This window comes from Paracoccus sp. PARArs4 (assembly GCF_947311865.1).
Classification (GTDB): Bacteria; Pseudomonadota; Alphaproteobacteria; order Rhodobacterales; family Rhodobacteraceae; genus Paracoccus; species Paracoccus zeaxanthinifaciens.
In genome coordinates, this window is record NZ_CAMZMW010000011.1 from 1 (window position 1) to 55,920 (window position 55,920).

50 protein-coding genes, 2 tRNA genes and 2 pseudogenes (1 of these 54 only partly in view) are annotated in these 55,920 nt (G+C 66.3%); 29 read left to right on the plus strand and 25 right to left on the minus strand.

Going from position 1 to position 55,920, the window contains the following annotated elements; genetic code table 11:
* Positions 1-146: 146 nt before the first annotated feature.
* A pseudogene (locus QMZ16_RS10425) lies at positions 147-906 on the minus strand (IS5 family transposase); the annotation flags it as partial.
* 160 nt (positions 907-1,066) lie between these two features.
* Between QMZ16_RS10425 and QMZ16_RS10430 the strand changes: the two are divergent.
* The 4 genes from QMZ16_RS10430 (at position 1,067) to QMZ16_RS10445 (ending at position 6,151) form a co-directional block, all read left to right on the plus strand.
* Complete coding sequence (locus QMZ16_RS10430; protein ID WP_282603204.1) at positions 1,067-1,648, plus strand: histidine phosphatase family protein; 582 nt, start codon at positions 1,067-1,069, stop codon at positions 1,646-1,648.
* A gap of 49 nt (positions 1,649-1,697) precedes the next feature.
* A tRNA-Val gene (locus tag QMZ16_RS10435) sits at positions 1,698-1,772 on the plus strand.
* Between the two features lie 113 nt (positions 1,773-1,885).
* A complete protein-coding gene (locus QMZ16_RS10440; protein ID WP_282603205.1) occupies positions 1,886-3,025 on the plus strand; it encodes an efflux RND transporter periplasmic adaptor subunit in 1,140 nt (379 codons plus the stop codon).
* Positions 3,026-3,028: 3 nt separating this feature from the next.
* Complete coding sequence (locus QMZ16_RS10445) at positions 3,029-6,151, plus strand: efflux RND transporter permease subunit (protein WP_282603206.1); 3,123 nt, start codon at positions 3,029-3,031, stop codon at positions 6,149-6,151.
* Between the two features lie 3 nt (positions 6,152-6,154).
* Here QMZ16_RS10445 and QMZ16_RS10450 read toward each other — a convergent pair whose 3' ends face one another.
* The 6 genes from QMZ16_RS10450 to QMZ16_RS10475 all read right to left on the minus strand — a co-directional run bounded on the left by QMZ16_RS10450 (position 6,155) and on the right by QMZ16_RS10475 (position 12,446).
* Complete coding sequence (locus QMZ16_RS10450; protein WP_282603280.1) at positions 6,155-7,138, minus strand: ABC transporter substrate-binding protein; 984 nt, start codon at positions 7,136-7,138, stop codon at positions 6,155-6,157.
* Positions 7,139-7,166: 28 nt separating this feature from the next.
* Positions 7,167-8,009, minus strand: coding sequence for an ABC transporter permease (locus QMZ16_RS10455; RefSeq protein ID WP_282603207.1), 843 nt, complete (start codon positions 8,007-8,009; stop codon positions 7,167-7,169).
* Entirely contained in the window at positions 8,006-8,869 is an 864-nt protein-coding gene (locus tag QMZ16_RS10460; RefSeq protein WP_282603281.1) for an ABC transporter permease, read from the minus strand. Before QMZ16_RS10460 ends, QMZ16_RS10455 begins: the two co-directional genes overlap by 4 nt.
* A gap of 43 nt (positions 8,870-8,912) precedes the next feature.
* On the minus strand, positions 8,913-9,686 hold the full coding sequence (locus QMZ16_RS10465; RefSeq protein WP_348984663.1) for an ABC transporter ATP-binding protein: 774 nt from the start codon (positions 9,684-9,686) through the stop codon (positions 8,913-8,915).
* Positions 9,687-9,779: 93 nt separating this feature from the next.
* Positions 9,780-11,024 (minus strand): Zn-dependent hydrolase, encoded by a 1,245-nt coding sequence (locus QMZ16_RS10470; RefSeq protein WP_282603282.1) that lies wholly within the window; start codon positions 11,022-11,024, stop codon positions 9,780-9,782.
* Positions 11,025-11,126: 102 nt separating this feature from the next.
* Positions 11,127-12,446 (minus strand): aspartate aminotransferase family protein, encoded by a 1,320-nt coding sequence (locus QMZ16_RS10475; RefSeq protein WP_282603209.1) that lies wholly within the window; start codon positions 12,444-12,446, stop codon positions 11,127-11,129.
* 165 nt (positions 12,447-12,611) lie between these two features.
* Here QMZ16_RS10475 and QMZ16_RS10480 point away from each other — a divergent pair, with 165 nt between their 5' ends.
* Positions 12,612-13,205, plus strand: coding sequence for a TetR family transcriptional regulator C-terminal domain-containing protein (locus QMZ16_RS10480; protein WP_022707664.1), 594 nt, complete (start codon positions 12,612-12,614; stop codon positions 13,203-13,205).
* Here the strand turns inward: QMZ16_RS10480 and QMZ16_RS10485 are convergent.
* Positions 13,202-13,795 (minus strand): helix-turn-helix domain-containing protein, encoded by a 594-nt coding sequence (locus tag QMZ16_RS10485; protein ID WP_282603210.1) that lies wholly within the window; start codon positions 13,793-13,795, stop codon positions 13,202-13,204. The genes QMZ16_RS10480 and QMZ16_RS10485 overlap by 4 nt on opposite strands.
* Positions 13,796-13,942: 147 nt before the next feature.
* Positions 13,943-14,503: a DUF882 domain-containing protein gene (locus QMZ16_RS10490; RefSeq protein WP_028725853.1), complete on the minus strand. Its 561-nt coding sequence runs from the start codon at positions 14,501-14,503 to the stop codon at positions 13,943-13,945.
* 362 nt (positions 14,504-14,865) lie between these two features.
* Here QMZ16_RS10490 and QMZ16_RS10495 point away from each other — a divergent pair, with 362 nt between their 5' ends.
* The 4 genes from QMZ16_RS10495 to QMZ16_RS10510 all read left to right on the plus strand — a co-directional run bounded on the left by QMZ16_RS10495 (position 14,866) and on the right by QMZ16_RS10510 (position 19,193).
* Complete coding sequence (locus tag QMZ16_RS10495; RefSeq protein ID WP_282603211.1) at positions 14,866-16,419, plus strand: L,D-transpeptidase family protein; 1,554 nt, start codon at positions 14,866-14,868, stop codon at positions 16,417-16,419.
* Positions 16,420-16,495: 76 nt separating this feature from the next.
* Positions 16,496-17,596, plus strand: a complete 1,101-nt coding sequence (gene lpxD / locus QMZ16_RS10500) for a UDP-3-O-(3-hydroxymyristoyl)glucosamine N-acyltransferase (protein WP_282603212.1) — start codon at positions 16,496-16,498, stop codon at positions 17,594-17,596.
* Between the two features lie 11 nt (positions 17,597-17,607).
* On the plus strand, positions 17,608-17,874 hold the full coding sequence (locus tag QMZ16_RS10505; RefSeq protein ID WP_022707659.1) for an acyl carrier protein: 267 nt from the start codon (positions 17,608-17,610) through the stop codon (positions 17,872-17,874).
* Between the two features lie 110 nt (positions 17,875-17,984).
* Complete coding sequence (locus QMZ16_RS10510; protein ID WP_282603283.1) at positions 17,985-19,193, plus strand: beta-ketoacyl-[acyl-carrier-protein] synthase family protein; 1,209 nt, start codon at positions 17,985-17,987, stop codon at positions 19,191-19,193.
* A 67-nt stretch (positions 19,194-19,260) separates the two neighbouring features.
* On the opposite strand, the gene QMZ16_RS10515 is transcribed toward QMZ16_RS10510, so the two are convergent.
* A complete protein-coding gene (locus tag QMZ16_RS10515; RefSeq protein ID WP_282603213.1) occupies positions 19,261-20,028 on the minus strand; it encodes an invasion associated locus B family protein in 768 nt (255 codons plus the stop codon).
* 413 nt (positions 20,029-20,441) lie between these two features.
* Between QMZ16_RS10515 and QMZ16_RS10520 the strand changes: the two genes are divergently transcribed.
* The 7 genes and pseudogenes from QMZ16_RS10520 (at position 20,442) to QMZ16_RS10550 (ending at position 26,428) form a co-directional block, all read left to right on the plus strand.
* Complete coding sequence (locus QMZ16_RS10520; RefSeq protein ID WP_282603214.1) at positions 20,442-22,010, plus strand: helicase HerA-like domain-containing protein; 1,569 nt, start codon at positions 20,442-20,444, stop codon at positions 22,008-22,010.
* Positions 22,011-22,554: 544 nt separating this feature from the next.
* Positions 22,555-23,100, plus strand: a pseudogene (locus QMZ16_RS10525) (DUF6456 domain-containing protein); the annotation flags it as partial.
* A gap of 117 nt (positions 23,101-23,217) precedes the next feature.
* The gene (locus QMZ16_RS10530) at positions 23,218-24,120 is read left to right on the plus strand and encodes a LysR substrate-binding domain-containing protein (protein WP_282603215.1); all 903 of its coding nucleotides are present in this window, start codon (positions 23,218-23,220) and stop codon (positions 24,118-24,120) included.
* Positions 24,121-24,189: 69 nt separating this feature from the next.
* A complete protein-coding gene (gene lipA, locus QMZ16_RS10535) occupies positions 24,190-25,140 on the plus strand; it encodes a lipoyl synthase (RefSeq protein WP_022707653.1) in 951 nt (316 codons plus the stop codon).
* 87 nt (positions 25,141-25,227) lie between these two features.
* Positions 25,228-25,311: transfer RNA gene (locus QMZ16_RS10540), tRNA-Leu, on the plus strand.
* A 114-nt stretch (positions 25,312-25,425) separates the two neighbouring features.
* Positions 25,426-25,857 (plus strand): DUF883 domain-containing protein, encoded by a 432-nt coding sequence (locus QMZ16_RS10545; protein ID WP_282603216.1) that lies wholly within the window; start codon positions 25,426-25,428, stop codon positions 25,855-25,857.
* A 7-nt stretch (positions 25,858-25,864) separates the two neighbouring features.
* A complete protein-coding gene (locus QMZ16_RS10550) occupies positions 25,865-26,428 on the plus strand; it encodes a phage holin family protein (protein ID WP_282603217.1) in 564 nt (187 codons plus the stop codon).
* Positions 26,429-26,461: 33 nt separating this feature from the next.
* Here QMZ16_RS10550 and grxD read toward each other — a convergent pair whose 3' ends face one another.
* The 3 genes from grxD to QMZ16_RS10565 all read right to left on the minus strand — a co-directional run bounded on the left by grxD (position 26,462) and on the right by QMZ16_RS10565 (position 27,407).
* Complete coding sequence (grxD, locus tag QMZ16_RS10555) at positions 26,462-26,824, minus strand: Grx4 family monothiol glutaredoxin (RefSeq protein ID WP_022707650.1); 363 nt, start codon at positions 26,822-26,824, stop codon at positions 26,462-26,464.
* 70 nt (positions 26,825-26,894) lie between these two features.
* The gene (locus tag QMZ16_RS10560; RefSeq protein ID WP_022707649.1) at positions 26,895-27,137 is read right to left on the minus strand and encodes a BolA family transcriptional regulator; all 243 of its coding nucleotides are present in this window, start codon (positions 27,135-27,137) and stop codon (positions 26,895-26,897) included.
* Positions 27,138-27,236: 99 nt separating this feature from the next.
* Complete coding sequence (locus QMZ16_RS10565) at positions 27,237-27,407, minus strand: hypothetical protein (protein WP_169447690.1); 171 nt, start codon at positions 27,405-27,407, stop codon at positions 27,237-27,239.
* A gap of 215 nt (positions 27,408-27,622) precedes the next feature.
* On the opposite strand from QMZ16_RS10565, the gene gph reads away from it, so the two are divergent.
* The gene (gph, locus tag QMZ16_RS10570) at positions 27,623-28,279 is read left to right on the plus strand and encodes a phosphoglycolate phosphatase (RefSeq protein WP_282603218.1); all 657 of its coding nucleotides are present in this window, start codon (positions 27,623-27,625) and stop codon (positions 28,277-28,279) included.
* 73 nt (positions 28,280-28,352) lie between these two features.
* Positions 28,353-28,781 carry a TIGR01244 family sulfur transferase gene (locus QMZ16_RS10575; RefSeq protein WP_282603219.1) on the plus strand — a complete coding sequence of 143 codons (429 nt, stop codon included), beginning with the start codon at positions 28,353-28,355 and terminating at the stop codon, positions 28,779-28,781.
* 41 nt (positions 28,782-28,822) lie between these two features.
* On the opposite strand, the gene QMZ16_RS10580 is transcribed toward QMZ16_RS10575, so the two are convergent.
* The 4 genes from QMZ16_RS10580 to QMZ16_RS10595 all read right to left on the minus strand — a co-directional run bounded on the left by QMZ16_RS10580 (position 28,823) and on the right by QMZ16_RS10595 (position 33,360).
* Positions 28,823-29,149: a glutaredoxin domain-containing protein gene (locus QMZ16_RS10580; RefSeq protein WP_282603220.1), complete on the minus strand. Its 327-nt coding sequence runs from the start codon at positions 29,147-29,149 to the stop codon at positions 28,823-28,825.
* A gap of 216 nt (positions 29,150-29,365) precedes the next feature.
* Positions 29,366-30,808, minus strand: coding sequence for an NAD(P)(+) transhydrogenase (Re/Si-specific) subunit beta (locus tag QMZ16_RS10585; protein WP_282603221.1), 1,443 nt, complete (start codon positions 30,806-30,808; stop codon positions 29,366-29,368).
* Positions 30,809-30,818: 10 nt separating this feature from the next.
* Positions 30,819-32,393, minus strand: coding sequence for a Re/Si-specific NAD(P)(+) transhydrogenase subunit alpha (locus QMZ16_RS10590; protein WP_282603222.1), 1,575 nt, complete (start codon positions 32,391-32,393; stop codon positions 30,819-30,821).
* A 190-nt stretch (positions 32,394-32,583) separates the two neighbouring features.
* Positions 32,584-33,360, minus strand: coding sequence for a hypothetical protein (locus tag QMZ16_RS10595; RefSeq protein ID WP_282603223.1), 777 nt, complete (start codon positions 33,358-33,360; stop codon positions 32,584-32,586).
* Between the two features lie 182 nt (positions 33,361-33,542).
* Between QMZ16_RS10595 and pepN the strand changes: the two genes are divergently transcribed.
* Positions 33,543-36,116, plus strand: a complete 2,574-nt coding sequence (pepN, locus tag QMZ16_RS10600; protein ID WP_282603224.1) for an aminopeptidase N — start codon at positions 33,543-33,545, stop codon at positions 36,114-36,116.
* A 25-nt stretch (positions 36,117-36,141) separates the two neighbouring features.
* A complete protein-coding gene (locus QMZ16_RS10605) occupies positions 36,142-37,071 on the plus strand; it encodes a lysophospholipid acyltransferase family protein (protein WP_282603225.1) in 930 nt (309 codons plus the stop codon).
* A 45-nt stretch (positions 37,072-37,116) separates the two neighbouring features.
* Here QMZ16_RS10605 and proB read toward each other — a convergent pair whose 3' ends face one another.
* On the minus strand, positions 37,117-38,229 hold the full coding sequence (gene proB, locus QMZ16_RS10610) for a glutamate 5-kinase (RefSeq protein WP_282603226.1): 1,113 nt from the start codon (positions 38,227-38,229) through the stop codon (positions 37,117-37,119).
* Positions 38,217-39,254: a GTPase ObgE gene (gene obgE / locus QMZ16_RS10615; RefSeq protein WP_022707639.1), complete on the minus strand. Its 1,038-nt coding sequence runs from the start codon at positions 39,252-39,254 to the stop codon at positions 38,217-38,219. Before obgE ends, proB begins: the two co-directional genes overlap by 13 nt.
* 109 nt (positions 39,255-39,363) lie before the next feature.
* Here obgE and QMZ16_RS10620 point away from each other — a divergent pair, with 109 nt between their 5' ends.
* The 3 genes from QMZ16_RS10620 (at position 39,364) to eno (ending at position 42,865) form a co-directional block, all read left to right on the plus strand.
* The gene (locus QMZ16_RS10620) at positions 39,364-40,764 is read left to right on the plus strand and encodes a protein adenylyltransferase SelO (protein WP_348984665.1); all 1,401 of its coding nucleotides are present in this window, start codon (positions 39,364-39,366) and stop codon (positions 40,762-40,764) included.
* Positions 40,765-40,841: 77 nt separating this feature from the next.
* The gene (locus QMZ16_RS10625; RefSeq protein WP_282603228.1) at positions 40,842-41,522 is read left to right on the plus strand and encodes an endonuclease/exonuclease/phosphatase family protein; all 681 of its coding nucleotides are present in this window, start codon (positions 40,842-40,844) and stop codon (positions 41,520-41,522) included.
* Positions 41,523-41,590: 68 nt separating this feature from the next.
* On the plus strand, positions 41,591-42,865 hold the full coding sequence (gene eno / locus QMZ16_RS10630) for a phosphopyruvate hydratase (RefSeq protein WP_282603229.1): 1,275 nt from the start codon (positions 41,591-41,593) through the stop codon (positions 42,863-42,865).
* Between the two features lie 30 nt (positions 42,866-42,895).
* Here the strand turns inward: eno and QMZ16_RS10635 are convergent, their stop codons facing one another.
* On the minus strand, positions 42,896-44,311 hold the full coding sequence (locus QMZ16_RS10635) for a PLP-dependent aminotransferase family protein (RefSeq protein WP_282603230.1): 1,416 nt from the start codon (positions 44,309-44,311) through the stop codon (positions 42,896-42,898).
* 245 nt (positions 44,312-44,556) lie between these two features.
* Here QMZ16_RS10635 and QMZ16_RS10640 point away from each other — a divergent pair, with 245 nt between their 5' ends.
* Complete coding sequence (locus QMZ16_RS10640) at positions 44,557-45,675, plus strand: TRAP transporter substrate-binding protein (protein WP_282603284.1); 1,119 nt, start codon at positions 44,557-44,559, stop codon at positions 45,673-45,675.
* A 60-nt stretch (positions 45,676-45,735) separates the two neighbouring features.
* Here the strand turns inward: QMZ16_RS10640 and QMZ16_RS10645 are convergent, their stop codons facing one another.
* The 5 genes from QMZ16_RS10645 to cobU form a co-directional block, all read right to left on the minus strand.
* The gene (locus QMZ16_RS10645; RefSeq protein WP_282603231.1) at positions 45,736-47,544 is read right to left on the minus strand and encodes a TRAP transporter large permease subunit; all 1,809 of its coding nucleotides are present in this window, start codon (positions 47,542-47,544) and stop codon (positions 45,736-45,738) included.
* On the minus strand, positions 47,541-48,143 hold the full coding sequence (locus tag QMZ16_RS10650; RefSeq protein WP_282603232.1) for a TRAP transporter small permease subunit: 603 nt from the start codon (positions 48,141-48,143) through the stop codon (positions 47,541-47,543). Before QMZ16_RS10650 ends, QMZ16_RS10645 begins: the two co-directional genes overlap by 4 nt.
* 117 nt (positions 48,144-48,260) lie before the next feature.
* On the minus strand, positions 48,261-48,977 hold the full coding sequence (cobS, locus tag QMZ16_RS10655) for an adenosylcobinamide-GDP ribazoletransferase (RefSeq protein ID WP_282603233.1): 717 nt from the start codon (positions 48,975-48,977) through the stop codon (positions 48,261-48,263).
* A complete protein-coding gene (cobT, locus tag QMZ16_RS10660; RefSeq protein ID WP_282603234.1) occupies positions 48,970-49,923 on the minus strand; it encodes a nicotinate-nucleotide--dimethylbenzimidazole phosphoribosyltransferase in 954 nt (317 codons plus the stop codon). The genes cobS and cobT overlap by 8 nt, the downstream gene beginning before the upstream one ends.
* Positions 49,910-50,440, minus strand: a complete 531-nt coding sequence (gene cobU, locus QMZ16_RS10665; RefSeq protein ID WP_282603235.1) for a bifunctional adenosylcobinamide kinase/adenosylcobinamide-phosphate guanylyltransferase — start codon at positions 50,438-50,440, stop codon at positions 49,910-49,912. Before cobU ends, cobT begins: the two co-directional genes overlap by 14 nt.
* Before the next feature lie 128 nt (positions 50,441-50,568).
* Here cobU and QMZ16_RS10670 point away from each other — a divergent pair, with 128 nt between their 5' ends.
* From QMZ16_RS10670 to QMZ16_RS10690, 5 genes are all read left to right on the plus strand, one after another.
* Positions 50,569-52,170 carry a peptide ABC transporter substrate-binding protein gene (locus tag QMZ16_RS10670; protein ID WP_282603236.1) on the plus strand — a complete coding sequence of 534 codons (1,602 nt, stop codon included), beginning with the start codon at positions 50,569-50,571 and terminating at the stop codon, positions 52,168-52,170.
* Positions 52,171-52,260: 90 nt separating this feature from the next.
* Positions 52,261-53,184, plus strand: a complete 924-nt coding sequence (oppB, locus tag QMZ16_RS10675) for an oligopeptide ABC transporter permease OppB (protein WP_022707627.1) — start codon at positions 52,261-52,263, stop codon at positions 53,182-53,184.
* Positions 53,185-53,209: 25 nt separating this feature from the next.
* The gene (locus QMZ16_RS10680) at positions 53,210-54,115 is read left to right on the plus strand and encodes an ABC transporter permease subunit (protein WP_282603285.1); all 906 of its coding nucleotides are present in this window, start codon (positions 53,210-53,212) and stop codon (positions 54,113-54,115) included.
* Position 54,116: 1 nt separating this feature from the next.
* Complete coding sequence (locus QMZ16_RS10685; protein ID WP_022707625.1) at positions 54,117-55,127, plus strand: oligopeptide/dipeptide ABC transporter ATP-binding protein; 1,011 nt, start codon at positions 54,117-54,119, stop codon at positions 55,125-55,127.
* Positions 55,124-55,920: the 5' portion of an oligopeptide/dipeptide ABC transporter ATP-binding protein gene (locus QMZ16_RS10690; RefSeq protein ID WP_282603237.1), read on the plus strand. It continues 223 nt past the right edge of the window; the window shows 797 of its 1,020 coding nt (coding positions 1-797); it begins with the start codon at positions 55,124-55,126; its stop codon lies beyond the right edge, outside the window. The genes QMZ16_RS10685 and QMZ16_RS10690 overlap by 4 nt, the downstream gene beginning before the upstream one ends.

The window sequence follows — 55,920 nt, forward strand, 5'->3', positions numbered from 1 at the left end:
GCTTTTCCGCATCTTCTGTCTCCTCGTTTCGAGAACAGGCTAACCTCAAACCGCGGACGTTTCAGGGGAGCAGGTCAGCTATGATCGCTGTCCGCAAACCTTCTTCTCAGCAATAGCACTCGCTGCGACCGTAATCTTCTGGCTTTGAGAGAGAACAACACTGTTGCGGCCAAAGCGATTGCGGAGAGGTAAGTCTCCGGGCACCTGTCGTAGCGTGTGGCAACACGTCTCCAGTCCTTCAGGCGACCGAACATGATCTCGATGCGATTGCGTCTTTTGTAGCGGTGCTTGTCTTAATTCACGGTCTTCTGGCGCGACTTCCGATCTAGGATGCAGGCTTTTATCCCTCTGTCCTGCAACGCTTTTCGCAGCCAGTCAGCATCATAACCCCGGTCCGCCAGGAACCAGTCAGCCTGCGGTAGGGTGTCCAGAAGCGCCGCCGCGCCGGTGTAATCGCTTACCTGGCCTGCTGACAGGAGAAGGCGGATAGGCCTGCCTTTTGCGTCAGTGACGGCGTGCAGCTTCGTGTTCATGCCGCCTTTTGTTCGACCGATTTGGCGAGCGCGCCCCCCCCCCCTTTTTCGCCCGTAAGCTGCAAGCCGTGCCATGCGCCTTCAGATAAGTGGCATCGATCATGATCGTCTTCGGATCGGTGCTTTCGGCGGCCAGACCGACCATGATCCGGGCGAAGACACCATTGCCACTCCAGCGCCTCCAGCGATTGTAGAGCGTCTTTGCTGGTCCGTGTTCATTTGGTGCATCGCACCATCGCAAGCCATTGCGATTGATGAAGATAATGCCGCTTAGCACCCGCAGGTCATCAACTGGCGGACGGCCATGGCTCTTGGGAAAGTAGGGGCGAAGGCGCGACATCTGCGCTTCCGTCGGCCAGAACAGGTTGCTCATTGATCAGGACTCCTTGCGGCAGCCAGAATCACGCAAAGGGCATAAAATCAATGGGTCTGGAGCCTATAGAACCGTGGGACACTTTGCCTGTAACCTCTTGAATCTAGAAAAGGCAACAAATTGGCCGCGTGGGACGCACTGGGACTGAAAACATCGCAAAATGCCTGATCTAAGCATCCCTTCACCCGCTCCAATCCTTCCCGACATCTATCTGATGCGCCACGGCGAAACCGCGTGGAACGTTCAGGGCCGCCTGCAGGGCGTCCTGGATTCGCCGCTGACGGATCGCGGCATCGAACAGGCCCGCCGCTTGGCCGAACTGTCAAACGGGATCGCGGGGCGTCGGATCAGCAGTCCGCAGGGCAGGGCAGTCGCCACCGCGCGCATCGCCTTCGGCCAAGACTTCGCCACAGACCCGCGCCTGTCCGAGATCGATGTCGGCCGGTTCACGGCGCAGCTTCTGTCGGACCTCCAGCCATCACACCCGGCGATCTTCACCGACGATTTCGGCTGGTACGACCGCTGCCCGGGCGGCGAGGGGTTCGCCCGGCTGGCCACCCGCTGCCGCAGCTTGCTGAACGATCTGGACGGGCCCGCGCTGATCGTCACGCACGGGGTCACGCTGCGGATGCTGCGGTGTCTGATCCTGGGGCTGCCGATCGACCGGATCGGGCAGGGCGAGGCACGACAGGGCGCGATCCATGCCTTCCGCCAGGGACGCGAAAGCCTGATCGCGGATTAGCCCTTGCAACGCGCCGCGATTTGCTTTTCACATGCGCCACGCTACGGATGGCCCGTTAGCTCAGTGGTAGAGCGTCCCGTTTACACCGGGCCGGTCGGGAGTTCGAATCTCTCACGGGCCACCATGCCGCAGGCAAATTCATTGACCTGACACCGACCTTTCGCCATCTGTTGTCTCGACCCGAAGGCGCGTGCCGCAGGATGCCGGCTGCCGACATTTCTTGACGACAGGACGATCATGCGGCGCTTCTTGAACAGCTCGACCCTTGTTTTCCTTGGCATCCTGGGGTTCCTGGTCTTCTGGATCGGCGGCGGCATGGCCACGCGCCAGGCCCCCGAACAGCGGCAAGAGGCCGAGATCCCCCCGCCCGAGGTCGCAGCCAGCACCAGCCGCGCGGAACGCATCCGACCCGAAAGCGTGCTTTTCGGCGACGTGGTTCCGAACCAGCGATCGGTCCTGCGCCCCCGCACCGGCGGCATCGTCGAAGAGATCGCGACCGAGGGAACCCGCGTCGCCAAGGGCGATCCGGTCGGGCGCATCTCGGCCGACGACCGCGAGGCCGCCTTGGCGCGCGCCCGGGCGGAACTGGCCGCGGCCGAGCGCGACTATGACGCGGCCGAGCGGCTGCGCGATCGCGGCGTCACCTCGGATGCCGAGGCCCGCAACCGCTTTGCCGCGCTGGAAAGCGCCCGCGCCGATCTTCGCGCCGCCGAGATCGAGCTGGAGAACACCAACCTGACCGCGCCCATCGCCGGCGTCGTCAGCGACGTTCCCGTCGAGATCGGCAGCTTCGTGCAGCCCGGCGGAGAGATCCTCGAGATCGTGAACAACGACCCCCTCAAGGTACGGATCCAGGTCCGCCAGTCCGAGATCACCTCGGTCAGCCTTGGCCAGACCGCCGAGGTCGAGTTCCAGGGCGACCGCATGGCCGAGGGTCGGGTGACCTTCATCTCGCCCGTGGCCGACAGCGAGACGCGGACCTTCAGGGTCGAGCTGGAGGTCCCGAACCCTGACAGCCGCACGCCGGCGGGGCTCGCGGCCAAGGTCCGCCTGCCGCTGCAGGAACGGGTGGCGCACCGCATCTCGCCCGCGCTGATCCGGCTGGACGATGCGGGGCGCATCGGCGTCTTCGCGGTGGCCGATGATGACGAGCATCTGCGCTTCCTGCCCGTCGACGTGGTTCAGGCACAGGCCGAGGCGATCTGGGTCACGGGCCTTCCCGAAACCGCGCGGATCGTGACGATTTCGCAGGGCGCACTGAGCGACGGGCAGCGCGCGCGCATCCGCGAGACGCCCGAGGAATATCGCGACGTCATCGGCGGAGATCAGGACGCGGGCGAGGCGGCCCGGCTGATCGGCGACGTGGCGGGGGACTGACCGATGCAGGGGATCATCGCCGCCGCCTTCACCCGCGTCAGGACCGTGATCCTGCTGATGATCGCGCTGCTGCTTTCGGGCTTCATGGCCTATCGCACGATCCCCAAGGAATCGATGCCCGAGGTCGACATCCCGATCTTCATCGTCAACGTCACCTATAGCGGCGTCAGCGCCGAGGATGCCGCGACCCTTCTGGCCGAACCGCTGGAACGCCAGATGAAGTCGCTGGACGGCCTGCGAGAGATGAAGGCCGTGGCCGCCGAGGGCTTTGCCTCGGTCACGCTGGAATTCGCGCCCGGCTTCGACCAGGCCGAGGCCGAGAAATCGGTAAAGGATGCCGCCGACGATGCGGAACCCGACATCCCGCCCGCCGCCGACGGTCCCTTCGTGCGAGAAATCGACCTGTCGATCTTTCCCATCTTGACCGTCGCGCTGTCGGGGCAGGTTCCCGAACGCGACCTGATCCGGCTGGGCCGCGACCTGTCCGACCGCATAGAAACCGTGTCGGGCGTCCTTCAGGCCGATCTGACCGGCGACCGAGAGGACCAGCTGGAGGTGCTGATCGACCCGATCGCGCTGGAGACCTATGGCATCGCGCCGGGGCAGCTGGCGCAGGCGGTGCAGGCCAACAACCAGCTGATCGCGGCGGGGTCCTTCGACAACGGCGCGGGGCGACTTGCAGTGTCGATCCCCGGCACGGTCGTGCAGCTGGACGAGATCATGTCCATCCCGGTGCTGGTCGACGGCAACACCGTGCTGCGCGTGCAGGACGTGGCCGAGGTCCGCCAGACCTTCAAGGACGCGACCAGCTTCGCGCGGATCGACGGCCAGCCCGCGCTGGCCATCGACGTGCGGAAATCGGCGGGCGCCAACATCATCGACACCGTGGCCGAGGTCCGCCAGGCGGTCGAGGAGATGTCCGCCGACTGGCCCCCGCAGGTGCAGGTGACCTTCCTGAACGACCAGTCGCAGGAAATGGTCGATCTGCTGTCCGACTTGCAGAACAACGTGATCGCGGCGGTCGTGCTGGTGATGCTGGTGACGGTGCTGTTCCTGGGCGTCCGCGCCTCGATGCTGGTCGCGGTGGCCATTCCGGGCGCGTTCCTGTCGGGCATCCTGATCATCTGGGCCCTGGGCTTCACGCTGAACGTCATCGTGCTATTCTCGTTGATCCTGGTCGTGGGGATGCTGGTCGACGGCGCCATCGTCGTGGTCGAACTGGGCGAACGCCTGATCGCGCAGGGCCACCGCAAGCGCGACGCCTTCCGCATGGCGGCGCAGCGCATGGCCTGGCCGATCATCGCCTCGACCGCGACGACGCTGGCGGTGTTCTTCCCGCTGCTGTTCTGGCCGGGGCTGGCGGGGCAGTTCATGTTCTACCTGCCCGCCACGATGATCGCGACGCTGATCATGTCGCTGATCATGGCGCTGGTCTTCGTGCCCGTGACCGGCACCGTGCTGGGCAAGGCGCAGGACCGCCTTCCCGAGGACGCACCCGACGAGATCCCGTCCGCGATCAACAGCCTGTCGCGCTGGACCATCGCGCGGCCCGGCCTGACGCTGGCGCTGTCGGCAGCGCTGATGGTCGCGGTCATCTTCGCCTATGCCCAGCTTGGCCGCGGGGTCGAGTTCTTTCCCGAAACCGATGCGGAACGCGCGCAGGTCCAGATCACGGCCTCGGGCAACCTGTCGGTGCGCGAATCCGATCAGCTGGTCCGGCTGGTCGAGGATCGCGTCAGCCGCATCGACGGGGTGGATCGCGTCTATGCCCGCACCATCGGCAGCGTCGAGGAACGCGTCCGCTCCAGCCTGCCAAGCGACGTGATCGGCCAGATCCAAGTCGAGTTCACGGACTGGCAGACCCGCGAACCCTCGGGGCAGGTGATCGAGGCGATGCGGCAGGCGGCCTCGGACGTGCCGGGCCTCGGCATCCAGGTCGAGGCCGCGGCATCTGGTCCCGCCGAGGCGCGTCCCGTCCAGGTCGAGGTTTCCGCCGACAGCCGCGAGGTCCTGCAGCTTGCCGCCGCCGAGATCGAGCGCCTGATGAAGGCGCAGGGCAGCTTCGTCGACATCCAGAACGACACGCCGCGCCCCAACCCCGAGATCCGCCTGTCCGTGGACCGCGAGGAATCGGCCCGCTATGGCGTGGACATGGACAGCATCGGCACCTCGGTCCAGCTGCTGACGACGGGGGTCAGCCTTGGCACCTATCTGCCCGATTTCGCCGACGAAGAGGTGGATATCGTCCTGCGATACCCGCCCGAGCAGCGCGATTTCGAGAACCTCGAAAGTTTGCGCGTCCGCGTCCAGTCCGGCGCGCAGGTGCCCATCAGCAACGTGACCGACATTCTGCCCGCGCCTGCGCCGACCGCGATCACCCGCATCGGTGCGAAGGAAACCCAGACCATCAGCGCCGATCTTGCGCCCGGCGCGACCTTGACCGCCGAACTGGCGCGCATCGACCAGACCGTCGGCGGGATGGAGCTGCCCCCCGGCGTCGATATCCGCTTCGGCGGCGAGGTCGAGGACCAGCAGGAGGCGATGACCTTCCTGTCGGGTGCCTTCGTCGCGGCGATCTTCCTGATGTTCCTGATCCTGCTGATCCAGATGAACAGCTTCTATCAGGCGGGGCTGGTCCTCTCGGCGATCATCTTCTCGATCGCGGGGGTCTTCCTCGGACTGATCGTCCGGCAAGAGGCGTTTTCCATCGTCATGAGCGGGATCGGCATCATGGCGCTGGCGGGTGTCGTGGTGAACAACAACATCATCCTGATCGACGCCTATAACGAGCATCGCGCCGCAGGGATCGACCCTGACCGCGCCGCGCGGCGGGCGGCGGCGGAACGCTTCCGCCCCGTGCTGCTGACGGCCACGACCACGGTGATCGGCCTCTTGCCGATGGTGATGGGGATGACGATCGATTTCGTCGGGCGCGATCTCTATTTCGGGGCGCCGTCGGGGCAGTTCTGGATCCAGCTGTCCACGGGCATCGCAGGCGGGCTGGTGGTGGCGACGGCGGTCACGCTGTTCCTGACGCCGACGCTTCTGGCATGGGACGGGCGTCGTCGCGTCGCCCGCGAGGGCCGGAGGGCGGCGCGTCGCAGCGCCGCCGCCCCGGCGGAATAGGCGTTACTGCAGCGCCTTGTCGGTGACGACCGTGGTAAATGCGCCCTCGGGCGCGGCCTCGATCACGGGGTCCGAACCGCCCGCCATCAGGATATCGACGGTGCGCTGGTAATCGGCCTGGTCCAGTGCGCCGTCCGAACCTTCGGTCAGCTTCGCGATCTCGGTCATCATGCGGGTCTGATGCTCCAGCGTCTGCGCGCCGGTCATGTCGTTGTCCAGCACGATCCCGGCAGCCTCTTCAGGGTTCGCGGCGGCGTATTCCCAGCCCTTCATGCTGGCGCGCACGAATTTCGCAAGCGCCTCGACCTTTTCCTCGTCCTGCAGCGTGGTTTCCAGTGCATAGAGGCCGTCCTCCAGCGTGGCGACGCCCTGGTCCTCGTACTTGAAGGTGATCAGGTCGTCGGGGGTCAGGCCCGCGTCGATCACCTGCCAGTATTCGTTATAGGTCATGGTGCTGATACAGGCCGCCTGCTTCTGCAGCAGCGGATCGACGTTGAAGCCCTGCTTGAGCACCGTCACGCCATCCTCGCCGCCCTCGGTCGACAGGCCGAGCGTGCTCATCCAGCTGAGGAACGGGTATTCGTTCCCCGAGAACCAGACGCCCAGGGTCTTGCCCGCGAAATCGGTCTCGGGGGTCTCGATGCCGGATTCCTTGAGACAGGTCAGCATCATGCCCGACGCCTTGAAGGGCTGGGCGATATTGACCAGCGGCAGGCCCTTTTCGCGGGCTGCCAGCGCGGCGGGCATCCATTCGACGATGACATCGGCCCCGCCGCCTGCCAGCACCTGCGTCGGCGCGATGTCCGGCCCGCCCGCAAGGATCGTCAGGTCAAGCCCTTCCTCGTCGTAGAAGCCCTTGGCCTCGGCGACGTAATACCCGGCGAACTGCGCCTGCGTGACCCATTTCAGCTGCAGCGTCAGCTCTTCCGCGGCGGCGGCGCTGCCCATGATCGCACATGCGACGCTGCCCAGCATGATCCGTTTCATCATCCGTCTCTCCTGTCCGAGTGGGGTCTCAGCCCCGGTTGTTGCGTTGCGAGGGGTGCCAGAAGGTCGCGCGACGCTCGATCAACGCGACGATGGCGTAGAAGCACGTGCCGGCAAGCGCCGCCACCACGATCTCGGCCCAGACAAGCGGCAGGTCCAGCCGTCCGACCGCGGTCGAGATGCGGAACCCCATGCCCTTGGTCGGGCTGCCGAAGAACTCGGCCACGATGGCGCCGATCAGGGCCAGCGTCGTGGTGATCTTCAGGCCGTTGAACAGGAAGGGCAGCGCGGCAGGCAGGCGCATCAGGATCAGCGACGCCCCATAGGGTGCGGCCCAGCTGGCCATCAGGTCGCGCTGCAGCGCATCGGTCGCCCGCAGCCCCGCGACCATGTTCACGAGGATGGGGAAAAAGACCATGACGACGACGACCGCTGCCTTGGAATGCCAGTCGAAGCCGAACCACATCACCAGGATGGGCGCGATGCCGACGATCGGCAGGGCTGCGACGAAATTGCCGATGGGCAACAGGCCCTTCTGCAGGAAGGGGCTGCGGTCGATGGCGATGGCCGCAAGGATCGCGGCTGCCGCGCCGATCACCCAGCCGGTCAGCGCCCCGCGCAGGATGGTCTGCACGAAATCCGTCACCAGCAGGCTGCGGTTCTGGACGATGCTGGCCGCGATCTGGCTGGGGGCGGGCAGGATGACGGCGGGCACCTCGTGGATGCGGACGGTCATCTCCCACAGCGCGATCAGGGTCAGGCCGAAGATCGCGGCCACCGCGGCGCGGCTTGTGCGCGTGTCGAAGCGCGCAAGCCAGAGGTTGATCGCCCAGCCGCCCAGCCAGACGCCGATGATGGGAAGCGTGCTCATGCGCGGTGCCCCATGCGTGCAAGGGTCGCGCGCTCGATGCGGGCGACGATGGCGACAAGGATCGCGGCAAGCGCGGCGGCGGTGAACAGCGCGGCCCAGATCTGCACGGTCTGCCCGTAGTAGCTGCCTGACAGCAGGCGCGCGCCCAGGCCTGCGGTCGCGCCTGCGGGCAACTCTCCGACGATGGTGCCGACAAGGGCGGCGGCGATGGCGACCTTCAGGCTGGCGAACAGATAGGGCAGGGACGACGGCAGGCGCAGGTGCCAGAAGATCTGCGTGCGGCTGGCGTTCCAGGACCGCATCTGGTCCATCTGCATCGCGTCGGGCGTACGCAGCCCCTTGACCATGCCGACCAGCACCGGAAAGAAGCTGAGCCACGCTGCGATGATCGCCTTGGGCAGCAGTCCCGTGATCCCCATCGAGGACAGGACGACGATCACCATCGGCGCGATTGCAAGGATCGGCACGGTCTGGCTGGCGACCGCCCAGGGCATCACGGACTGGTCCATGCTGCGGCTGTGCACGATGCCGATGGCAAGGGCGGTCCCCGCGACGGCGCCGATGCCGAAGCCCGCCAGCGTCGCGGACAGCGTCACCCAAGCATGCCAGACCAGGCTGCGCGGCGAGGTGATCTTCTGACCCGCAAGCCCCTGATAGAGGCCCGCCGCGACCTGGTGCGGCGCAGGCAGCACGGGGCGGTCCTGCGTCAGTGTCAGCCCGACCATCTGCATGACCGAAACCTGCGTGCCTGCGCGCGCTGCCTGATCACGCTCCCACCTGGCGTTCATGCTGATGGCCGCCGCGTACCAGATCGCGACGATCACCAGCAGCACGGTCGCGACGGGCAGGATGCCGCCCAGATCCGGGCGTGGCAGGCGAAGGCGGGGCATGGGCAGCGCTCCGTCAGTCATGGCCGTGGCCGTCGCGCAGGGCCTCGCGCACCTCGTGGGCAAGCGCGATGAATTCGGGCGTGTCGCGGATATCCAGCGGACGGTCGGCGGGCAGGGGGCTGTCGATGATCCGCGATATCCGCCCCGGACGCGGCGACATCACGACGATCCGGGTCGAGAGATAGACCGCCTCGGGGATGGAATGCGTGACGAAGCCGATGGTCTTGCCGGTCTTGCGCCACAATTGCAGCAGCGCCTCGTTCAGACGGTCGCGCACGATCTCGTCCAGCGCGCCGAAGGGTTCGTCCATCAGTAGGATGTCGGCATCGAAGGCCAGCGCCCGCGCGATCGAGGCGCGCTGCTGCATCCCCCCGGACAGCTGCCACGGATACTTGTTGCCGAAACCGCACAGCTCGACCAGGTCCAGAACGCGGGCGACCCTCTCGGCCCTTTCGGATTTCGAGAAGCCCATGATCTGCAGCGGAAGCGCGATGTTCCCCGCGATGGTGCGCCACGGAAACAGCCCCGGCGCCTGGAAGACATAGCCATAGGCCCGCGCGCGCCGCGCCGCGTCGGGATCGCGGCCCGCCACGCTGAGGCTGCCGCCGGTCGGCGTCTCCAGCGCGGCGATGCTGCGCAGCAGGGTCGTCTTGCCGCAACCCGAAGGCCCGATGAAGCTGACGAAATCGCCGCGTTCAATGGACAGGTTCACCGCGCTCAGGGCGTGGACCGGGCCATCCGCGGTCGGAAAGGTCAGGCTGACATTCTGCGCGTCGATCACGCTCATCCGGCGCTCCTTCGTTCGGGCCCAACGGGCATCGGTCATCCGCCCGGCGGAACGCGTCCCGCCGGTGGTTCAGGTCATCGGTGGGCAGTGCCCTCAGGTCACGATTTCTGCAGCATCCAGAACCGCGTGCAGCAGCACGTCACAACCCGCCTTCGCCCATTCGGGGCTGATCTCCTCGGCCTCGTTGTGCGACAGGCCGTCGACGCAGGGGCAGAAGATCATCGCGGTCGGTGCGACCTGGTTGATCCAGCATGCGTCATGGCCGGCGCCCGACACGATATCCATATGCGACAGCCCCAGCCGCTTCGCGGCGTCGCGGACCTTGCCGACAAGGGTCGGGTCGAAGGCCACGGGTTCGAAATGTCCGGTCACCTCGATCTTCAGGTCGAGGCCAAGTTCCTTTGCGATTTCAGTAGCCTCCGCCTCCAACATCGAACGCATCGAGGCCAGCTTGGCCGCGTCGGGGGTGCGGAAGTCGATGGTGAAGACCGCCTTGCCCGGAATGACGTTGCGGCTGTTGGGATAGAGGTTCGCCTGCCCGATCGCACCGACGGCATCGGGTTGATGGGCCATCGCGATGCGCTGCACGGCCTCGGTGATGCGCGCCATGCCAAGCCCTGCATTCACCCGCATCGCCATCGGCGTCGAGCCGGTATGCGCGTCCTTGCCGGTCAGCGTCAGTTCCAGCCACCACAGGCCCTGCCCGTGGGTGACGACGCCGATCTGCTTGCCCGCGGCCTCGAGGATCGGGCCCTGTTCGATATGGTATTCGAACATCGCGTGGATGCGCCGATCGCCCGGAACCTCGTCCCCGCGCCAGCCGATGCGGTCCAGCTCGGCGCCGAAGGTCTTGCCTTCGGCATCGGTGCGGCTGTTGGCGTAATCCTCGGAATGCATGCCCGCGAACACGCCGGAGGCCAGCATGGCGGGGGCGAAACGGGCGCCTTCCTCGTTGGTCCAGTTCACGACGACGATGGGGCGGCGGGTGCGGATGCCCATGTCGCGGATGGCGCGAACGACCTCCAGCCCGGCAAGAACGCCAAGCACGCCGTCATACTTGCCGCCGGTCGGCTGCGTGTCCAGGTGGCTGCCGACATAGATCGGGTCCAGCGCAGGCTCGGCCCCCTCGTGGCGCATGAACATGTTGCCCATCCGGTCCAGACCCATCGTCATGCCCGCATCGCGGCACCATTCGGCGAACAGCGCGCGACCGGCGGCGTCCTCGTCGGTCAGCGTCTGGCGGTTGTTGCCGCCCGCGATCCCCGGCCCGACCTGGGCCATCCGTTCCAGGCTGTCCCACAGGCGGTCGCCGTTTACGGTCATGTTCGCAGCCGTCATCACGGCGCTGTCTTCTTGCATTCCGGTCCCTTCCAGTGACCCGCCGCAGTCGCGGCGCAGGGTCGTCGTGAGGGCGGGCGGGATCGACCCGCCCGCCGGCGTTCAGGTCTTGAGAACCTCGGCCAGCGTACCGATCAGCTGGTCGATCTGCTGTTGCGAGATGATGAGCGGGGGCGACATGGCGATGATGTCGCCGGTGACGCGGATCAGGATGCCGGCCTCGTAGGCGCGGAGGAAGGCGTCGAAGGCGCGCTTGCCCGGCTGCCCTTCGATGGGGGCCAGCTCGACCGCGCCGATCAGGCCCATGTTGCGGATGTCGACCACGTTGGGCAGGTCGCGCAGGCCGTGCAGCGCCTCCTGCCAATAGGTTTCAAGCGTCGCGGCGCGGGTCAGCAGCCCTTCCTCGGCATAGGTGTCCAGCGTGGCGAGGCCCGCCGCACAGGCGATGGGGTTGCCGCTGTAGGTATAGCCGTGGAACAGCTCGATCATGTGATCGGGGCCCTGCATGAAGGCGTCGTGGATCTGGGGCGTGGTCAGCACCGCGCCCATCGGAATGACGCCGTTCGTCAGGCCCTTGGCGCAGGTGATCATGTCCGGCGTGACGCCGAAATGCTGCGCGGCAAAGGGGCTGCCCAGGCGACCGAAGCCGGTGATCACCTCGTCGAAGATCAGCAGGATGCCGTGCTTGCGGGTGATGTCGCGCAGGCGCTGCAGGTATCCCTTGGGCGGCATCAGCACGCCGGTCGATCCGGCCATCGGCTCGACGATGACTGCGGCGATGGTCTCGGCGCCGTGCAGCGCGACGATGCGTTCCAGTTCGTCTGCAAGATGCGCGCCGTGGTCGGGCTGACCCTTGGTGAAGCTGTTCTCGGGCAGATGCGTGTGGGGCAGGTGATCGACGCCCGCCAGAAGCGATCCGAAATGCCTGCGGTTGTTGACGATCCCGCCGACCGAGATGCCGCCGAACCCGACGCCGTGATAGCCACGCTCTCGCCCGATCAGGCGCGTCCGCGAGGCATCGCCCCGTGCGCGGTGATAAGCCAGCGCGATCTTCAGCGCGGTATCGACCGCCTCGCTGCCCGAATTGCAGTAGAAGACGTGCTCCATACCTTCGGGGGCGACGTCGACGATGCGGTTCGCCAGCTCGAACGCCAGCGGGTGGCCCATCTGGAATGCCGGGGCATAGTCCATCTCGGCGACCTGTTTCTGGACCGCCTCGGTGATCTTCGGGCGGCAATGGCCCGCATTACAGCACCACAGGCCCGCGGTCCCGTCCAGGATCTGTCGCCCGTCCGCCGAGGTGTAGTGCATGTCCTGCGCCGAGACCAACATCCGCGGATCGGACTTGAACTGACGGTTGGAAGTGAAGGGCATCCAGAACGCATTCAGGTCGTTCGGTGCGGGCTTGCGGTCAAGCGGCATGAATTCAAACCTCGGAAATTATTGACCAATTGGTCAGGGTCACGCTAGCACGGGGCAAAGGTCAGTCAAGAAACCCCGACCTTGCGGTGACGGCTGTTTCCAAACTGCCCGTTTCGCGATCATGCCAGAGCAGGAGCGGCAATGACAAACGGCAAAAAGCCCCCGATGACGCGCATTCAGCAGAAGAATCGGCAGCTGATCCTGGATGGCGCGCTTGGGGTGTTTGCCGGAAACGGCTTTCGCGGGGCGACGATCGACCAGATCGCGCAGGCCGCCGGGCTGTCGAAGCCGAACGTGCTGTATTATTTCCGGTCGAAGGACGAGATCCACAAGACGCTGCTGACGCGGCTTCTGGACATGTGGCTTGCGCCGCTATCGCGCTTCGACCCGGACGGCGATCCGTTGGAGGAGGTGCTGACCTATGTCCGCGCCAAGCTGCACATGTCGCGCGATTATCCGCGCGAAAGCAGGCTGTTCGCGAACGAGATCCTGCAGGGTGCGCCGCATCTGACCGAAGTGCTGGAGGAGGATCTGAAGACGATCGTCGACCGCGCCGTGGTGGTCATCGCCGCGTGGATGGACCAAGGAAGGTTGGCGCAGGTCGCGCCGCATCACCTGATCTTCTCGATCTGGTCGATGACGCAGCACTATGCGGATTTCGACGTGCAGGTGCGAGCGGTGCTCGGCCCTGGACATGATCCGTTCGACGAGGCCGAGCAGTTCCTCGATCAGCTGTATCGCAAGATGCTGGCGGTCTAGGCCGCGGTGGGGCTGGTCTCCAGAAGCAGGCCCGCCTGCTCGATCAGCACGAGGTTTTCCTTGGCCGAGGCGATCAGGTCCATGCGTTCGCCCGAGGCCCAATCCTTGGCGGCGGCATTCGTCGCCGCGATGACGGCAGCGGCCAGGATCTCGATGATGCGGGGGTCGGAACCGGGCGCGCGACGGTGCAGCAGGCCCCGCATCTGCGCGCGGCGTGCCAGCATCGCACTGTTGCGCAGGGCGTTCAGCTTGGGGTCGCTGTCGCTGAGTTCGAGGATATGGGCGAAGATCTCGCGCTCTTCCAGGAAGCGCTTCAGATGCGCCTCGATCAGGCGGGACAAATCGTCGATCAGCTTCCCCGTGCCCTGCACGAAGACCTCGGACGCGTCGGACGGATAATCCGGCGGCGGACCCATCAACGCCGCTTCCTTGTAGGCATAGTAGTTGAAGAAACTGCGGGTGCTGATGCCAGCTTCCTTGGCGATCGCCTCGGTCGTGACATTGCTCAGCCCATCGCGGACCGCAAGCTCCACGGCAGCGAACTGGATCTTCTTCGCGGTGCGAAAGCGACGGGTGGTCTGGGGGCTCATTCTTAACCCTTCACATTTGTTATGTCTTCAGGGTGACTTGAGCGGGGCGCTAACGCAAGCAAGATTATCGCTGGCATTTGTTATCACGAAGAAAAACGCCGCCCGCATCGGCGGATGGCGTTTTGGCGATCACGCCTGTCGGTGCGATCAGCGGCCCCAGGTACGGACCGGACCGCAATCCATGTGCACGAAGTTCGAACCGCTGTAGCGGCCGACGCCACCCGCGCGGCACGCGACAGCCGCCTGGTACATCTGCGCGACCGAACGCGACTTCAGTCGCAGGTCGGCGGCCTTGCCGGTCATGTGCAACGAGTTGCGCGCGACGCCGCTGGATTGCCGACGCAGCATCGCGTTGGTCCGGGGCGAGCGGTAGCCCGACAGCATCATGTAGGGTTCGTTCGTCTGCATCAGCCGCGAGGATGCCGCCGCCACGTCGATCATGCGGGGATCCATGCCGATCGCCTCGCCCGTGCGCCAGTCGCGCATGAAGACGTTGATCTCGTTCAGGGCTTCGCGGATGTACTTGCCATCCACCCAGTACACGGTGTCGATGCTTTCGCCGGTGCGGCCGGAATACATCCGGACGCGGCGCATGTCGCCGGCACCGCGAAGGAAACCGAAGGCATTGGCCATCACCGGTGCCGCAGCCACGCTGGTCGCCGCGAAAGCACCCAGAAGGCCGCGACGGGAGATAAGGTCCATTGTCATGTCAGATCGCCTGTCCTGCTTCGTTCTTCGGCGCGCGGATTGCCGCGGCCCGTCGGGTTTAGCCCCGACTTCCTAACAATATGTCAAAATTCGGTGCGTCAGGAAACTGTTTCTGCGCAATCTGCATGACTTCCGCCGATGGGTCGGCGGGATTTCGCCGAAGGGTTGTGCGGCCACAGTTCGAGGTTCTTTTGTGACATTTGCGCAACGGCATGAGCTTGCTGAGTTTTCCGCTCGGTACCCATGCTGGTTGCCGGAACGTTCACATGAGAGAATGGCGATGTATCAAGGGGCATTCTGGTATGCGGTTCGCGACGAAACTGGTTCTCTCGGCATTTCTTGGCACGGTCGCGGCCGTCCCGTTGCCTGCTTTTGCTCAGAAGAACGTGATCTCGGTCACGGCTGCGGTCTCGCCGCGGCTGAACTTCTCGGCTGCCCAGATGGCGCTTGCGACCGAGGTTGCGGGCGACCCGGACCTTGCGGCCTTCTATGGCGCGAACGGCCTCGAGCGCGTCTTCACGGGGCAGGGCGGTGCGCCCCTGCGCGCGGCGCTGCGCCAGGCTGTTGCGGCGATGCCCGCCCATGGCATCCCCTCGGGCCGCTATGACGACGACCTGATCGGCCCGCCCCGCGATGCGATCAGCGCCGAGCTGATCCATGCCCGCCGTGCCGCGATGCTGCTGCGCGACCTGTCGGGGGGCGTGCTGGACGCGAACCGCGTCGACCCCGAGATCAAGCGCAGCCGCGCCGACATCTCGGTGGCCGAGGACATGCAGCGCGTTGCCGCCAGCAGCGACCCCTTTGCCGCGATCATGCAGGCCGCGCCGCGTCATCCGGCCTATGCCCAGTTGCAGCAGGCACTGACCGGCCCCGAGGAACTGAAGGTGCCCGCCGATCTTGCGCCCGTTCCCGACGGCATCTGGCGCGAGGGTAACGCAGGCCCCGCGGTGGCCGCGCTGCGCCGCAGGCTGGGCGCGATCGGGTTCGGGTCGGGCGATTCCGAAGCCTTCGACGCGTCGCTGGCTCAGGCGGTCGCCGAATACCAGCGTGCGATGGGCCTTGGCGCGGACGGCATCGCGGGGCCGCGCACCATCCGCGCGATCAACGGCGGCGGTGCTGTCGCCCCCGAACGCCGCCGCGCGATCCTGATCGCGATGGAGCGCCTGCGCTGGATGGGCGACGCGTCCTTCGACGGCCGCTATATCTGGGTCAACATTCCCGAATTCAGCACCACCGTCATCGAGAACGGGCAAGAGATCTTCCGCACCCGCAGCGTCGTCGGCAAGGATCGCGAGAATTGGCGCACGCCCGAATTCTCGGACATGATGGCCAACGTGGTGGTCAATCCCAGCTGGAATGTGCCGCGCTCGATCACGGTGCGGGATTACCTGCCGCGGCTTCAGGCCAACCGGCACGCGCTGTCGCATCTGGACGTGATCGACCGCCGGGGCCGCGTCGTGGATCGCAACAGTGTCGATTTCGCTGCCTATGACGAACGCAGCTTCCCCTTCCGGCTGCGCCAGAACCCGAGCGACGACAATGCCCTGGGCACGGTCAAGTTCATCTTCCCGAACAAGTGGAACATCTATCTGCACGACACGCCGTCGAAGCACCTGTTCGGCAACCGCGTGCGGGCCGAGTCGAACGGCTGCATCCGCTTGGGCGACCCGCAGGATTTCGCGCGCCTGCTGCTGGAACCGCAGGTCAGTGACGCTGCTGCGACCTTCCAGAACGCGCGCGACAGCGGGCAGGAACGCTGGCTGCGGCTGAAGCCCGCCGTGCCGGTGCATCTCGTCTATTTCACCGCGTGGCCTGACGGTCGGGGCGGGATCGAGATGCATCGCGACGTCTATGGCCGCGATGCGCGGATCTGGCGGGCGATGGTCCGCGAGGGCTTCGACGACGGGACTACGTGACGGCGGGGCTGCCGCTTTCGCTGGCACGGGGCGCCCAAACGCGGTAATCCCCGGACCAGAAGGAAAGGGGGCCCGAATGGCTGTCACGATCGAGGAACTTGCCCGCGCTCTGGATGCACGGATGTGGGGCGACGGCACCATCCGCGTCACCGGCGCAGGAGAGCCCGCCTCAACCGCGCCGGTAACCGAAGAGGGCGGCCAGATCGCATTGGCGATGGCCCCGAAATACGCCGACAGCCTGGCACCCGGCAGCGTCGCCCTGCTGGCCGAGGGGATGGACCCCGAGGTCCTGGGCCTGCGTGCCGCAATCTTTGCGCCCCGCCCCCGGCTGGTGATGGCGGGCCTGACCCGCGCCTTCGATCCCGGCCCCGACATCCCGGACGGCATCCACCCAAGCGCGGTGATCGACCCGAGCGCGACCATCGGCGAAGGCGCGGCCATCGCGCCCTTCGTGGTGATTGGCGCGGGCGTCACCATAGGCGCGCGGGTGCGCATCGGCGCACATGCCAGCATCGGTCGCGGCGCGCGGATCGGCGATGACGCGCTGCTGCATGCGGGCGTTCGGATCGGCCACGGGGTCGTCGCGGGCGACCGGCTGATCGTCCAGTCGAACGCGGTCATCGGCGGGGACGGCTTCTCGTTCGTTACCCCCGAGGAATCCGGCATCGAGGAGATCCGCCGCACGCTCGGGGCGCGGGCCGCGATCAACCAGCAGCACTGGACGCGGATCCACTCGCTCGGGACGGTCGAGATCGGCGACGATGTCGAAATCGGCGCCAATGCCACGATCGACCGCGGCACCATCCGCGCGACCCGCATCGGCAACGGCACCAAGATCGACAACCTGGTGATGCTGGGCCACAACGTCGTCATCGGCGATGACTGTCTTCTGTGCAGCCAGGTCGGCATCGCGGGATCGTCCAGGGTCGGCGACCGCGTCGTCCTTGCGGGCAAGGTCGGCGTCAACGACAATATCGAGATCGGCGACGACGTGATCGCGGGCGGCGCCAGCAAGATCTTCACGCGCGTGCCCTCGGGGCGCGTCGTCCTGGGCAACCCCGCCGTCAAGATGGAGACGCAGCTGGAAATCCAGAAAGCCGTCCGCCGTCTGCCACGTTTTTCGCAACAGCTGTCCAAGCTTCAGGAAATCGTTACACGCCTGTCGGAAAAGGACTGATAGGAGGCCACATGACTGACGACATCAAATCCCGCATCCGCGCCATCATCGCCGAACAGGCCATGCTGGAACCCGATCAGGTGACGGATGACGCCACGCCGGAAGAACTGGGCATCGACAGCCTGGGCCTGGTGGAATCGATATTCGCCATCGAGGAGGAGTTCGACATCTCGATCCCCTTCAACGCGAACGAGCCCGAGAAATCGGAATTCGACATCTCGAACATGGGCACCATCATCGCCGCGGTCGAGCGGCTGGTGGCGCAGAAGGCGGCATGAGCGGCAAGAAATCCGAGAAGGCCGCGCGGCCCAGCAAGGAAGCGCGGATCGATGCGGGGGTCGCGGCCCCCAAGGTCGCGACCAGCGCGGGCGAGCTGCGCCGTGACGGCCTGCGCCGCGTCGTGATCACCGGCGCGGGCACCATCAACGCGCTTGGCCATGACGTGAAGACCACGATGGAGGCCTATCGCGAGGGGCGCTGCGGGATCACCCAGCTGGAGTTTCGCGACGTGGAACGCCTGTCCATCCAGATCGGCGCGCAGGTCCACAACTGGTTGCCCGAGACCTATTTCAACCGCCAGCAGATCCTGCTCTATGACAAGTTCACGCAGTTCACGTTGCTTGCCGCCAAGCAGGCCGTGGAACAGTCGGGGCTGCATTTCGAAGGCGCGCTCGGCCTGCGGTCGGGCGTGATCCTGGGCACGGCGGGCGGCGGCCTGAACACCTGGGACGAGAATTATCGCGCCGTCTACGAAGAGGGCAAGAACCGCGTCCACCCCTTCGTCGTGCCCAAGCTGATGAACAACGCCGCCGCCAGCCATGTCAGCATGGAGTTCGGCCTGCGCGGTCCGGCCTTCACGGTCGCGACGGCCTGCGCCAGTTCGAACCACGCGATGGGTCTGGCGTTCCAGATGGTGCGGTCGGGTGCGGCCGAGGTGATGCTGTCGGGCGGGTCCGAGGCGATGCTGTGCTTTGGCGGCGTCAAGGCGTGGGAAGGGCTGCGCGTGATGTCCAAGGACGCCTGCCGCCCCTTCAGCGCCAACCGCAACGGCATGGTACAGGGCGAGGGTGCGGGCGTCTTCGTCTTCGAAAGCTATGAGCACGCCAAGGCCCGCGGCGCCGAGATCCTGGCCGAGGTCGTGGGCTTTGCCATGTCGTCGGACGCGCAGGACATCGTCATGCCCTCGGCCCAGGGGGCGGAACGCGCGATCAGCGGCGCGATCGCCGATGCGGGTCTGAACCCCGAGCAGGTCGGCTATATCAACGCGCACGGGACCGGAACGGCGGCGAATGACAAGACCGAATGTGCGGCGGTCGCGCGGGCCTTCGGGCATCATGCGGATCGGCTGATGATCAGCTCGACCAAGTCGATGCATGGACACCTGATCGGCGGGACCGGCGCGGTCGAACTGCTGGCCTGCATCATGGCGCTGCGCGACGGCGTGATCGCGCCGACGATCAATTACCAGGAGCCGGACCCGGAATGCGCGCTGGATGTCGTCCCGAACGAGGCCCGCGAGGCGAAGGTCGATGCGGTCCTGTCGAACGCCTTCGCCTTTGGCGGTCTGAACGCCGTTATCGCGCTGCGTCGCGCCTGACAACGTCCGTCCAGAAATGAAAAGGCCGCGCTGGATGGCGCGGCCTTTTGCATGTCTTGTCCAGCGATTACTCGGTTGGAGCCTCTTCGGTCTCTTCCTCGGGTTCGGCCTCGGCCTCGGGCGCCTGGGCATAGGCGGAAAGCTCGTCGAAGGCGGCGGTGAAGCCGGTCAGCGAGACGGGCAGGCGCACGGGCTTCTCGGGGTCGCCACCGAAGGGCAGCAGCTGCAGCGTCGCCTCGCGGCCGCCCTTCAGACCGGCCAGTTCGGCCTTGGTGAAGCCCAGGCGCGAAACGCAGCCGACCGGAGCGCAGAACGCGAAGGGATAGCCGCGAACCTCGCCGCCGTCGATCTGCATGCCGACGCCCTCGATCAGGTCCGTCTCGAGCGGCGCGACCAGCGTGGCACCGGCAGCGACATCACCATTCGTCAGCGGCACAAGCGAGAATTCGGCAACGGCGTTGTCGTTTTGGTCGCTCAGCAGCTTGTACATCTCGCAGGGGTCCTTGCCCTGGTCTGCGCGGATGCAGCGGATCATCCAGTCGCCATGCTCGGACTTGGCATAGTAGCTTCCGGGCGCTTCGCCTTCCTCGGCTGCGGCGCTTTGGGCGACGGCGGCCTCATCGGCGGGCGCCTCGTCCGCGGGCGTATCGGCGGCGGTCTCTGCCGTGGCATCGGCCTCGGACGTGTCTTCGGGCGCGTCCGTGCCGGCCTCTGCCGAGGCTTCGGGCTGCTCCTCGGACGGGGTCGCGTCCTGCGCCAGCGCGCTGTGGGTGAAGGCCGGAACGGCGATCAGGGCCAGCGCCGCGGCAAGTGCCTGCGAGGTGGTCTTGAGCATGTGTTTTCTTCCCTTTGCTCGATCCATTGCCGCGACCTAGCATGAGCCGCGCGGCTTGTCAGCGATTTACGGATCGAAGCTGGCATCACCATGCCTTGAGCACAAGCACCTGATGCATGGACGAAAATGCGAAAGGCCGCAGCTTTTGCTGCGGCCCATGCTTTCGCATTTCTCCCTGCCGGACTGGCCGGTCATCATTGCCTGCACGCTAGTCGCGATGGCGTGATCAGTCAACCATGCAGACATATCCTGAAGGTTACAAAAAGGGCCGCACCCGAAGGTGCGGCCAGTCTGGAAGGGAGGAACATCCGGCCCGACAGGCCACCGCGACCCGTGATCCGAACAATGGAAACTTGCCAAACGAAGGTTAAGAATGTCTTTTCGATGCGAGTGTTGCGCCCCGAGGAGGAAAGATGGCCGGGATTCTGGATCTTGAGAACGGCACCGCCTTCGTCGGCGGTGCAGGCGCCGAATACGCCACCCCCGAGACGATCCTGCTGCAATATGCCAACCGTCACGGCCTGATCGCGGGGGCGACGGGCACCGGCAAGACGGTGACGCTGCAGACCCTGGCCGAGAGCCTGTCGCTGGCGGGCGTTCCGGTGTTCCTGGCCGATGTGAAGGGCGATCTGTCGGGGCTTGCGCGCAGCGGGTCAGAAACGGCCAAGCTGCACGATGCCTTCGCATCACGCGCCGACCGCATCGGGCTGACGCTGGATTATCAGGATTTTCCGGTGACCTTCTGGGATGTCTGGGGCGAGCAGGGCCATCCCGTCCGCACCACCCCGGCCGAGATGGGCCCGCTGCTGCTGTCGCGCCTGATGGGCCTGACCCCCGCGCAGGAGGGGGTGATGAACATCGCCTTCCGCGTGGCCGACGAAGAGGCTCTGCCCCTGCTGGATCTGAAGGATCTGCAATCCATGCTGATCTGGGTCGGCCAGAACGCCTCGGACCTGTCGCTGCGCTATGGCAATGTCAGCACGGCCAGCGTCGGCGCGATTCAGCGCGCGCTGCTGGTGCTCGAGAACGAGGGCGGCTACCGCCTGTTCGGCGAGCCTGCGCTGGAACTGTCCGACCTGCTGCGATGCGATGCGAACGGCAAGGGCGTGATCAACGTGCTGGCCGCGGACAAGCTGATGAACGCGCCGCGGCTCTATGCGACGTTCCTGCTGTGGCTGCTGTCGGAACTGTTCGAGCAGCTGCCCGAGGTGGGCGATCCCGACCGCCCGAAGGCCGCGTTCTTCTTCGACGAGGCGCATCTGCTGTTCGACGACGCCCCCAAGGCGCTGGTCGAGAAGGTCGAACGCGTCGCGCGCCTGATCCGGTCCAAGGGGGTAAGCGTCTGGTTCGTCAGCCAGAACCCCGCCGATATTCCCGATGGCGTGCTGGGTCAGTTGGGCAACCGCGTGCAGCACGCGCTTCGCGCCTTCACCGCCAAGGACCAGAAGGCGCTGCGCGATGCGGCCGAGAACTATCGACCGAACCCCGATTTCGACATCGCGGATGCGATCCAGCAGGTCGGCACCGGTGAGGCCGTGACCTCGTTCCTGATGCGCAAGGGCCAGCCCGGCATCGCGCAACGCACGCTGATCAGGCCGCCCTTCAGCCAGCTGGGTCCGATCACTGCGGCCGAGCGCGCCGAGGTTCTGGTGAATTCCGCGATGGGGGTGAAATACGACAAGACGCTCGACCGCGAATCCGCCCACGAGATCCTGGCCCGACGCACCGCCGAAGCCGCGGCCAAGGCGGCCGAGGAGGAACGCGCCGACGACGACCTGTTCGACATGCCCGAAGGGCAGTCGGGCTATAACCGCGGTCGCAGATACGAGCCGCAGGCCCGACCGACCAAGACGAAACGTTCGAGCCGGTCGGACAGCATCGCCGAGACCTTCGGCAAGAGCCTGGCGCGGCAGTTGGGCACCCGCACCGGACAGGCGCTTGTCCGGGGCGTGCTGGGGTCGCTGCTGGGCAAGCGGCGTTAACAGGCGGCGCTTGCGGCTGGGGTCGCGGCGATCGCGGCGCGCGGACCAGGGTGCCGGGGCGGCGAAGCGCATCGTTCTGCGGGCGGGGACGGAACTGGATGACGTTGGCGGCATTGTGCATGGGTGCGGTCCTATCTGGTGCATGAAGGGACGCTGTCACAACCTATGCGGGTTTTGCCGCATGTTCTGACGCCGCCCGCGCCAAGGCAAGATTTCTTTAGGCGTTTGACCCTACAGTTTGATGGTGCGATCCGTCCTCAACATCCGAAGGATACCCTATAAGACAAGTTCGTCATGGAAGCGCCTTGATCGTCCTGCGCCGCATCCGCCGCTTCACGGCCAAGCGCGACGACATGCGGACTGCGGCCTGGCCGAGCGGATGGCGCTGAACGGCTGGGTTGTGCAGACGGGACAGGGCGGGCGGCTGCTGCGCTATGCCATCGCGCCTGCGGGACGCGATGCGCTGCGCAGGATGCTTCGCTCGGCGCGGCAGAAGGGTGCGGTTCCGGGCCATACCTCGTTCGATCACGCCGAACCCGTGATGAAGGGCATGGCCGAGGCGCATGCCGGTTTCGACCATGCCGACCGCCACCGCATCTGGGAAGAACGCACAGTCGAGGATCCCGAGGACGGCCAGCGTCGTCGGACCCGCGTCAATATCGCCGAAAGCCCGCTGCTGGTCATGGCGCGGCGCCGCGATCATCTGGGTCAGCCCTTCCTGACCGGCGATCAGGTCGCAGCGGGCGAACGCCTGCGCGAGGATTTCGAGCTTGCGCAGATGGGCCCGCGAGTCACCCAGAACTGGGACGGCTTCATGACGGCGGGCATCGACGTTTCGCATAATGGCGGTGCCTATCGCGGAGGCTCGGAATCGGCGCGCGACCGTGTTGCGATGGCGCTGCGAGAACTTGGCCCCGGACTGGGCGACGTGGTGCTGCGCGTCTGCTGCTTCCTCGAGGGGATCGAGCAGACGGAGCGCAGGCTGGGCTGGTCGGCGCGTTCCGGCAAGATCGTCCTGCGCCTCGCCCTGATGCGGCTGGAACGTCACTATTCCGAGACCTATGGCAAGGGCGCGCGCCTGATCGGCTGAGGGATGCGGCGAAACCGGGGGCCTTCGGGGCCCCGGTTTCGTGCCTCCTTGTCGTTTCCCCCGCATAGGGACTAGGGTCGCGGTCGTCCTTATACCATTTCCCGATCGCGGAACCCGATGAACATCACCCTCCGCCAATTGCGTTATTTCCTTTCACTTTGCGATCATGCGCATTTCACCCGCGCCGCCGAAGCGATCAACGTCACGCAGCCCGCGCTGTCGATGCAGATCCGCGCGTTGGAGGAGGAGATCGGCGCGAAGCTGGTCGAACGGACCAGCGGCGGCGTCGTCTTGACGCCGCAGGGCCGCACACTCGAGGAGCAGGCGCGGCGTGTTCTGGCCTCGATGGCGGGGTTGGAGCTGGCGGTCAGGAAGCCGGGGCAGGGCGGTCGCCTGATGCTGGGCATGATCCCCACCGTGGCGCCCTATCTTCTGCCCGCGGCGCTGCCGCTGCTGCGGGCGCGGGATATCGGCCGCGATCTCCACCTCCGCGAGGCGCAGACCGAGAAGCTGCTGGAGGAACTGTCGACCGGTCAGCTGGATGCCATCGTCGTGGCAAGCCCGCCGACCGATGCGTCCTTCCAGGCGGTTCCCCTGTTCACCGACCGCTTCCTGCTGGCGGGCAGCACGACGCGCATCGCCGAAATGCAGGGCCAGATGATCGAGCCGCGCGCCCTCGACCCCGGCCAGCTGCTGTTGCTGGACGAGGGGCATTGCCTTGGCGACCAGGCGCTGGAGGTCTGCGGCCTGGGCCGTGGGCGCGGTCGGCTGGACCTTGGCGCGGCGTCGCTTGCCACGCTGTGCAGGCTGGCCGCGCAGGGCATGGGCCTGACCTTCCTGCCCGAGATCGCGCGCGCCCAGGAACTGGCCGCGGCCCCCGGCCTGACGGCCATGCGCTTTCCCGAACCGCAGCCCCTGCGCGAGGTGCTGCTGCTGCGCCGGGCCTCGACTTCGGGGGATGGCTGGATCGACGATCTTGCGGGAATTCTGAGACAGGCTGCGGAACCCCTGCTGACCTGACGCGTGGCGCGTTGCCATTCCGGTGCGAAAGCCCTATTTCTGTGGCAACCGCGACCGAAAGGAATTGCTTTGCGCGACCTACGACTTCCGGATCAGCGCCACCCGGAAAAGGCGCACCGCCCCGATCAGGCACAGCCCCGCAAACCCGACTGGATCCGCGTCAAGGCGCCGACCTCGGAAGGGTACAAGCAGACGCGCGACCTTCTGCGCGAGAACCGGCTGTCCACCGTCTGCGAGGAAGCAGGCTGCCCGAATGTCGGCGAATGCTGGAGCCAGGGCCACGCCACCATGATGATCATGGGCGAGATCTGCACCCGTGGATGTACCTTCTGCAACGTGGCAACGGGCCGTCCGAACGATCTGGACGTGTTCGAGCCGGGCCGCGTGGCCCATGCCGTGCAGAAGCTGGGCCTGAACCACGTCGTCATCACCAGCGTCGACCGCGACGATCTGGACGATGGCGGGGCCGAACATTTCGCGCAGACGATCCGCGCGATCCGTCACCGCTCGCCCGATTCCACGATCGAGGTGCTGACGCCCGACTTCCTCAAGTCGAAGCCCGGTGCGCTGGAAACCGTGGTCGAGGCGCGGCCCGACGTGTTCAACCACAACCTGGAAACGGTGCCGGGGCTTTACACCTCGGTGCGTCCGGGCGCGCGGTATTTCCACTCGCTGCGCCTGCTGCAGCGGGTCAAGGAACTGGATCCCACGATGTTCACCAAGTCGGGCATCATGGTCGGCCTGGGCGAGGATCGCCCGAGCGTCCTGCAGGTCATGGATGACATGCGCGCCGCCGATATCGATTTCATCACTATCGGCCAGTATCTGCAGCCGACGCCGAAGCACCATCGCGTCGACCGCTTCGTCACCCCCGAGGAATTCGCGGGCTATGAAAAGGCCGCCTATGGCAAGGGCTTCCTGATGGTTTCAGCGACGCCGCTGACGCGTTCCTCCTATCACGCGGGCGACGATTTCGCGCGTCTTCGGCAGGCACGTCTGGAAAAGCTCGGCCGCGCCTGAGCGGTCTTGCATTTCCCCCGGACGCCGATTACGGATTTCCGGCGGGCGCATTGCGCCCGTTCCGGAAAGGCACCGGGGGAAACCCTTGGGGGCGTGGCGGAATGGTAGACGCGACGGATTCAAAATCCGTTTCAGCAATGAGTGTCGGTTCGAGTCCGACCGTCCCTACCATGCCTTTCCGATCCGATACCCTCCGCGCATTTTGTCGCAGATGATTGGAACGATTGCCGCAACTGCATTGTTGTCCATCCGAAGGTGATGAGCACCGAAGGAAAGGACGAAGCAATGGCAAATCCGAACCAGGTCAACGATCTGCAACGCGACGCGGCTGCCGCCGCCGACGAGGCCCGCAGCGATCTGCGCGAAGGCGCGAACAAGATCCGCGACGACATTCGCGAGACGGCGCAGAACATCCGAGAGAATGCCAGCACCGAACGCCTGATGGAAAAAGGGGCAGGGCTGGTGAACGAGGCCGCCGAAGCCGGTCGCGAATATGCCGACCGCGCACGTGCGACGGGTCGTGAATATACCGACCGCGCCCGCGCCGAGGCCGACCGTCTCTATGCCAAGGGTCAGCACATCGCGGAAGATGCAGGCGCCTATGCCGAGCTGCAGTATGACGAGGTGTCGAACATGGTGCGTCGCAACCCGGCGCAGGCGCTCGGCATTGCTGCGGGTGTCGGCTTCCTCGTCGGCCTGCTGATCTCGCGTCGCTGAGGTTCCGATGATCGAGTTCGCGCAGAACCTCAAGCGCGGCATCTCGGACAGCTTTCGTCGGACGGGAATGAAGATCGGTGGCGGCATCGTGGCCGCCATCGCCTTCGGCTTCCTGACGGCGGCGCTGTGGTCGTTCCTTGCGGTCGAGCTGGACTGGGGTTCTACCTTGGCATCGCTGGCGGTTGGTGGCGGCTTCCTTGTGATCGCGCTTGCGCTTTTCATCGCAGCGCGTAAACCACGCCACCGCATGCCGACCGGCGACGATCTCAAGCGAGAAGTCCAGGCCCGTGTCTCGCTTGCCAAGGATGCTGCGGTCGGCCAGGTCCGTTCGAAGTTCGACGAGGCTGTCCAGCCGCTGAAGGAAAAGGCCGAGCGGGCAGGGGCGACGCCCGAACGCGCAGCAGCGGTGCGGGATGGCGCTATCCACGGCGCCAGTCAGGTCGATCAGGCTGCAAGCACCAACCTAGGCAGCATGGGCAAGCTGATCGGCGCATTCGCCGTCGGGCTGACCATCGCATCGGCGATCCGAGGCCGCAACGACGACGATGACGACTTCGACGACATCATCTGAAAAGGGCGCCCCGTTCGGGCGCCCTTGTCCGTATCAGCCGTTGGCTTCGCGGATACGATCGGCCGCTTCCTTGTCGAAGGCGATGCCTTTCTGCTCGAACATCTGGTCAAGCTCGCCGGACAGCGTCATCTCGGTAATGATGTCGCATCCGCCCACGAACTCGCCCTTGATATAGAGCTGCGGGATCGTCGGCCAGTCCGAGAAGTCCTTGATACCCTGACGAATATCCTGATCGGCCAAGACGTTGATGTCCTGGTATCCGACATTCATGTAGTTCAGGACCCCGGCAACGCGGCTGGAGAAACCGCATTGCGGCATTTCCTTGGTGCCCTTCATGAACAGAACGACTTCGTTCGTGTCGATGGTTTCCTGGATCCGGGTGGTCACGTCGCTCATCGCGTGTATCCTTCCATTCGAAAGCCCGCCGATCAGGCGGGCCGATGTAAATTCGGTCGGGCAGGGGCCGTCAATCGGGGGCCTTGGTCGTCAGCGCCAGTGCGTGAAGCTCGCCGTTGCTGCCGTCCATCTTGCCCTTCAGCGCGGCATAGACCGCACGCTGCTGCTGGACCCTGTTCATTCCGCGAAAGGATGCGTCGATGACCTCGGCGGCATAGTGGTTGCCGTCGCCGGCCAGGTCGGTGATCGTGATCTGGGCGTCGGGAAAAGCCTCTCGGATCAGGGCTTCGATCTCATGCGCTTCAATCGCCATTCTACATCCTCGTATCGGTATTCCAAAGATGTAGGGGAAGCCAGAAGTGGCTGCAAGTGCAGGAGCGTTCCTGCGATGGGAACGCTCCTGTCAGGACGTTCAGTTGACGGTGCTGACGGCACCCACGGTTCCGCCGACGACGGCGCCAGCCGGACCTGCGACAGCTGCGCCGCTGACGCCGCCGGTGGCCGCGCGTTCCGTGACGGTATCGCCGCATGCTGCTAGGCCAAGCGTCGCTGCAAGGATCAGGATTGGTTTGAGACTGGACATCGAATGCTCCGATTTTCTGTTCCTGCAACACGACGCGCAAAGCCTTGCAGGGTTCCCCGCAGGGGACCATCAAGATATTTGGTAATCCGTATTATGCAACATTCAGACTTGTTGCTTGCGGTCGGCTGCATGCCGCGACACTCTCCGCCCGACATCTTGCGCCAAGGGCGTTCATGAACCTGGCGACGACTTACCACGAACTGAAAGGATCAGCCATGACGCCGGTCGTCTTCGATCTGGATGGCACGCTGGTGGACAGCGTCCCCGACATCCACGCATGTGCCGCGCTCACGCTGCAGGAATTCGACGCCGAGCCGCTTGGCGTGGACAGGATCCGCAGCTTTGTCGGTGGCGGCGTCGGCATGCTGTGGGACCGCATCATCGCGGCGACGACGCTGGACCTCGCGCGTCACGATGATTTCGTCGCGGCCTTCATGCGGCACTATCAGCAAGCGACCGCGCATTCGACGCTCTATCCGGGCGTGCTGAAATGTCTGCGGGATCTTCAGGCGGCTGGCCATCCGATCGGACTGTGCACGAACAAGCCGCTTGCTCCGACGCACAAGGTTCTGGACCATTTCGGTCTTGCGCCATTCATGGGCGTCGTGATCGCTGGCGACACGCAGCCGGAGCGCAAACCGCATCCTGCGCCCCTGACCGCGGCCTTCGAGGCGCTTGGCGGTCAGGGCATCTTCGTCGGCGACAGCGAGTTCGACGCCGATTGCGCCGCTGCCTTGTCGGTGCCGTTCCTTCTGTTCACCGAAGGCTATCGCAACACGCCGCTGGACCAGATGCGTCATGCCGCAAGCTTTGGCGATCATGCCGATCTGCCGGGCCTGGTTCGGCAGGCAGACGCGATGGCGCGCGCCTGACGGGCTGTTTTCTTGACACCGGGCGGCAACCGCGTCACTTCGATTGCGCAACCGTCCCAACCAGAGGTGCCACATGGACCTTCGCCAGCTGAATCCGAACCTTGCCGTGTCGCCGCAGATCATGCCGGAAGACGTGCCTGCGCTGGCCGAGGCCGGTTTCAAGGTCCTTGTGAACAACCGTCCCGACGACGAGGTCGGTCCCGATATCGACCATGATGTCATGGCGCAGGCCGCCGCCGATGCGGGGATGAGCTATCATTACCTGCCGTTTCATCCGGGGCAGATCACGCCCGACCTGATCTCGGATTTCGGGACGGCGGTCGAGGCGGGCGGCCCGGTCATCGCGTATTGCCGTTCGGGCAATCGGTGCACGGTCCTGTGGGCGCTGACCCAGGCCGGTCGCGTCCCCGCATCCGAGATCGTCGAGACTGCCGCCGGCGCAGGCTATGACATCAGCGGGATCCAGCCGCTGATCGAGTCGCTGGCCAGCCGCAAGGGCTGATACGGGCAGGGCGATCCCCCTGCCCTACCCTTTTCAGGCGATCAGGCGGGCACCCCGAGTGCCCTCTTGACATTCGCGGTCCAGCCAAGAAGGCGCAGATCCCCTGCCCGAATCGCGGGACGCTTCATCAGCGCGGGCTTGGCGCCGATCATGGCGACAGGCTCGCCCGCCCTCTCGTCCTCGGACATGCCGCGCCAGGTCAGGCTGGCCCGGTTGACGATCTTGTCGCCGAATTCCTCGTGCAGCGACTGACGTTCGTCCTCGGACAGCGGGTCCTTCTGGACATCCCTGAATTCGACCGTCCAGCCGTGCTCTTCCAGGGCCTTCTGCGCCTTCACGCAGGTCGAGCAATGGCCAAGTCCAAGCATTTGCAGCGTTTTTTCCGTCATCGGACCCTCGTTCACATCAGATCAGCGGGACGAAAGGTACGCCGCAGCCTGCAAGGGCCGCAAGTGCAAGGAAACCGACAAGAAGACGCATGAGAACCTCCGTAAGCGTTCGTTTCCTTCCTTCCATGCCGAAAGCGAGGGCTGCAACGGAAAACGGGCCCCGAGGGGCCCGTTCCGCATCACCTTGTCGATGGATCAGTCGACCATCGGAAGCAGCTTGTTCAGCGATTCCTTGGCATCGCCATAGAACATGCGCGTATTGTCCCTGAAGAACAGCGGGTTCTCGATCCCGGAATAGCCGGTGCCCTGCCCGCGCTTGCTGACGAAGACGTTCTTGGCCTTCCAGACCTCCAGCACGGGCATGCCTGCGATGGGGCTGTTCGGATCGTCCTGCGCCGCGGGGTTCACGATGTCGTTCGACCCGATGACGATGACCACGTCGGTCTGGGGGAAGTCGTCGTTGATCTCCTCCATCTCCAGCACGATGTCATAGGGGACCTTCGCCTCGGCCAGCAGCACGTTCATGTGGCCGGGAAGACGACCCGCGACCGGGTGGATCGCGAAGCGGACTTCCTTGCCGGCCGCGCGCAGCTTGCGGGTCAGTTCGCTGACCGCCCCCTGCGCCTGCGCGACGGCCATGCCGTAACCCGGCACGATGACCACGCTGTCCGCGTCGTTCAGCGCGGCGGCCACGCCATCCGCGTCGATGGCGATCTGCTCGCCCTCGATCTCGGCCGCGGGACCGGTTTCGCCGCCGAAGCCGCCCAGGATCACGCTGACGAAGTGGCGGTTCATCGCCTTGCACATGATATAGGACAGGATCGCACCCGACGAACCGACCAGTGCGCCGGTCACGATCAGCAGATCGTTCGACAGCGTGAAGCCGATCATCGCGGCGGCCCAACCCGAATAGCTGTTCAGCATCGAGACGACGACGGGCATGTCCGCCCCGCCGATCCCCATGATCAGGTGATAGCCGATGAAGAAGGCCAGCAGCGTCACCAGAACCAGCCAGAACAGCGCAGGCCCGACACCGGTGAAGTACAGCAGCCCGAAGACCAGCGACAGCGCGACGGCGCCCGCGTTCAACATGTGACCGCCCGGCAGCTTCTTCGGCTTGCCGTCGACGCGACCTGCCAGCTTGCCGAACGCCACGACCGAGCCGGTGAAGGTCACGGCACCGATGAAGATCCCGAGGAAGACCTCGATCTTCAGCATCGCGATTTCCGCCGGGGTCTTGTGCGCCAGGATCGCGGCAAAGCCTGCGAATTCATGGGCGGCACCCTCGGCCTTCATGCGCATGACGCGGCCAAGCTCGATCTGGGCGTTGAAGCCGACGAAGACCGCCGCAAGGCCGACAAGGCTGTGCATCGCGGCTACCAGCTGCGGCATCTCGGTCATCTGGACGCGCTTGGCGACGACCCAGCCGATCGCGCCGCCGATGGCGATCATGACCAGCGACAGGAACCAGTTGCCCGCGCCCGGTCCGAACAGCGTGGCGATGACGGCCAGCGCCATGCCCGCGATGCCGTACCAGATGGCGCGCTTCGCGCTTTCCTGTCCCGACAGCCCGCCGAGCGACAGGATGAACAGGACCGATGCGACCACATAGGCCGCGGTGGTGAATCCGTATTCCATTCCTGCCCCCTTACGACTTCTGGAACATGGCGAGCATGCGCCGGGTGACCATGAAGCCACCGAAGATGTTGACGCCCGCCATCAGCACGGCCAGCGCGCCCAGGATGACGACAAGCCACGACCCCGAGCCGATCTGCATCAGCGCGCCCAGGATGATGATCGAGCTGATCGCGTTGGTGATCGCCATCAGCGGCGTGTGCAGCGAATGGGCGACGTTCCAGATCACGCGGAAGCCGACGAAGCAGGCCAGCACGAAGACGATGAAATGCGACATGAAGCTTGCGGGCGCGACAAGGCCCACCAGCAGCACCAGCAGACCGCCGCCCAGCAGCAGGCCGACCTGGCTGCGCGTCTCGGCCTTGAAGGCCGCTGCCTCGGCGGCCTTGCGTTCCTCGGGCGTCAGCTCCTTCTTCTTCTCCTTGGGCTTCTGGGCCGCGATGGCCGCGACCTTGGGCGGAGGGGGCGGCCAGGTCACGTCGTGATCATGGGCGACGGTCGCCCCGCGGATCACGTCATCCTCCATGTTGTGATCGAAGACGCCGTCCTTGCCGGGGGTCAGATCGGTCACGAAGTGGCGGATGTTGTTGCCATACAGCTCGGATGCCTGCGCGCCCATGCGCGACGGGAAATCGGTATAGCCGATGACGACGACGCCGTTGTCGGTCACGATCCGCTCGTCCTGGACGGTCAGTTCGCAATTGCCGCCCTTCTCGGCGGCCAGATCGACGATCACGCTGCCGGGCTTCATCGCCGCGACCATGTCGGCGGTCCAAAGGACCGGCGCGTCGCGGCCCGGGATCAGCGCGGTGGTGATGACCACGTCCATCTGCGGCGCCAGCTCGCGGAACTTCTCAAGCTGCTTCTCGCGGAATTCGGGGCTGGAGGGCGCGGCATAGCCGCCCGTCGCCGCACCGTCGCTGACACCCTCGTCGAATTCGAGGAAGACGAACTCGGCGCCCATGCTCTCGATCTGCTCGGCCACTTCGGGACGCACGTCGAAGGCGTGGACCTGCGCGCCCAGGCTGACCGAGGTGCCGATGGCCGCAAGACCCGCGACCCCTGCGCCCACGACCAGCACCTTGGCGGGCGGAACCTTGCCCGCGGCGGTCACCTGGCCGGTGAAGAAGCGCCCAAAATTGTTCGCGGCCTCGATCACCGAGCGGTAGCCCGCGATATTCGCCATCGAGGACAGCGCGTCCATCTTCTGCGCGCGGCTGATGCGCGGGACCATGTCCATCGCGATCGCGGTGATGCCCTGATCCTTGGCCTTCGCCAGCAGTTCCTGGTTCTGCGCCGGATAGAAGAACGAGATCAGAGTCTGTCCTTCGCGCATCTCGCCGATCTCGGCCTCGGTCGGCTGGCGGACCTTGGCCACCATGTCCACCGCGGCGATCAGCTCTGCCGCGGTCTGGCAGACGGTCACGCCCGCCGCGCGGTAATCGTCGTCGGAAAATCCGGCGCGGTCGCCCGCCCCGCTCTCGACGAAGACCTCGTGCCCCAGCTTGGCCATATGGCCCGCCGAGGACGGAGTGATCGCGACACGCGCCTCTCCGTCGAAGCCCTCGCGCAATGCGCCAATCTTCATGATCCGAACGTCCCCCATCGTTTTTGTCACTGTCGCGGCGACTTGTAGCACCGCGCAACATTCTTTCACAAGTCGATGGGGCTGTGCACTGCCGGAAACAGTGTCGTGGCGTCACGATTTTCGAATGTGACGCGCATGAAAAAGGCCCGGCGCGATGCCGGGCCTTTCTTGTCCTTGGTGCGTCCGCGGATCAGTTCGCGGGTGCGGTCGTTTCGGCTTCCTCGGCGGGAACGGCGGGTTCGGTGCTCAGCGCGTCGTCGACGGCCTGTGCGGCCTCGTCGGCTGCTTCGCGTGCAGCGTCGGCGGCGTTCGATGCAGCTTCGGCAGCGCTGTCCAGTGCGCTGTCGATCGCGCTGCCAGCCTCGCCAGCGGCCTCGTCAGCCGCTGCGGCGGCATCGTCGGCGGCAGCCTCGGCTTCGTCGGCTGCGTTGTCGGCAGCGGCGGCGGCATCGTCGGTCGCCTCGTCAGCGGTCGCTGCGGCGTCGTCGGTCGCCTCGTCGGCTGCGGCTGCCGCATCCTCGGCGGCTGCTTCGGTGGCGGCGGCGGCATCCTCGGCGGCCTGCTCGGCCTCGACGGCGGCGTCGTCAGCGGCTTCGGCAGCGCCCTCGGCACCGGCTTCCAGCTGGTCCTCGGCCTCGGCGGTGGCTTCGGCTGCCTCGTCCGCGGGCTGCTCGGGCTCGACCTGCTCGGCACCGGTGGTGGCCTCGGCCTCGGCTGCGGCGTTGTCGGCCTCCCCCTCGGGCTCGGCGACCGGCTCGGGCGCTTCCTCGGTCGTGGTCACGGTGGTGGTGTCACCTTCGACGACGGTATCGTCGGTCGTGAAGCGCTGCAGGACGAAATAGGCCAGCGCCAGCGCCAGCAGCACGCCGATGATCAGCGGCAGCGCCGAGGAACGGCGCTCGACCGGCTCCACATAGGTTTCCTGGTGACGATCGGTGTTCTTCGGATCGTTGGGATCATGGCTCATGCGGATCTCCAGTTCTGTTTTCTCGTTATGCCCCTCTGGCGCAAGCCTTTTTGATACCGGGCGGCATCGCGCTGTCAATCGCCGACGGGCGCAGTCCGACTTGCGGGCAGACCATCTGCCCATTAACACGATGGCAAGGCAGGGGTTCCCTCCTGCAGGACAAATGGAAGCAAAGGCCCGACATGCCCTCGCCGATTTCACAGCCCGTCCAACTTCTGGCGGATTACCGTCCCTACCCCTTCATCCTGTCGGAGACGCGTCTGGACGTGACGCTGGACCCGCAGGCGACGCTGGTCGCCGCGGCGATCGACATGGCCCCGCGCGACGGCCTCGAGGATCTGGTCCTCGATGGCGGATCGGGGGTGCAGCTTCTGTCGCTGGCCATCGACGGGACCGCCCCCGACGACGCGCATGTGACGCGCGACGACGAAAGGCTGGTGATCGCGGCGGCGGCCCTGCCCGACGGCCCCTTCACGCTGGAGACGCAGGTCCGCATCGACCCCGCCGCGAATACCGCGTTCGAGGGGCTGTACCTGTCCGGCGGCATCTTCTGCACCCAGTGCGAGGCCGAGGGCTTCCGCCACATCACCTTCTATCCCGACCGCCCGGACGTGATGACGACCTTCCGCGTCACGATCCGCAGCGACAAGCCGGTGCTGCTGTCGAACGGCAACCCCGTCCGGCAGGAACCCGGCCTGGCCGAATGGCACGACCCCTGGCCGAAGCCCGCCTATCTGTTCGCGCTGGTCGCGGGGGATCTGACGGCCGTCAGCGACAGCTTCGTCACGAAATCGGGCCGCGACGTGGCGCTGAACGTCTGGGTGCGTCCCGGCGATCAGGACCGCGCAGGCTTTGCCATGGAATCGCTGATCAAGTCGATGCGGTGGGACGAGGATGTCTATGGCCGCGAATACGACCTGGACGTGTTCAACATCGTCGCCGTCGATGACTTCAACATGGGCGCGATGGAGAACAAGGGCCTCAATATCTTCAACTCGAAGCTGGTGCTGGCAAGCCCGGAGACCGCGACGGATACCGATTACGAACGGATCGAGGCGGTCATCGCGCATGAATATTTCCACAACTGGACCGGCAACCGGATCACCTGCCGCGACTGGTTCCAGCTGTGCCTCAAGGAAGGGCTGACCGTCTTCCGCGACCAGCAGTTCACCAGCGACATGCGCAGCGCCCCGGTCAAGCGGATCGAGGATGTCCGCACGCTCCGCGCCCGCCAGTTCCGCGAGGATCAGGGCCCGCTGGCGCATCCCCCGCGCCCCGACCGCTACGAAGAGATCAACAATTTCTACACCGCCACCGTCTACGAGAAGGGCGCCGAGGTGATCGGCATGCTCAGGCGTCTCGTGGGCAAGGACGGTTATGCAAGGGCGCTGGACCTGTATTTCGAACGCCACGACGGCGATGCCGCCACGATCGAGGATTGGCTGAAGGTCTTCGAGGACGCGACGGGTCGCGACCTGGGCCAGTTCAAGCGCTGGTACACCGACGCGGGCACGCCGCGCCTGACCATGACCGAGCATTGGTCCGACGGCACCCTCACGCTGGATTTCGCGCAATCGACCGCGCCGACGCCCGGACAGCCTGACAAGCCCGCACGCGTGATCCCCATCGCCGTCGGCCTGATCGGCCCGAATGGCGAAGAAGTCCTGCCGACGCGCATCCTCGAGATGACCGAAGACAGCCAGAGCTTCGCCTTCGAGGGGCTGGGCGCGCGTCCGGTCGTGTCGGTCCTGCGCGGCTTCTCGGCGCCGGTGATGCTGGAACGCCAGATCGACGACGAAACCCGCGCCTTCCTGCTGGCGCATGACACCGACCCCTTCGCCCGGTGGGAAGCCGGCCGAGAGCTTGCGCTGTCCGCGCTGACGCGGCTGGCGCGGGGTCAGGATGCGGGCGGCGAATATGTCGATGCGATCGGCGCGCTGGCGGGCGACGACGCGGCGGACCCGGCCTTCCGAGCGCTGTGCCTTGCGCTGCCCTCGGACGAGGAAATCGCGACGCGCCTGACCGCGCAGGGCCACGTCCCCGACCCGGATGCGATCCATGATGCCCGCGACGGCCTTGCGCGCCGTATCGCCACGACGCATCGCGACCTGCTGGAACGGCTCTATGACGCGATGGAGGTCACGGGCCCCTACAGCCCCGACGCCGATGGCGCGGCCCGCCGTGCGCTGCGGCTGGCCGCGCTTGGGCTGCTGGGCCGGATCGACGGCGGCGAACGCGCGCAGGTCCTGTTCGGCGCGGCGGGCAACATGACCGAGCGCATGGGCGCGCTGTCGGTGCTGATCCGCCAGGGCGCCGCGCAGGGTGCGCTGGATGCGATGCTGGCCGAATTCGGCGACAACCGGCTGGTCATGGACAAGTGGTTCGCCGTCCAGCCGATGGCCGCATCCCCACGCGATGCAGCAGACGTGGCCGCGACGCTGGCCGCACGCGACGATTTCGACTGGAAGAACCCCAACCGGTTCCGCTCGTTGATCGGCGGGCTGGCCGCGAACCATGCGGGCTTCCATGCAGCGGACGGTTCGGGCTATGATTTCACGGCGGATTGGCTGATCCGGATGGACGAGGTCAACCCGCAGATCGCCGCGCGCATGTCCACCGCGTTCGAGACGTGGCCGCGCTATGATGACGGTCGCCGGGCGAATGCCCTGGCCGCCTTGGAACGGATTGCCGCCCGAAAGGGTTTGAGCCGCAATACGCGCGAAATGGTGTCGCGCATGATTGCGGCCGGTGCCTGAGGTCGCGATGGTGGGGGGAAGGGACATGATCCGAACCGGCAAAGCCACGGCAGAGGCCAAGCGCGAGATGCGCGCGCGACTGGATCCGTTGATCGCGGAGCGTGCGCCATGGCTCTATTCCGGCAGACCGCATCATCGGCTGGTCAAATGGGCGATGATGCTGCTGCTGCGCTATCCCCGCACGGTCGAGCTGGGCGCGCAGTTCCGCGACCTGCCCTCGGACGAGATCATGCGCCGGATGGGCGACATGATCGTCCACGACCTGACCGTCGAGGGGATGGAGAACCTGCCCGCGTCCGGCCCCGCCCTGATCGTGGCCAACCATCCGACGGGCATCGCCGACGGCATTTTCCTGCACGCGCTGATCTCGCAACTGCGGGACGACCTGTTCATCTATGCCAACCACGACATGATCCGCGTGCTGCCCCAGACCGAGGACATGATCGCAGGCGTCGAATGGCGGCACGAGAAACGCAGCCATGCCAAGACCAAGGCCACGATGGACTATACCCGCGCGGCGCTGGAAAGCGGTCGGATCGGGCTGATCTTCCCCTCGGGTCGGCTTGCCAAGCGCGAGGGCACGCAGCTGAACGAACGGCCCTGGATGGCCAGCGCCGCGATGATCGCGCGCAAGTTCGACGTGCCGGTCATTCCGCTGCGCATCCGTGCGCGCAACTCGTTGCTGTTCTACCTGTTCGACAAGATCCACCCGACGCTGCGCGACGTGACCCTGTTCAACGAGGTGCTGAACAAGACCCGTCAGCCCTATCGCGTGACCATCGGTGCGCCGATCCGGCCATCCGATCTGCCGCGCAGCGGTGACGAGGCGATCCAGCTTCTGCGCGACCGCACCCTGTCGCTGCCCGAACCGGGCGCGACCTCGCCCCAGTGGCAGCCAGGGCGCGGGATCGGGCGCGTCGTCGGTCAGCGTCGCAGGTTGGGGCAGAAGGCCTGAGGCAATGACGGCGCGGGGTTCGACCCGCGCCCGTCACAACACCATTCATAACGCCATGTCGTCGCGATGAATCAGCGCCGCACGACCGGCATAGCCGAGGATAGTCTCAATTTCCGCCGATTGATGACCTGCGATCATCGCGGCCTCGGAGGCGGTGTAACGCGTCAGTCCCAGCCCGATGGTCTGCCCGGCGGGGCCGGTGATCGCCACGGGCTCGCCGCGACCGAAATCACCCTCGATCCGGGTGACGCCCGCCGGCAGCAGCGACTTGCCGCGCCCCAGTGCCGCGACGGCGCCCTGATCGACATGCAGCGCACCGCGCGGCTTCATCGCGCCGATCCAGCGCTTGCGCGCAGCCTGCGGATCGCTCTCGGCCAGGAACCAGCTGGCGCGGGCGCCATTCGCCACCGCCGACAGCGGACGCATCACCGAGCCTTCGGCAATGGCCATCGCGCAGCCGCCCGCAACGGCGGTCCGCGCGGCCATCAGCTTGGTCTTCATCCCGCCCTTGGACAGACCGGATACCGGATCGCCGCCCATCGCCTCGATCTCGGGGGTGATGGCCTCGATCACCGGAAGGTGGCGCGCGTCGGGGTCGGTCTTGGGGTTCGCGGTGTACAGCCCGTCCACGTCAGACAGCAGCAGAAGCTGGTCCGCGCCGCAGGTCACGGCGATCTGCGCGGCCAGCCGGTCGTTGTCGCCAAAGCGAATCTCGTCGGTCGCGACGGTGTCGTTCTCGTTCACGATGGGAACCGCGCCAAGCGACAGCAGGGTCTGCATCGTCGCGCGGCTGTTGAGGTAACGGCGCCGATCCGCGCTGTCCTCCAGCGTCAGAAGAACCTGCGCGGTCTTGACGCCATGCGGTGCCAGGGCTTCCTCGTAGGCGCGGGCGAGGCGGATCTGGCCGACCGCGGCGGCGGCCTGCGCCTGTTCCAGCGGCAGCGCACCTTGCGGCAGGTCCAGCACCCGCCGCCCAAGCGCGATCGAGCCCGAACTGACCAGCACCACGTCCACGCCCTGACGCCGCCATTCGGCCACGTCGTCGCACAGTCCGCGAAGCCAATCCGCGCGAAGCCCGTCGGGACCGACCAGCAGGGCCGACCCGACCTTGACGACCAGCCGACGCGCCCCGCGCAGGGAAGGCGTCACGGCTGCCACGGGGCGTCGTCGCCCTCAATCTCGGAGGCGCTGCGGCGGGTCGGCTCGACCTGCGCCCACAAGGCGCGCAGAACCTCCTGCACGCCCTGCTTGGCGACGCTGGACATCAGGCGCACCTGGCCGCCGATCTCGGCTTCCAGCGCGGCGTGGCGTTCCTCCAGCGTTTCGGCATCCAGCGCGTCGATCTTGTTCAGCACCGTCACGCGCGGCTTCTGCATCAGGATCGGGCTGTAGGCTTCAAGCTCGTTCAGGATGGTGCGCGCATCGCCCGCGACATCCTCGGATGTGCCATCGACCAGGTGCAGCAGCACGTTGCTGCGTTCGACATGGCCGAGGAACTGGTCGCCCAGGCCCCTGCCCTCGCTTGCGCCCTCGATCAGGCCGGGAATGTCGGCCATCACGAATTCATGGCCGTCCACGCCCACGACGCCCAGGTTCGGATGCAGCGTGGTGAAGGGATAATCGGCGATCTTGGGACGCGCGTTCGACACGGTCGCAAGGAAGGTCGACTTGCCCGCGTTCGGCAGACCGACAAGACCGCCATCCGCGATCAGCTTCAGGCGCAGCCAGATGGTCCGCTCGACCCCCGGCTGGCCGGGGTTCGCGTTGCGCGGCGCACGGTTGGTCGAGGTCTTGAAATGCAGGTTGCCCCAGCCGCCATTGCCGCCGCGCGCCAGCAGCACGCGCTGGCCGACCTCGGTCAGGTCGGCGATGACGGTGTCCTCGTCCTCTTCCAGGATCTGGGTGCCGACGGGGACGCGCAGGACGATCTCGTCGCCGGACTTGCCGGTCATCTGGCTGCCCATGCCGTGCTGCCCGGACTTGGCGAAGAAATGCTGCTGATAGCGGAAGTCGATCAGCGTGTTCAGCCCGTCCACGGCCTCGGCCCAGACGTCGCCGCCCTTGCCGCCGTCACCGCCATCGGGGCCGCCATATTCCACGAATTTCTCGCGACGGAAGGACACGCAGCCGGCGCCACCCCCGCCCGAGCGGATATAGACTTTTGCGAGGTCCAGAAATTTCATCGCGAGGCTCCTTGGTTCGGCCCTGCGGATACGCCTTCGGGCGATATGGCGCAAGCCCGCCCTACTGGCAAAGCGCGGCGCCGCACCTATGTTTGTTGCGAAGGAGTGCATGATGATCCATTTCGACAACAGCTATGCCCGTCTGCCGCAGGGCTTCTTCGCCCGCACCCGGCCGACGCCGGTCAGCAGCCCGCGGCTTCTGGTGCTGAACGAGACCCTGGCCGAGCGGTTGGGCCTGGATCCCGCGCATCTGGCGTCCGAGGGCGTCGAGATGCTGGCCGGGAACGCCGTTCCCGATGGCGCCGAACCGATCGCGCAGGCCTATGCCGGGCACCAGTTCGGGGGCTTCTCGCCGCAGCTGGGCGATGGGCGCGCGGTGCTGCTGGGCGAGGTGATCGCCCCCGACGGGCAGCGCTTCGACCTGCAGCTGAAAGGCTCGGGCAAGACGCCGTTCTCGCGGCGCGGCGACGGTCGGGCATGGATGGGGCCGGTGCTGCGCGAATACCTCGTCAGCGAATACATGGCGGCGATGGGCGTGCCGACGACCCGTGCGCTTGCGGCCATCGCGACGGGCGATCTGGTGTTCCGAGAACAGGGCGGGCTTCCGGGCGCGGTGCTGACGCGCGTCGCGGCCAGCCATATCCGCGTGGGCACGTTCCAGTATTTCGCCGTCCGCGACGATATCGAGCGTCTGCGCCAGCTGACCGACCACGTCATCGACCGCCACTATCCGCAGTGCAAGGATCCGCTGGAACTGCTGGACGCCGTCGTCGCGCGGCAGGCCCGCACCATTGCCGACTGGATGGCGCTCGGGTTCATCCACGGGGTTATGAACACCGACAACATGGCGATCTCGGGCGAGACGATCGATTACGGCCCCTGCGCATTCATGGATGCATATCATCCGGATACGGTCTTTTCCTCGATCGACACGCAGGGCCGCTATGCCTGGGCGCAACAGCCGCAGATGGCGGTCTGGAACCTTGCGCAATTCGCGACCTGCCTGATCCCCCTGATGGGCGAAGAAGAGGCCGCGGTCGAGGCCGCGACCAAGGCCGTCCATCGCTTCGGTCCGCTGTATCAGGCGGCATGGCTGGAACGCTTCGGCGCGAAGCTGGGCATCGACGGCGCGCAGCACCAGGCCCTGATCGAGCGTCTGCTGACGCTGATGGCGCAGCAACGCGCGGACTTCACCCGCGTCTTCGCGGGCCTTGCGCATGGCGGCGCACGGGACGAGTTCATCGACCGCGAGGCCTTCGACGCTTGGCACGCCGACTGGCAGGCGCTGTCGCCGGACATGGCCCTGATGGCCCGCGTCAACCCGCTGCGCATCCCGCGCAACCACCGGATCGAGGGCGCCATCGAATCCGCCGTCGCGGGCGACATGCAGCCCTTCCGCAGGCTGCTGGACGCCTGCACCCGGCCCTTCGAGGCGCGGGCCGACTGGAGCGGTCTGTCGACCGCCCCGACCAGTTCCGAGGCCGTGCGCCGGACCTTCTGCGGAACGTGACCCCCATATCGGCGCGCGCCCCTTGCAGTCGGGCGCGCGCCGCGCATGATCGTTTCCGGAACGGGAACGAGGACCGCATGCTCACTCTGGCCAGCTACAACCTGCACAAGTGCCGCGGCCTCACCGGCCCCCACGCCCCCGAACGCAACCTTGCCGTCATCCGCGAACTGGCCCCCGACATCATCGCCCTGCAAGAGGTGGACTTTCGCTTCGGCGTCCGCCCCGAGGCCCTTCCGCGCAAGCTGATCCTGTCCGAGACCGGCCTCGTGCCCGCGCGCATGTCCGGGACGACCGAAAGCAGCCTCGGCTGGCACGGCCAGACCATCCTGATGCGCCCCCACCTGGCCGAGATCGCGGTCGTCCGCCGCCTGCCCCTGCCGGGGCTGGAGCCGCGCGGCGCGGTCGCCCTGCGCCTGCCGGGGCTGACCGTGATCGGGGTGCATCTGGGGCTGGCGCGCAGGTCGCGCAGGCAGCAGCTGGCGCGGATCACGGCGCAGGCGGCCCGCATCGCGGAAGATCACATCGTGCTGATGGGCGATTTCAACGAATGGTCGGACGATCGCGGGCTGGAATCCCTTGCGGGCTTCCGCGTGCTGGCACCGGGACCGTCCTGGCCCGCGCCCCTGCCCCGGCTGCGGCTGGACCGGATGGCGATGTCGCGCAACCTCGAACTTCTGGACAGCGGGGTCTTCCACGGGGCGCGTGCGCGCGACGCATCCGACCACCTGCCGATCTGGGCGCGGATCGCGGTGCCTTGAAATTGTCGCTTTTCGCTGCGGCAACGCGCCGCTATGAAGGCGCTAACATAGTTCTGAAGGAGGGGCACATGACCATCATCGTTGACATCTTCGCACGAGAGATCCTGGACAGCCGCGGCAACCCGACCGTCGAAGTCGACGTGACGCTGGAAGACGGCACCATGGGCCGTGCGGCCGTCCCCTCGGGCGCATCGACCGGCGCGCATGAAGCCGTCGAGAAGCGCGACGGCGACAAGTCGCGTTACATGGGCAAGGGCGTCCTGGAGGCCGTCGCCGCCGTCAACGGCGAGATCGCCGAGAACCTGGTCGGCGAGGACGCGACCGAGCAGCGCGCCATCGACGAGCTGATGATCGAGCTGGACGGCGCCCCCAACAAGGGCCGTCTTGGCGCGAACGCGATCCTGGGCGTGTCGATGGCGGTGGCCAAGGCCGCGGCCGAGGCGACGGGCCAGCCGCTCTATCGCTATATCGGCGGCACCTCGGCGCATGTCCTGCCGGTCCCGATGATGAACATCATCAATGGCGGCGAACATGCCGACAACCCGATCGACATCCAGGAATTCATGATCATGCCGGTCAGCGCGGAGAACATCCGCGAAGCCGTCCGCATGGGCTCGGAGATCTTCCACACGCTGAAGAAGGAACTCTCGGCGGCGGGCCTGTCGACCGGCATCGGCGACGAGGGCGGCTTTGCGCCGAACCTGTCCTCGACCCGCGACGCGCTGGACTTCATCCTGAAGGCCGTCGAGAAGGCCGGCTACAAGCCCGGCGAGGACATCATGCTGGCGCTGGACTGCGCCTCGACCGAGTATTTCAAGGACGGCAAGTACGAGATGAAGGGCGAGGGTCTGTCGCTGACCCCGGCCGAGAATGTCGACTACCTCGCCTCGCTCTGCGCCGATTATCCGATCCTGTCGATCGAGGACGGCTGCTCGGAAGATGACTGGGAAGGCTGGAAGATGCTGACCGACCGCCTTGGCGACACGGTCCAGCTGGTGGGCGACGACCTGTTCGTGACCAACCCGACCCGCCTTGCCGACGGCATCGAGAAGGGCTGCGGCAACAGCCTGCTGGTCAAGGTCAACCAGATCGGCACGCTGTCCGAAACGCTGGACGCCGTGCGCATGGCCGACCGTGCGGGCTTCACCAGCGTCATGTCCCACCGTTCGGGCGAAACCGAGGACGCGACCATCGCCGACCTGGCCGTTGCCACCAACTGCGGTCAGATCAAGACCGGCTCGCTGGCGCGTTCGGACCGGCTGGCGAAGTACAACCAGCTGATCCGCATCGAGGAAATGCTGGGCGCGACCGCGAAATACGCGGGTCGTTCGATCCTTCGCTGAGATGACGGGCGGCCCCTTCGGGGGCCGTCCTCATTCCGGGCCGATATCGGGCCCGCCGATCGCCAGCTGCGCGATCGTCGCCAGCGCCTCGGCCAGGCGCGCACGTTCCTGACGACAATTGAGCGAGATGCGCACCGCTTCGGGGGCATCGCCGCGACCGACGCGGAAATCGGATGCCGGGCGAACGATCACGCCCGATGCGGCCGCACGCGCGACGAAATCGTCCGCCTTCCAGCGTTCGGGCAGCGGCAGCCACAGGATGGGCACGCCTGGCTGCGACACCGCGCCCAGGGCGCCCAGCATGTCCAGCGCCAGCCAGCGCCGATCCTCGACCTCGACCAGCACCTGATGCGCCATGCGCGCGGCCTCCCCGCCCTCGATCAGGCGATGAACCAGCGACATGATCGGCAGGGCGATCCCCATATGGCTGTGCTGGGCGGCGATGCGGCTGGTCGCGCCCATGCCCTCGGGGCAGATCATCATGCCGAAGCGCAGACCGGCGGCTATCACCTTGGACAGGCTTGCCACGTGCCAGACGCGTTCAGGGGCCAGCATCCGCAGCGTCGGCAACGCGTCGTTCGGGCTGCTGGGGGCGTAACATTCGTCCTCGACGATCTGCAGGTCGTGACGGCGGGCGATGGCGACGATCTGCGCGCGCCGTTCGTGGCCCATCGCGGCCAGCGTCGGGTTCTGGGCCGAGGGCGTCAGGCAGACCAGCCGCGCACCGGTTTCACGCGCGACCCGTTCAAGGTCGGCGGGGATCATGCCCTGATCGTCCATCGCGACGGGCAGCGTCTCGGTCCGCATCAGGCGCGCGGCGTGAACGATGCCGGGATAGGTCAGGGATTCCACCATCACCTTGGCGGGCCGGTCGGCCAGCGCGATCGACATGACCAGCGTGATCGCGTGCTGCCCGCCATTCGTCAGCACCAGGTCGTCCGCCGTGATGCTACCCACCGGGCGCTGCGCCAGCCAGTCGACCAGAACCTCGCGGCAGGCCAGGTCGCGGGTCAGCTGGGTATAGTCCAGGATATCCTCGTCCAGCCCGGCGACGGCCTCGCACATGATGCGGCTGATGACCTCGGGCTGGCCCATGTCGGGCAGACGGGGCACGCGCAGATCCGCGATCTCGGCCCCGCGTTCGCCCTGATCGACGGCCTCGTACAGCAGCGGCTGCGGCGCGGGCCGGTCGGAAGGCGGCGCCGCGATGAAGCTGCCGCGGCCGACATGGCTTTCGACCACGCCCTCGGTCGCGGCCAGCTGATAGGCGCGCGCGACGGTTCCGGTGGTGACCTTCAGCCGCCAGGCCAGGTCGCGCATGGGCGGCAGCCGCGTTCCGGGGGCCAGCTCGCCCGAGCGTGCGGCCTCGCGCAGCGCATTCGCAAGGGCCCTGAACTTGGGGCCCGGATGACGCGAAAGGTCGGGGTCCCAGTCCTCGATGCGCATGCCCTTGCCTATCCTTTGATCAGTGCCCGAACGACAGTAATGCGACAGCCTGACCGGCACAATCGAAACCGCCACGCAACATGCGACAAACCCATGCGATAACGGCGGAATATTCGTACGCCGCTGCGTCATTCACCCTCGACAGGGCGGCAAGGCGGACTAAACTGCGGGCACGGAGGGGCGGAAAACAGGCCGCGAAGGGCCACGCCCGCAGAGGAGGAAAACACATGAAAGATCAGAAGAAGCTGGACCGCCGGTCCTTCCTGACGACCGCATCGGTCGGCGGTGCCACCGCGGCGGCGGGCAGCGTGCTTGCAGCGCCCGCCATCGCGCAGGAGGCACCTCAGGTGACCTGGCGCCTGGCATCGTCCTTCCCCAAGTCGCTGGACACGATCTATGGCGGGGCCGAGGATCTGTCGACGCGCCTGAACGAGGCGACGGACGGCAAGTTCAACATCCAGGTCTTCTCGGCCGGCGAGATCGTTCCGGGGCTGGACGCGATCAACGCGACGACCGACGGCACGGTCGAATGCTCGCATTCGGTGGGCTACTACAACTGGGGCAAGGACCCGGCCTTCGCCTGCGGCGCCGACCTGCCCTTCACGCTGTCGGCACGCGCCAAGGCTGCCTACAACTATCACGGCGGCGGGATCGAGCAGTACAACACCTTCCTCGAACAGCACAACCTCGTATCCTATCCGGGCGGCAATACCGGCGCGCAGATGGGTGGCTGGTACCGCAAGGAAATCAACGGGCTGGCAGACATGCAGGGCCTGAAGATGCGCATCTCGGGCCTTGCGGGCCGCGTGATGGAGAAGATGGGCGTCGTGCCGCAGCAGATCGCGGGCGGCGACATCTATCCCTCGCTCGAACGCGGGACGATCGACGCGGCGGAATGGGTCGGCCCCTATGACGACAGCAAGCTGGGCTTCCAGAAGGTCGCGCCCTACTACTACTATCCCGGTTTCTGGGAAGGTGGCCCGACGGTCAGCTTCTTCGTCAACAAGGGCAAGTGGGACGAGCTGCCCGACAGCTACAAGTCGCTGTTCCGCACGGCCTGCCAGGCGACGGACCAGAACATGCTGGCGAAATACGACATGAAGAACCCCGCCGCCCTGAAGGAGCTGGTCGCCACCGGCGCGCAGCTGCGTTCCTTCAACGAAGAGGTTCTGACCGCCGCGTTCAACGCCGCACAGGAGGTCTATGCCGAGATCTCGGCCGAGAACGAGTCCTTCAAGACCCAGTACGAGGCGATGCTCGGCTATCGCGACGAATGGTACCTGTACCAGCAGACGACCGAATACACCTTCGACACCTTCATGATGATCCAGCAGCGCAACGGCGCCCTGGCCAGCGAAGGCTGATCGAAGCCATATCGGTGGAAATGCGAAGGGCCGGCGGATCGCCGGCCCTTCTTCTTGCGCTCAGTTCCCTGACAGGCCCGGGGGCGGACCCCCGAACCCGAGGCCCATGCCGCCGGACTGGGGCTGCGCGGGCTCCGGCGTCTCGGCGGGCGCGCTGTCGAAGGGCGAACCGCCCCCCAGCCCGCCAAGCGAACCGAAGCCGCCCGACTGCCCATCGCCCAGTTCGCCACCAAGTCCGCCACCAAGACCGCCGCCGAAGCCGCCGCCCATCGGGATCTCGATCTTGACGTCGGACACATCCACGACCGGCCCCTTGTAGTGCATGACCATCGCCGGGAAGGCGATCACCGCGGCGATCATCAGGATCTGCAGCAGCACGAAGGGCACCGCCCCGCGATAGATGTCCAGCGTCGTCACCGCCGACATGGTCCGCCCCGTGACGTGATCCTGATAGGGTTCGCGCGGCGCGACCGAGCGCAGGTAGAACAGCGCGAAGCCCACCGGCGGCGTCAGGAACGAGGTCTGCATCGTCACCGCAAGGATGACGCCGAACCACACCAGGTCGATCTCCAGCGCGTTGGCGGCGGGGATCAGCAGGGGCACGATCACGAAGGCCAGTTCGAAGAAGTCGAGGAAGAAGGCCAGGAAGAAGATGATCGCGCAGACGGCGATGAGGAAGCCGTATTCTCCCCCCGGCAGCGCGGTCAGCAGGTCGCGCACCCAGATATGGCCGTTGATCGAATAGTAGGTCAGCGAGAAGACCGTCGCCCCGATCAGGATGAACATGACGAAGGCCGACAGCTTGACCGTCGACATCAGCGCCTGATCGACCACCTTGAAGGACAGCCGCCCCTTCAGCGCCGCCAGGATCAGCGCGCCGGTCGCACCCATCGCGCCGCCCTCGGTCGGGGTGGCGATCCCCAGGAAGATCGTGCCCAGCACCAGGAAGACCAGCGCCAGCGGCGGGATCATCACGATGATGACCTGCCGCGTCATGGGCGACAGCAGCCCCGTGCGCAGGCGTTCGTCGGCCAGCGCGATCAGCAGCATCACGACGACGGTCAGCGCCGCGGCCCAGATCTGGCTGTCATCGCCAAGGCTGGGGCCCATGAACCGCTGCGTCACCCAGTAGATCCCGACCGATGCAAGGATCGCGCCCAGCAGCGACCAGCCGCCGGAGCCCAGCTGGCGTGCCTCGGGGGGCAGCGCGGGCATGGCCTTCGGACGCAGGATGGTCAGCACCAGGACGTAGATCATGTAGATCGCGACCAGCGCCAGCGCGGGCAGCATGGCCGCGCGGTACATGTCGCCGACCGAGCGGCCCAGCTGGTCGGCCAGCACGATCAGGACCAGGCTGGGCGGGATGATCTGTGCCAGCGTCCCGGATGCCGTGATGACACCCGTCGCCACGCGCTTGTCATAGCCATAGCGCATCATGATCGGCAGAGAGATCAGCCCCATCGAGATGACCGATGCCGCGACAACGCCGGTCGTGGCGGCCAGCAGCGCGCCGACCAGGATCACCGCATAGGCAAGGCCACCACGGACCGGGCCGAACAGCTGGCCGATCGTGTCCAGAAGCTCCTCGGCCATGCGAGAGCGTTCGAGCACGATCCCCATGAAGGTGAAGAACGGAATGGCCAGCAGCGTGTCGTTCCGCATGACGCCGAAGACCCGGTCGCCAAGCGCGCCCAGCAGGTTCCAGCCCAGGTTCACCTGGTCCGACAGCGGCGTCAGGAACACCCCGAAGAAGAAGAACAGCAGGCCGTTCGCCGCCAGCGCGAAGGCGATGGGGTATCCGAACAGCAGGAACACGACCATCGAGAAGAACATGATGGGCGCAAGATTATGCGCGATGAGGTCGATCACTTGCGGTCCTCCGGCAGGTCATCGAAGCCCTTGGCCATCAGCTCGGCCTCGTGCAGCGCGCTGTCATGGGGCGAGGTGTGGGGATGGGGGTCGTCGATCAGGCCGCGCATGACGGCGATCTTCTTCACGATCTCGGACAGGCCCTGGATGAACAGCAGCACGAAGCCCGCCAGCAGGATCGCCCGCGCGGGCCAGATCAGCAGGCCGCCCGCGTTCATCGAGATCTCGTTCTCGACGATGTTCTCGATCAGCTTGGGGGTGACGACCCAGATCATCAGCGCCGTGAAGGGCAGCAGGAACAGCAGCGTCCCGATCAGGTCGATCCAGTGCTGCGCCCGCCGCGACCAGCGGCCATAGATCACGTCGATGCGGATATGTTCGTTCTGCAGCAACGTATAGGCCGAGGCCAGCATGAAGGCCGCCCCGAACAGGTACCACTGAAGCTCGAGCCAGGCGTTGGACGAGATGCTGAAGACCTTGCGCACGATCGCGTTGATCGCGCTGACGAGGATCGCCAGCAGGATCAACCACGCCACGCTGCGCCCGATCGCGGTCGTCATGCGGTCGATGCCGCGCGAAATGGCCAGTAGGCCGCCCATGATTTTACCCTCCCTCACGGCGGGGCATCAGGCGCCCCTCCCCGGTTCCCGCCGGGTTTTGTCTCCGTGGGGTTCGGTATGCTGCAAGCGATATGTCGCGGTCAAGATTCCCCTGCGTCAGGGAAGTGAAATCAGTGCCATCGCGCAAATTGCTGCAGTTTCCGCAAGAATCGCGGCGGCGCCCAGCACGTCACCCGTGTGTCCGCCGACCATGCGGATGGCGCGGCGCGCGACGACCCAGGCGGCGATCAGCGCCGCGGCACCCGCCATCAGCGGGGCGGGCGCGACCAGCAGCGCGACACAGCCCAGCAGGATCGCCGCCAGCAGGTCGGGAACCTGCGGCCTGTCGGTGCCGTGCCCCAGGCCGTCGGCCCGCGCGGGGTGCATCAGGCGCAGCATCAGGACGGGCATCAGCCGCGCGACCCCGGCTGCGCCGACCAGCGCCGCGAGGGGCAGATGGGCCAGCGCCGCGATGCGGATCGCGGTCACGCAGATCAGCGCCATCGTCCCGAAGCTGCCGATCCGGCTGTCGCGCATGATCGCAAGGCGGCTTTCGCGGTCGCGGCCACCGGCGGCGTCGGCGAAATCGGCCAGCGCGTCCTCGTGCAGCGCGCCGGTCAGCCATGCGGCCAGCCCGACCGCCAGCGCCGCCTGCAGCATCCCCGACCCGAAGATCAGGATCGGCAGCCCCGCGATCGCGCCGATCAGCATCCCCACCAGCGGAAAGGCCCAGAGCGCGCTGCCAAGCGGCAGGACCTGCGCAGGCAGCAGCCACCCGACCGGCAGGCGGGTCAGGAACGCCACCGCCAGCAGCAGTTGCCGCAGCCTAGCCAATGCCGGCCTCGGCAAAGGTCGCCATGCCGTCATGGCAGGCCAGCGCCGCGCGGAGGATGTTCAGCGCCAGCGCCGCCCCCGAGCCTTCGCCAAGACGCATGTCCAGCGACAGGATCGGCTGCATGCCAAGCGCCGCGATAAGGCGGCGGTGGCCGGGCTCGGCGCTCTCGTGTCCGATCAGGCAATGGGTCAGCGCATCGGGGTCGTCGCGCAGCAGGACCGCGGCTGCGGCGCAGCAGATGAACCCGTCGAGGATCACCGGGATGCGCAGGTCGCGCGCCCGCCGGATCGCCCCGCAGATGGCGGCCTGTTCACGCCCGCCGAATGCCGCAAGCGTGCCCGCCGTGTCGGCGGGCGCGTGGAGGGCAAGCCCCTCGGTCACGACGCGCATCTTCGCGGCCAGCTGATCGCCGACCGATCCGGTGCCCGGTCCGACCCAATCCTCGGCCCGACCCCCGAAGCAGGTGGCGGCCAGCGCGGCGGCGATGGTCGAGTTGCCGATCCCCATCTCGCCCAGGATCAGGATGTCGGCATCCGCATCGACCGCATCCGAGCCGCGCGCCATCGCGTCCGAAACCTCGGCGGCGGTCATGGCGGGGCCTTGGGTGAAATCCGCCGTCGGCCGGTCCAGGTCCAGCGCGACGACCGACAGATCGGCCCCCGCCGCACGGCAAAGCTGGTTGATCGCCGCGCCGCCCGCCTCGAAATTCGCGACCATCGCGGCCGTCACCTCGGGCGGGAAGGGCGTGATCCCCTGCGCCACCACACCGTGATTGCCCGCAAAGACCAGCGCCTGCGCCCGGTCGATCCGGGGCCGCGCACGGCCCTGCCAACCCGCCATGAACACGGCCAGATCCTCCAGCCGGCCAAGCGATCCCTGCGGCTTGGTCAGCTGATCCTGCCGGTCGCGGGCGGCCTTCGCGGCGCTGTCGTCAAAGAGGTTCATCCGGCAGATCCCTTCCCGGTTTCAGTCGCAATGGCTGGCCGCTCACGGACATCCAGACCTCGTCCGCGATCTCGGCGACAAGCTGGTTCATCCGCCCGTGATCGTCGCGGAAACGACGCGCCAGCGCGTTTTCGGGCACGATGCCCTGCCCCAGTTCGTTGGTCACGATGACGACAGGACAGCATTGCTGACGTAACGTCGCCAGAAGCGCGCTGAAATCCGCCGATCCTTCGCAATTGGCCAGCCACAAGGTCAGGCAATCGACCAGACGCGGCCCCTGCCCGTCCGTCGCCCGCAGCGCGCCCGCAAGGTCGCGCGGTTCCTCGTGCAACGACCAGCCGTCACCGCGACGTGATTGATGTTGAACTATTCTTTCGGTCATCTCGCCGTCGCGGGCCTCGGCCGTGGCGATATAGACGGGCGGCCCCGCATGGCGTGCGACCAGCCGTTCGGCCAGTGCCGATTTCCCCGACCGTGCGCCGCCGGTGACCAGCGTGATGAATCCGTTTCCGCTCATGACAGGCATCCATTCCACAGCCGCGCCCGCTTGGGAAGCGTCAAAGCCGCTTGCCAGTTTTTGCACTATCGGTAACTTCGCGCCATTCCGGCGCATCAGACGCCGAACTTCAACTTGGAGGAGATGGGATGACCAAGCTTTTCACGACGACCGCCCTGCTGGCGGCGCTGTCGCTTCCCGCCTATGCCGTCGAGGTCGCCGAGGGCGACACCCTGGCCGAGAACCAGACCTATACCTATTGGCTGCTGGACGCGATCAAGTCGCTGGACCCGGCCAAGAATACGGATGTCGAGGGCTCGGACGTGCTGCGTTCGCTGTTCGAGGGGCTGATGAACGAGGATGCCGCGGGCAACATGATCCCCGGCGTCGCCGAAAGCCACGAGATCAGCGAGGATCAGCTGACCTACACCTTCACGCTGCGCGACGCGAAATGGTCGAACGGCGATCCGGTGACGGCGGGCGATTTCGTCTATGCCTGGCAGCGCGTGGTGAACCCGGAAACCGCCTCGGAATACGCCTGGTATATCGAGCTGATGAACATCGAGAACGCGACGCAGATCATTGCGGGTGACGCCACCCCCGACCAGCTGGGCGTCCGCGCGATCGACGACAAGACGCTGGAAGTGAAGCTGACCACGCCGACCCCCTACTTCCTGAACACGCTGTCGCATGCCACCACCTATCCGGTGCCGCAGGCCGTTGTCGAGGAACATGGCGACGCCTGGACCCAGCCCGCGAACCTGGTGGGCAACGGCGCCTTCACGCTGGCCAGCCACAACCTGGGCGTCGACATCGTCCTGAACAAGAACCCCGAATACTGGGATGCCGACAACGTCGTGATGGAGACCGTCCGCGGCGTGACCGTCAACGACAACAACGTGGCGCTGACCCGCTATCAGGCGGGCGAGCTGGACCGCGTGCAGATCCCCGCAGGCCAGTTCCCGCGCCTGAAGGAGGAGTTCCCCGAACAGGCGGTCTCGGTCCCCTATGGCTGCTCCTATGCCTATGTGATGAACGTGTCCGACAAGGGCCCCGAGGCGCTGAAGGACGTGCGCGTGCGCCAGGCGCTGGCACTGGGCCTGAACCGCGAGGTCATCGTGGACCAGGTGCTGCAGGGCGGCCAGGAACCCAGCTACAGCTGGACGCACTGGGCGATCAACGGCTTCGCGGCACCCGAGGGCGGCATGAAGGACATGCCCATGCCCGAGCGCCAGGAGAAGGCCAAGGAGCTGCTGGCCGAGGCCGGTTACGGTCCCGACAACCCGCTGAAGCTGTCGCTGCAGTACAATACCGATGACAGCCACCGCCTGCTGGCCATCGCGGCCCAGCAGTTCTGGCGCCCCCTGGGCATCGAGATCGAGCTGAACAACGTCGAGTGGAAGGTCCACACCGACCGCCTGCAGAGCCAGGACTTCGAACTGGCCCGCTATGCGTGGTGCGCCGACTACAACGAGGCCTCGACCTTCCTCGACTGGTTCCGCACCGACGGCTACAACAGCGGCAAGTGGTCGAACGAGGAATACGACCAGCTTCTGGCCGAGGCCCGCACCGCCGAGGACACCACGCCGCTGTACCAGCGCGCCGAGGAGATCCTGGCCGAGGAGGCGCCCGCCGTCTTCGTCTATCACTATGCCAAGGTCGACATGATCAACCCGGCGATCAAGGGTCTCCCGCGCGAGAACCTTCTGAACACCTGGTATGCCAAGGATCTGTATCGCGCGGCCGAATAAGCCACGCCTGACCCTTGTTGCGGGGCCGGGGCGGGTGATCACCTGCCCCGGCCCCTTCGGATTTAATGCCGCAGGAAAGGCCCCCTTGCGATGATCGCATTCGTCTTGCGACGCCTGGCGGTGGCAATACCCACGTTGCTTCTGCTTATCGTCTTCTCCTTCGCCCTGATGCACCTGGCACCGGGCGGCCCCTTCACCGCCGAACGCGCGCTGCCGCCGCAGGTGCTTGCCAATCTCGAGGCCAAGTACGGTCTGAACGATCCGCTGTGGAAACAGATCTGGAACTATCTCTATGGCATCGTGGTCCATTTCGACTTCGGACCCAGCTTCGTCTATCCCGACCGCACGGTGAACCAGCTGATCGCCGCGGGCTTTCCCGTGACGCTGACCTATGGCGCGCTGTCCTTCGTGGCCGCGGTCGTCGTGGGCGTATCCCTGGGCGCGGTCGCGGCCATCCGCCAGAACAGCTGGGTGGACTATCTGGCGGTCGGCATCTCGATCGGGGCGCAGGTGCTGCCGAACTTCGTCATGGCGCCGCTTCTGGTCCTGGTGCTGACGCTGTGGTACGGGCTGCTGCCGGGCGGGGGCTGGTCCTTCAGCGATCCCAGCTTCTGGATCATGCCGGTGATCGCGCTGGCGACCAGCTACATGGCGTCCATCGCGCGGATCACGCGATCCGCCATGCTGGAGGTGCTGGGCTCGAACCACATCCGCACCGCACGTGCCAAGGGGATGCCCGAACACCGCGTCATCCTGCGCCACGCGCTGAAACCCGCGCTGCTGCCCGTCATCAGCTACCTGGGGCCTGTCTTCGTGTCGATGATCACCGGGTCGGTCGTGATCGACATCTATTTCTCGACCGGGGGGATCGGGAAGGCCTTCGTGGATTCCGCGCTGAACCGCGACTATGCGGTCATGATGGGCGTGACGATCCTGGTGGGCTCGCTGACCATTCTCTTCAATCTCATCGTCGACGTGCTCTATGCATGGATCGACCCGAAGATCAGGTACTGACGCCATGGTCATCGATCAACACAAGATGCAATCCCTGTCCGACCGCATGGTCGAGGACGAGGTGAAGGGCCGCAGCCCCTGGGCCGACGCCCGCAAGCGGTTCCTGCGCAACAAGGCCGCGATGCTGGGCCTGACGATCCTGGTGCTGGTGGCGATCTTCGCGGGCGTCGGCGGCCAGTTCGCCCAATGGTCGAACGAGGAGCTGGACTTTGCCGTCATGGGCCAGGTGGCACAGGCGGGGCAGCCCTCGATCGCCAGCGGGCATTATTTCGGCACGGACAACCTGGGGCGCGATCTCTATGCCCGCGTCGTGCAGGGCACGCAGGTCAGCCTGATGGTGGGCGTCGTGGGCGCGGCCATCGCGGTGATCGTCGGCACGCTCTATGGTGCAACGGCGGGCTATGTGGGTGGGCGCACGGACCAGTTGATGATGCGGACGGTCGATATCCTCATGTCGATCCCCTACATGTTCGTGCTGATCCTGCTGCTGGTGATGTTCGGGCGGTCGATGTCGATGCTGTTCCTGGGCATCGGCCTGATTTCCTGGCTGGACATGAGCCGCATCGTCCGCGGCCAGACGCTGAGCCTGAAGAACCGAGAGTTCATCGAGGCCGCCCGCGCCACCGGCGTGCCGGGCTGGAAGATCATCATCCGCCATATCGTGCCGAACCTGCTGGGCGTCGTCGCGGTCTATGCGACGCTGCTGGTGCCGCTGATGATCCTGACCGAAAGCTTCATCAGCTTCCTCGGGCTGGGCGTGCAGGAGCCGCTGACCAGCTGGGGCGCGCTGATTTCCGAAGGTGCGGGGACGATGAACTACGGGACGCTGTGGCAGCTTGCCTTCCCGCTGTTCTTCTTCGTCGTCACGCTGTTCGGCTTCTTCTTCGTGGGCGACGGCCTGCGCGACGCACTCGATCCGAAGGACCGCTGAGATGAGCCTTCTGAAAATCCGCGACCTTTCGGTCCGCTTCCAGACCAACGACGCCGAGGTGCGCGCGGTCAACGACGTCAACCTCGATGTCGCCCCGGGCGAGACCCTGGGCATCGTCGGGGAATCCGGCAGCGGCAAGTCGCAGCTGTCCTTCGCGCTGATGGGGCTGCTGGCCAAGAACGGCCGCGCGACCGGCAGCGTCACCTTCGACGGGCAGGAAATCCTGAACGCCCCGCCCAAGGTGCTGAACCGCATCCGGGCCGAGAAGATCGCCATGATCTTCCAGGATCCGATGACCTCGCTGAACCCCTACATGCGGGTGTCCGACCAGATGGCCGAGGTGCTGACCCTGCACAAGGGCATGTCCAAGCGGCAGGCCGTGGCCGAGGCCGTGGCAATGCTGGACGCGGTCAAGATCCCCGACGCGAAGGGGCGCGTGCGGCTCTATCCGCACGAGTTCAGCGGGGGGATGCGCCAGCGGGTGATGATCGCCATGGCGCTGCTGTGCCGCCCCAGCCTGCTGATCGCGGACGAGCCGACGACCGCGCTGGACGTGACGGTGCAGGCGCAGATCATGACGCTGCTGGCCGATCTGCAGCGCGAATTCGGCATGGCGATGATCCTGATCACCCACGATCTGGGCGTCGTGGCGGGTTCGTGCGAGCGTGTCGCCGTCATGTATGGCGGCCGCATCCGCGAGACGGGTCCCGTGGGTCCGCTGTTCGCCGAGGCCGCGCATCCCTATACGCAGGGGCTGCTGGACGCGATCCCCCGCGTCGACCAGGACGAGGACGAGCTGCGCGCCATCCCGGGCCAGCCCCCCAACATGAGCCGCCCGCCCAAGGGCTGCGCCTTCGCGCCGCGCTGCCCCTATCGGCGGCCCGATTGCGATGTCGTCGATCCGCCGCTGGAAGGGTTCGCCCCCGACCGCATGCGGGCCTGCCTTGCGCCCGTCCCCGAGGTTCTGGACCGCCGCATCGCCACCACCCAACAGAAGGAGACCCTCGCATGAGCGATCTTCTGAACGTGCGCGACTTGCGCGTCACCTTCCAGATCCGCCGCGAAGGCGACATGCCCTGGGCCAAGCCGCGCGAACTGCACGCAGTGTCGGGCGTCGATTTCACCCTGAAACCCGGTGAGACGCTTGGCGTCGTGGGCGAATCGGGTTGCGGCAAGTCCACGCTGGCGCGCGCGCTGATCGGGCTTGCGCCCGCGACGGGGCGGGCCGAATGGATCGACGGCAAGGATCTGCTGGCCATGACGCCGCGCCAGATGATGCGCTATCGCAGCGACATCCAGATGGTGTTCCAGGACCCGCTGGCCAGCCTCAACCCGCGCATGACCGTGGGCCAGATCATCGCCGAGCCCCTGCGCACGCATCGCCCCGGCCTGCGCGGGTCCGAGGTGAAGGAACGCGTCAAGGCGATGATGGAGAAGGTCGGCCTGCTGCCGAACCAGATCAACCGCTATCCCCACGAATTCAGCGGCGGTCAGTGCCAGCGCATCGGCATCGCGCGCGCCCTGATCGTGGAGCCGAAGCTGATCATCTGCGACGAGCCCGTCAGCGCGCTGGACGTCTCGATCCAGGCGCAGGTCATCAACCTGCTGATCCGCCTGCAGAAGGAACTGGGGCTGGCGCTGGTCTTCATCGCGCACGACCTGTCGGTGGTCAAACATATCAGCGACCGGGTGATGGTCCTGTATCTTGGCAAGGTGATGGAGACGGGCCCCGTCGCCGCGCTCTATGACGATCCGCAGCACCCCTATACGCAGGCGCTGCTGTCGGCGGTGCCGGTGCCCGATCC

Bases quoted from the DNA above. Each gene is read 5' to 3' on its own strand.
- QMZ16_RS10430 (WP_282603204.1), top strand. From the start codon at position 1,067: ATGCCTGATCTAAGCATCCCTTCACCCGCTCCAATCCTTCCCGACATC.
- QMZ16_RS10440 (WP_282603205.1), top strand. From the start codon at position 1,886: ATGCGGCGCTTCTTGAACAGCTCGACCCTTGTTTTCCTTGGCATCCTG.
- QMZ16_RS10445 (WP_282603206.1), top strand. From the start codon at position 3,029: ATGCAGGGGATCATCGCCGCCGCCTTCACCCGCGTCAGGACCGTGATC.
- QMZ16_RS10450 (WP_282603280.1), bottom strand. From the start codon at position 7,138: ATGAAACGGATCATGCTGGGCAGCGTCGCATGTGCGATCATGGGCAGC.
- QMZ16_RS10455 (WP_282603207.1), bottom strand. From the start codon at position 8,009: ATGAGCACGCTTCCCATCATCGGCGTCTGGCTGGGCGGCTGGGCGATC.
- QMZ16_RS10465 (WP_348984663.1), bottom strand. From the start codon at position 9,686: ATGAGCGTGATCGACGCGCAGAATGTCAGCCTGACCTTTCCGACCGCG.
- QMZ16_RS10470 (WP_282603282.1), bottom strand. From the start codon at position 11,024: ATGACGGCTGCGAACATGACCGTAAACGGCGACCGCCTGTGGGACAGC.
- QMZ16_RS10475 (WP_282603209.1), bottom strand. From the start codon at position 12,446: ATGCCGCTTGACCGCAAGCCCGCACCGAACGACCTGAATGCGTTCTGG.
- QMZ16_RS10480 (WP_022707664.1), top strand. From the start codon at position 12,612: ATGACGCGCATTCAGCAGAAGAATCGGCAGCTGATCCTGGATGGCGCG.
- QMZ16_RS10485 (WP_282603210.1), bottom strand. From the start codon at position 13,795: ATGAGCCCCCAGACCACCCGTCGCTTTCGCACCGCGAAGAAGATCCAG.
- QMZ16_RS10490 (WP_028725853.1), bottom strand. From the start codon at position 14,503: ATGACAATGGACCTTATCTCCCGTCGCGGCCTTCTGGGTGCTTTCGCG.
- lpxD (WP_282603212.1), top strand. From the start codon at position 16,496: ATGGCTGTCACGATCGAGGAACTTGCCCGCGCTCTGGATGCACGGATG.
- QMZ16_RS10505 (WP_022707659.1), top strand. From the start codon at position 17,608: ATGACTGACGACATCAAATCCCGCATCCGCGCCATCATCGCCGAACAG.
- QMZ16_RS10515 (WP_282603213.1), bottom strand. From the start codon at position 20,028: ATGCTCAAGACCACCTCGCAGGCACTTGCCGCGGCGCTGGCCCTGATC.
- QMZ16_RS10520 (WP_282603214.1), top strand. From the start codon at position 20,442: ATGGCCGGGATTCTGGATCTTGAGAACGGCACCGCCTTCGTCGGCGGT.
- QMZ16_RS10530 (WP_282603215.1), top strand. From the start codon at position 23,218: ATGAACATCACCCTCCGCCAATTGCGTTATTTCCTTTCACTTTGCGAT.
- QMZ16_RS10545 (WP_282603216.1), top strand. From the start codon at position 25,426: ATGGCAAATCCGAACCAGGTCAACGATCTGCAACGCGACGCGGCTGCC.
- QMZ16_RS10550 (WP_282603217.1), top strand. From the start codon at position 25,865: ATGATCGAGTTCGCGCAGAACCTCAAGCGCGGCATCTCGGACAGCTTT.
- grxD (WP_022707650.1), bottom strand. From the start codon at position 26,824: ATGAGCGACGTGACCACCCGGATCCAGGAAACCATCGACACGAACGAA.
- QMZ16_RS10560 (WP_022707649.1), bottom strand. From the start codon at position 27,137: ATGGCGATTGAAGCGCATGAGATCGAAGCCCTGATCCGAGAGGCTTTT.
- QMZ16_RS10565 (WP_169447690.1), bottom strand. From the start codon at position 27,407: ATGTCCAGTCTCAAACCAATCCTGATCCTTGCAGCGACGCTTGGCCTA.
- gph (WP_282603218.1), top strand. From the start codon at position 27,623: ATGACGCCGGTCGTCTTCGATCTGGATGGCACGCTGGTGGACAGCGTC.
- QMZ16_RS10575 (WP_282603219.1), top strand. From the start codon at position 28,353: ATGGACCTTCGCCAGCTGAATCCGAACCTTGCCGTGTCGCCGCAGATC.
- QMZ16_RS10580 (WP_282603220.1), bottom strand. From the start codon at position 29,149: ATGCTTGGACTTGGCCATTGCTCGACCTGCGTGAAGGCGCAGAAGGCC.
- QMZ16_RS10585 (WP_282603221.1), bottom strand. From the start codon at position 30,808: ATGGAATACGGATTCACCACCGCGGCCTATGTGGTCGCATCGGTCCTG.
- QMZ16_RS10590 (WP_282603222.1), bottom strand. From the start codon at position 32,393: ATGAAGATTGGCGCATTGCGCGAGGGCTTCGACGGAGAGGCGCGTGTC.
- QMZ16_RS10595 (WP_282603223.1), bottom strand. From the start codon at position 33,360: ATGAGCCATGATCCCAACGATCCGAAGAACACCGATCGTCACCAGGAA.
- pepN (WP_282603224.1), top strand. From the start codon at position 33,543: ATGCCCTCGCCGATTTCACAGCCCGTCCAACTTCTGGCGGATTACCGT.
- QMZ16_RS10605 (WP_282603225.1), top strand. From the start codon at position 36,142: ATGATCCGAACCGGCAAAGCCACGGCAGAGGCCAAGCGCGAGATGCGC.
- obgE (WP_022707639.1), bottom strand. From the start codon at position 39,254: ATGAAATTTCTGGACCTCGCAAAAGTCTATATCCGCTCGGGCGGGGGT.
- QMZ16_RS10620 (WP_348984665.1), top strand. From the start codon at position 39,364: ATGATGATCCATTTCGACAACAGCTATGCCCGTCTGCCGCAGGGCTTC.
- QMZ16_RS10625 (WP_282603228.1), top strand. From the start codon at position 40,842: ATGCTCACTCTGGCCAGCTACAACCTGCACAAGTGCCGCGGCCTCACC.
- eno (WP_282603229.1), top strand. From the start codon at position 41,591: ATGACCATCATCGTTGACATCTTCGCACGAGAGATCCTGGACAGCCGC.
- QMZ16_RS10635 (WP_282603230.1), bottom strand. From the start codon at position 44,311: ATGCGCATCGAGGACTGGGACCCCGACCTTTCGCGTCATCCGGGCCCC.
- QMZ16_RS10650 (WP_282603232.1), bottom strand. From the start codon at position 48,143: ATGGGCGGCCTACTGGCCATTTCGCGCGGCATCGACCGCATGACGACC.
- cobT (WP_282603234.1), bottom strand. From the start codon at position 49,923: ATGAACCTCTTTGACGACAGCGCCGCGAAGGCCGCCCGCGACCGGCAG.
- cobU (WP_282603235.1), bottom strand. From the start codon at position 50,440: ATGAGCGGAAACGGATTCATCACGCTGGTCACCGGCGGCGCACGGTCG.
- QMZ16_RS10670 (WP_282603236.1), top strand. From the start codon at position 50,569: ATGACCAAGCTTTTCACGACGACCGCCCTGCTGGCGGCGCTGTCGCTT.
- oppB (WP_022707627.1), top strand. From the start codon at position 52,261: ATGATCGCATTCGTCTTGCGACGCCTGGCGGTGGCAATACCCACGTTG.
- QMZ16_RS10680 (WP_282603285.1), top strand. From the start codon at position 53,210: ATGCAATCCCTGTCCGACCGCATGGTCGAGGACGAGGTGAAGGGCCGC.
- QMZ16_RS10685 (WP_022707625.1), top strand. From the start codon at position 54,117: ATGAGCCTTCTGAAAATCCGCGACCTTTCGGTCCGCTTCCAGACCAAC.